At 64.3% G+C, this 52,385-nt stretch carries 53 protein-coding genes; 27 read left to right on the top strand and 26 right to left on the bottom strand.

Annotation, left to right across the window (positions count from 1 at the left end; translation table 11 throughout):
• Both AAG799_RS06190 and AAG799_RS06185 read right to left on the bottom strand, forming a co-directional pair.
• Positions 1 to 595 (bottom strand): MFS transporter (locus tag AAG799_RS06190; RefSeq protein WP_341894930.1); only part of this gene is annotated, 595 nt, incomplete at its 3' end.
• A 214-nt stretch (positions 596 to 809) separates the two neighbouring features.
• Positions 810 to 1,859 carry a Rieske 2Fe-2S domain-containing protein gene (locus tag AAG799_RS06185; protein ID WP_341894929.1) on the bottom strand — a complete coding sequence of 350 codons (1,050 nt, stop codon included), beginning with the start codon at positions 1,857 to 1,859 and terminating at the stop codon, positions 810 to 812.
• A 234-nt stretch (positions 1,860 to 2,093) separates the two neighbouring features.
• Here AAG799_RS06185 and AAG799_RS06180 point away from each other — a divergent pair, with 234 nt between their 5' ends.
• Positions 2,094 to 2,585 (top strand): hypothetical protein, encoded by a 492-nt coding sequence (locus tag AAG799_RS06180; protein WP_341894928.1) that lies wholly within the window; start codon positions 2,094 to 2,096, stop codon positions 2,583 to 2,585.
• Between the two features lie 134 nt (positions 2,586 to 2,719).
• The gene (locus AAG799_RS06175; protein WP_341894927.1) at positions 2,720 to 3,622 is read left to right on the top strand and encodes an EamA family transporter; all 903 of its coding nucleotides are present in this window, start codon (positions 2,720 to 2,722) and stop codon (positions 3,620 to 3,622) included.
• On the opposite strand, the gene AAG799_RS06170 is transcribed toward AAG799_RS06175, so the two are convergent.
• On the bottom strand, positions 3,581 to 4,819 hold the full coding sequence (locus AAG799_RS06170; RefSeq protein ID WP_341894926.1) for an MFS transporter: 1,239 nt from the start codon (positions 4,817 to 4,819) through the stop codon (positions 3,581 to 3,583). The two genes, AAG799_RS06175 and AAG799_RS06170, sit on opposite strands and share 42 nt — an antisense overlap.
• 81 nt (positions 4,820 to 4,900) lie before the next feature.
• Here AAG799_RS06170 and AAG799_RS06165 point away from each other — a divergent pair, with 81 nt between their 5' ends.
• Positions 4,901 to 5,686, top strand: a complete 786-nt coding sequence (locus AAG799_RS06165; RefSeq protein ID WP_341894925.1) for a helix-turn-helix transcriptional regulator — start codon at positions 4,901 to 4,903, stop codon at positions 5,684 to 5,686.
• 107 nt (positions 5,687 to 5,793) lie between these two features.
• Here AAG799_RS06165 and AAG799_RS06160 read toward each other — a convergent pair whose 3' ends face one another.
• The 3 genes from AAG799_RS06160 to rmuC are packed head-to-tail and all read right to left on the bottom strand — an operon-like array spanning position 5,794 to position 8,179.
• Positions 5,794 to 6,216 carry a cupin domain-containing protein gene (locus AAG799_RS06160; protein WP_341894924.1) on the bottom strand — a complete coding sequence of 141 codons (423 nt, stop codon included), beginning with the start codon at positions 6,214 to 6,216 and terminating at the stop codon, positions 5,794 to 5,796.
• Positions 6,213 to 6,848: an exopolysaccharide biosynthesis protein gene (locus tag AAG799_RS06155; RefSeq protein WP_341894923.1), complete on the bottom strand. Its 636-nt coding sequence runs from the start codon at positions 6,846 to 6,848 to the stop codon at positions 6,213 to 6,215. Before AAG799_RS06155 ends, AAG799_RS06160 begins: the two co-directional genes overlap by 4 nt.
• Complete coding sequence (gene rmuC, locus AAG799_RS06150; protein ID WP_341894922.1) at positions 6,845 to 8,179, bottom strand: DNA recombination protein RmuC; 1,335 nt, start codon at positions 8,177 to 8,179, stop codon at positions 6,845 to 6,847. Before rmuC ends, AAG799_RS06155 begins: the two co-directional genes overlap by 4 nt.
• A 94-nt stretch (positions 8,180 to 8,273) precedes the next feature.
• Here rmuC and def point away from each other — a divergent pair, with 94 nt between their 5' ends.
• The 3 genes from def to truA all read left to right on the top strand — a co-directional run bounded on the left by def (position 8,274) and on the right by truA (position 10,682).
• Positions 8,274 to 8,792, top strand: a complete 519-nt coding sequence (def, locus tag AAG799_RS06145; protein WP_341894921.1) for a peptide deformylase — start codon at positions 8,274 to 8,276, stop codon at positions 8,790 to 8,792.
• 38 nt (positions 8,793 to 8,830) lie between these two features.
• Positions 8,831 to 9,760: a methionyl-tRNA formyltransferase gene (fmt, locus tag AAG799_RS06140; RefSeq protein ID WP_341894932.1), complete on the top strand. Its 930-nt coding sequence runs from the start codon at positions 8,831 to 8,833 to the stop codon at positions 9,758 to 9,760.
• 178 nt (positions 9,761 to 9,938) lie between these two features.
• Entirely contained in the window at positions 9,939 to 10,682 is a 744-nt protein-coding gene (truA, locus tag AAG799_RS06135) for a tRNA pseudouridine(38-40) synthase TruA (protein ID WP_341894920.1), read from the top strand.
• Between the two features lie 40 nt (positions 10,683 to 10,722).
• On the opposite strand, the gene AAG799_RS06130 is transcribed toward truA, so the two are convergent.
• The 3 genes from AAG799_RS06130 to dapE form a co-directional block, all read right to left on the bottom strand.
• Positions 10,723 to 11,325: a DUF6624 domain-containing protein gene (locus tag AAG799_RS06130; protein ID WP_341894919.1), complete on the bottom strand. Its 603-nt coding sequence runs from the start codon at positions 11,323 to 11,325 to the stop codon at positions 10,723 to 10,725.
• A gap of 165 nt (positions 11,326 to 11,490) precedes the next feature.
• Positions 11,491 to 12,066, bottom strand: a complete 576-nt coding sequence (locus tag AAG799_RS06125) for a hypothetical protein (RefSeq protein ID WP_341894918.1) — start codon at positions 12,064 to 12,066, stop codon at positions 11,491 to 11,493.
• Complete coding sequence (gene dapE, locus AAG799_RS06120; protein WP_341894917.1) at positions 12,050 to 13,267, bottom strand: succinyl-diaminopimelate desuccinylase; 1,218 nt, start codon at positions 13,265 to 13,267, stop codon at positions 12,050 to 12,052. Before dapE ends, AAG799_RS06125 begins: the two co-directional genes overlap by 17 nt.
• 230 nt (positions 13,268 to 13,497) lie before the next feature.
• On the opposite strand from dapE, the gene secA reads away from it, so the two are divergent.
• Together secA and AAG799_RS06110 are read left to right on the top strand one after the other, a co-directional pair.
• Positions 13,498 to 16,218 (top strand): preprotein translocase subunit SecA, encoded by a 2,721-nt coding sequence (gene secA, locus AAG799_RS06115; RefSeq protein ID WP_341894916.1) that lies wholly within the window; start codon positions 13,498 to 13,500, stop codon positions 16,216 to 16,218.
• 155 nt (positions 16,219 to 16,373) lie between these two features.
• The gene (locus tag AAG799_RS06110; protein WP_341894915.1) at positions 16,374 to 17,372 is read left to right on the top strand and encodes a DUF2891 domain-containing protein; all 999 of its coding nucleotides are present in this window, start codon (positions 16,374 to 16,376) and stop codon (positions 17,370 to 17,372) included.
• Here the strand turns inward: AAG799_RS06110 and AAG799_RS06105 are convergent.
• Complete coding sequence (locus AAG799_RS06105) at positions 17,369 to 18,337, bottom strand: hypothetical protein (RefSeq protein WP_341894914.1); 969 nt, start codon at positions 18,335 to 18,337, stop codon at positions 17,369 to 17,371. The genes AAG799_RS06110 and AAG799_RS06105 overlap by 4 nt on opposite strands.
• A gap of 105 nt (positions 18,338 to 18,442) precedes the next feature.
• Between AAG799_RS06105 and AAG799_RS06100 the strand changes: the two genes are divergently transcribed.
• The 5 genes from AAG799_RS06100 to AAG799_RS06080 all read left to right on the top strand — a co-directional run bounded on the left by AAG799_RS06100 (position 18,443) and on the right by AAG799_RS06080 (position 22,942).
• A complete protein-coding gene (locus tag AAG799_RS06100) occupies positions 18,443 to 19,069 on the top strand; it encodes a LysE family translocator (protein ID WP_341894913.1) in 627 nt (208 codons plus the stop codon).
• Between the two features lie 2 nt (positions 19,070 to 19,071).
• Positions 19,072 to 20,259 carry an epoxide hydrolase family protein gene (locus AAG799_RS06095; RefSeq protein WP_341894912.1) on the top strand — a complete coding sequence of 396 codons (1,188 nt, stop codon included), beginning with the start codon at positions 19,072 to 19,074 and terminating at the stop codon, positions 20,257 to 20,259.
• Between the two features lie 20 nt (positions 20,260 to 20,279).
• Complete coding sequence (locus tag AAG799_RS06090; protein WP_341894911.1) at positions 20,280 to 20,735, top strand: MaoC family dehydratase; 456 nt, start codon at positions 20,280 to 20,282, stop codon at positions 20,733 to 20,735.
• A 195-nt stretch (positions 20,736 to 20,930) separates the two neighbouring features.
• Positions 20,931 to 21,569 carry a glutathione S-transferase family protein gene (locus tag AAG799_RS06085; protein WP_341894910.1) on the top strand — a complete coding sequence of 213 codons (639 nt, stop codon included), beginning with the start codon at positions 20,931 to 20,933 and terminating at the stop codon, positions 21,567 to 21,569.
• 311 nt (positions 21,570 to 21,880) lie between these two features.
• Positions 21,881 to 22,942, top strand: coding sequence for an ABC transporter substrate-binding protein (locus tag AAG799_RS06080; RefSeq protein WP_341894909.1), 1,062 nt, complete (start codon positions 21,881 to 21,883; stop codon positions 22,940 to 22,942).
• On the opposite strand, the gene AAG799_RS06075 is transcribed toward AAG799_RS06080, so the two are convergent.
• A complete protein-coding gene (locus AAG799_RS06075) occupies positions 22,939 to 23,805 on the bottom strand; it encodes a DMT family transporter (protein WP_341894908.1) in 867 nt (288 codons plus the stop codon). The genes AAG799_RS06080 and AAG799_RS06075 overlap by 4 nt on opposite strands.
• Before the next feature lie 78 nt (positions 23,806 to 23,883).
• Here AAG799_RS06075 and AAG799_RS06070 point away from each other — a divergent pair, with 78 nt between their 5' ends.
• Entirely contained in the window at positions 23,884 to 24,486 is a 603-nt protein-coding gene (locus AAG799_RS06070; RefSeq protein ID WP_341894907.1) for an alpha/beta hydrolase, read from the top strand.
• Positions 24,487 to 24,808: 322 nt separating this feature from the next.
• Here the strand turns inward: AAG799_RS06070 and AAG799_RS06065 are convergent, their stop codons facing one another.
• Positions 24,809 to 25,762 carry an acetyl-CoA carboxylase carboxyltransferase subunit alpha gene (locus AAG799_RS06065; RefSeq protein ID WP_341894906.1) on the bottom strand — a complete coding sequence of 318 codons (954 nt, stop codon included), beginning with the start codon at positions 25,760 to 25,762 and terminating at the stop codon, positions 24,809 to 24,811.
• A gap of 145 nt (positions 25,763 to 25,907) precedes the next feature.
• Here AAG799_RS06065 and purH point away from each other — a divergent pair, with 145 nt between their 5' ends.
• The 3 genes from purH to AAG799_RS06050 all read left to right on the top strand — a co-directional run bounded on the left by purH (position 25,908) and on the right by AAG799_RS06050 (position 29,538).
• A complete protein-coding gene (gene purH / locus AAG799_RS06060) occupies positions 25,908 to 27,497 on the top strand; it encodes a bifunctional phosphoribosylaminoimidazolecarboxamide formyltransferase/IMP cyclohydrolase (RefSeq protein WP_341894905.1) in 1,590 nt (529 codons plus the stop codon).
• Positions 27,498 to 27,499: 2 nt separating this feature from the next.
• A complete protein-coding gene (locus tag AAG799_RS06055; RefSeq protein WP_341894904.1) occupies positions 27,500 to 28,150 on the top strand; it encodes a glutathione S-transferase family protein in 651 nt (216 codons plus the stop codon).
• 140 nt (positions 28,151 to 28,290) lie between these two features.
• On the top strand, positions 28,291 to 29,538 hold the full coding sequence (locus AAG799_RS06050; protein ID WP_341894903.1) for a cyclopropane-fatty-acyl-phospholipid synthase family protein: 1,248 nt from the start codon (positions 28,291 to 28,293) through the stop codon (positions 29,536 to 29,538).
• Between the two features lie 15 nt (positions 29,539 to 29,553).
• On the opposite strand, the gene AAG799_RS06045 is transcribed toward AAG799_RS06050, so the two are convergent.
• The gene (locus AAG799_RS06045) at positions 29,554 to 30,963 is read right to left on the bottom strand and encodes an MFS transporter (RefSeq protein WP_341894931.1); all 1,410 of its coding nucleotides are present in this window, start codon (positions 30,961 to 30,963) and stop codon (positions 29,554 to 29,556) included.
• Positions 30,964 to 31,079: 116 nt separating this feature from the next.
• Positions 31,080 to 31,256, bottom strand: a complete 177-nt coding sequence (locus AAG799_RS06040; protein ID WP_341894902.1) for a hypothetical protein — start codon at positions 31,254 to 31,256, stop codon at positions 31,080 to 31,082.
• 44 nt (positions 31,257 to 31,300) lie between these two features.
• Here AAG799_RS06040 and AAG799_RS06035 point away from each other — a divergent pair, with 44 nt between their 5' ends.
• The 5 genes from AAG799_RS06035 (at position 31,301) to AAG799_RS06015 (ending at position 34,902) form a co-directional block, all read left to right on the top strand.
• Positions 31,301 to 32,278 (top strand): TRAP transporter substrate-binding protein, encoded by a 978-nt coding sequence (locus AAG799_RS06035; RefSeq protein ID WP_341894901.1) that lies wholly within the window; start codon positions 31,301 to 31,303, stop codon positions 32,276 to 32,278.
• A 63-nt stretch (positions 32,279 to 32,341) separates the two neighbouring features.
• Positions 32,342 to 32,851, top strand: coding sequence for a TRAP transporter small permease (locus AAG799_RS06030; protein WP_341894900.1), 510 nt, complete (start codon positions 32,342 to 32,344; stop codon positions 32,849 to 32,851).
• Between the two features lie 12 nt (positions 32,852 to 32,863).
• Positions 32,864 to 34,177: a TRAP transporter large permease subunit gene (locus tag AAG799_RS06025; RefSeq protein ID WP_341894899.1), complete on the top strand. Its 1,314-nt coding sequence runs from the start codon at positions 32,864 to 32,866 to the stop codon at positions 34,175 to 34,177.
• Between the two features lie 13 nt (positions 34,178 to 34,190).
• The gene (locus tag AAG799_RS06020) at positions 34,191 to 34,544 is read left to right on the top strand and encodes a RidA family protein (RefSeq protein ID WP_341894898.1); all 354 of its coding nucleotides are present in this window, start codon (positions 34,191 to 34,193) and stop codon (positions 34,542 to 34,544) included.
• A 4-nt stretch (positions 34,545 to 34,548) separates the two neighbouring features.
• Complete coding sequence (locus AAG799_RS06015; protein ID WP_341894897.1) at positions 34,549 to 34,902, top strand: RidA family protein; 354 nt, start codon at positions 34,549 to 34,551, stop codon at positions 34,900 to 34,902.
• Positions 34,903 to 34,908: 6 nt separating this feature from the next.
• On the opposite strand, the gene AAG799_RS06010 is transcribed toward AAG799_RS06015, so the two are convergent.
• Entirely contained in the window at positions 34,909 to 35,508 is a 600-nt protein-coding gene (locus AAG799_RS06010; protein WP_341894896.1) for a cupin domain-containing protein, read from the bottom strand.
• A gap of 120 nt (positions 35,509 to 35,628) precedes the next feature.
• On the opposite strand from AAG799_RS06010, the gene AAG799_RS06005 reads away from it, so the two are divergent.
• Complete coding sequence (locus AAG799_RS06005; protein WP_341894895.1) at positions 35,629 to 36,978, top strand: aspartate aminotransferase family protein; 1,350 nt, start codon at positions 35,629 to 35,631, stop codon at positions 36,976 to 36,978.
• Positions 36,979 to 37,036: 58 nt separating this feature from the next.
• Here the strand turns inward: AAG799_RS06005 and AAG799_RS06000 are convergent, their stop codons facing one another.
• The 11 genes from AAG799_RS06000 to AAG799_RS05950 all read right to left on the bottom strand — a co-directional run bounded on the left by AAG799_RS06000 (position 37,037) and on the right by AAG799_RS05950 (position 47,118).
• Positions 37,037 to 37,930, bottom strand: coding sequence for a LysR substrate-binding domain-containing protein (locus tag AAG799_RS06000; RefSeq protein ID WP_341894894.1), 894 nt, complete (start codon positions 37,928 to 37,930; stop codon positions 37,037 to 37,039).
• Between the two features lie 21 nt (positions 37,931 to 37,951).
• Complete coding sequence (locus AAG799_RS05995; RefSeq protein WP_341894893.1) at positions 37,952 to 39,253, bottom strand: gallate dioxygenase; 1,302 nt, start codon at positions 39,251 to 39,253, stop codon at positions 37,952 to 37,954.
• Between the two features lie 38 nt (positions 39,254 to 39,291).
• A complete protein-coding gene (locus AAG799_RS05990) occupies positions 39,292 to 40,203 on the bottom strand; it encodes a DUF1932 domain-containing protein (protein WP_341894892.1) in 912 nt (303 codons plus the stop codon).
• A gap of 3 nt (positions 40,204 to 40,206) precedes the next feature.
• Positions 40,207 to 40,920 (bottom strand): 4-carboxy-4-hydroxy-2-oxoadipate aldolase/oxaloacetate decarboxylase, encoded by a 714-nt coding sequence (locus AAG799_RS05985; RefSeq protein ID WP_341894891.1) that lies wholly within the window; start codon positions 40,918 to 40,920, stop codon positions 40,207 to 40,209.
• Entirely contained in the window at positions 40,917 to 41,636 is a 720-nt protein-coding gene (locus tag AAG799_RS05980; RefSeq protein WP_341894890.1) for a PIG-L deacetylase family protein, read from the bottom strand. The genes AAG799_RS05985 and AAG799_RS05980 overlap by 4 nt, the downstream gene beginning before the upstream one ends.
• A gap of 23 nt (positions 41,637 to 41,659) precedes the next feature.
• The gene (locus AAG799_RS05975) at positions 41,660 to 42,739 is read right to left on the bottom strand and encodes a 4-oxalomesaconate tautomerase (RefSeq protein ID WP_341894889.1); all 1,080 of its coding nucleotides are present in this window, start codon (positions 42,737 to 42,739) and stop codon (positions 41,660 to 41,662) included.
• A gap of 27 nt (positions 42,740 to 42,766) precedes the next feature.
• Positions 42,767 to 43,726 carry a tripartite tricarboxylate transporter substrate-binding protein gene (locus tag AAG799_RS05970; RefSeq protein ID WP_341894888.1) on the bottom strand — a complete coding sequence of 320 codons (960 nt, stop codon included), beginning with the start codon at positions 43,724 to 43,726 and terminating at the stop codon, positions 42,767 to 42,769.
• Positions 43,727 to 43,748: 22 nt separating this feature from the next.
• Positions 43,749 to 44,627, bottom strand: coding sequence for an amidohydrolase family protein (locus AAG799_RS05965; protein ID WP_341894887.1), 879 nt, complete (start codon positions 44,625 to 44,627; stop codon positions 43,749 to 43,751).
• A 118-nt stretch (positions 44,628 to 44,745) separates the two neighbouring features.
• Positions 44,746 to 45,150 (bottom strand): carboxymuconolactone decarboxylase family protein, encoded by a 405-nt coding sequence (locus tag AAG799_RS05960; protein WP_341894886.1) that lies wholly within the window; start codon positions 45,148 to 45,150, stop codon positions 44,746 to 44,748.
• A gap of 17 nt (positions 45,151 to 45,167) precedes the next feature.
• Positions 45,168 to 45,773, bottom strand: a complete 606-nt coding sequence (locus AAG799_RS05955) for a 2-hydroxychromene-2-carboxylate isomerase (RefSeq protein WP_341894885.1) — start codon at positions 45,771 to 45,773, stop codon at positions 45,168 to 45,170.
• Positions 45,774 to 45,795: 22 nt separating this feature from the next.
• Positions 45,796 to 47,118, bottom strand: a complete 1,323-nt coding sequence (locus AAG799_RS05950) for a deoxyguanosinetriphosphate triphosphohydrolase (protein ID WP_341894884.1) — start codon at positions 47,116 to 47,118, stop codon at positions 45,796 to 45,798.
• A 124-nt stretch (positions 47,119 to 47,242) separates the two neighbouring features.
• Here AAG799_RS05950 and AAG799_RS05945 point away from each other — a divergent pair, with 124 nt between their 5' ends.
• From AAG799_RS05945 to AAG799_RS05930, 4 genes are all read left to right on the top strand, one after another.
• Positions 47,243 to 48,961 carry a PAS domain-containing sensor histidine kinase gene (locus tag AAG799_RS05945; RefSeq protein ID WP_341894883.1) on the top strand — a complete coding sequence of 573 codons (1,719 nt, stop codon included), beginning with the start codon at positions 47,243 to 47,245 and terminating at the stop codon, positions 48,959 to 48,961.
• 97 nt (positions 48,962 to 49,058) lie between these two features.
• Positions 49,059 to 50,039, top strand: a complete 981-nt coding sequence (locus tag AAG799_RS05940) for a tripartite tricarboxylate transporter substrate-binding protein (protein WP_341894882.1) — start codon at positions 49,059 to 49,061, stop codon at positions 50,037 to 50,039.
• An 8-nt stretch (positions 50,040 to 50,047) separates the two neighbouring features.
• Positions 50,048 to 50,521: a tripartite tricarboxylate transporter TctB family protein gene (locus tag AAG799_RS05935; protein WP_341894881.1), complete on the top strand. Its 474-nt coding sequence runs from the start codon at positions 50,048 to 50,050 to the stop codon at positions 50,519 to 50,521.
• Positions 50,521 to 52,002, top strand: a complete 1,482-nt coding sequence (locus AAG799_RS05930; RefSeq protein WP_341894880.1) for a tripartite tricarboxylate transporter permease — start codon at positions 50,521 to 50,523, stop codon at positions 52,000 to 52,002. The genes AAG799_RS05935 and AAG799_RS05930 overlap by 1 nt, the downstream gene beginning before the upstream one ends.
• Positions 52,003 to 52,385: the final 383 nt, after the last annotated feature.

Below are 52,385 nucleotides of genomic sequence, written 5' to 3'. Positions count from 1 at the left end.
CCGCGCGGTCGCGCAGCAGCAGCACATGTACCGGCAGGCAGAAGACAAAATTGCAGGCGGCCATCAGCAGCAGCGCGTCGCGCCAGCCGAGCGCCTCGATGGCCCAGGCGATCAGCGGCGTGAACACCGTGCTGGCAAAGCCGCCGGTCAGTGTCAGCATGGTGATGCGGGTCTTGAAGCTGTCGGGGAACATCCGCGTCAGCACGGCAAAGACCGGCGTGTAGAGCGTGCCGGCCTGGGCGAGGCCGAGGCCGAACCAGATGGCGTAGAAGATTACGGGATGACCGACCCAGGCCCAGGCGACGAACAGCAGCACCGCCAGCACGGAACCGATGCTCATCACCAGGCGGCCGCCATGGCGGTCGATGATGCGGCCGACCGGATAGGCGGCGAAACCGGCGGTGAGCAGGCCAAGGGAAAGCGCGCCGTTCAGGGTGCCGCGGCTCCAGCCCAGCTCGCTCTCCATCGACACGACGAAAAGCGGGAAGCCGTAGAAGATGGTGCCCCAGGATACCAGCTGGGCGAAGGACAGGGCGGCGACCAGCGGCCAGCCATCCTGGCGCCAGTGTTTTATTTTCTCTGCGACGCGACTCATTGCCAGCGTTATAGCCTGCCGGCTGCGCAGACCGCATGGGTTTTCTGATGTCTGGCGAAAGGACGGGCGACCTCTCGCAGCATTGGTCGATCCCCAACTGCTACCCTCGGATTTATTGCGAGGATCCATTTGCGCGTCCCGGAGCGCCGATGGTGCAGATGAACCCTAGGGACAAGCCCTAGGGTGACGATCTACGATGAACGGAAAATGCCGCTTACTCCGCCGCGTTCTGCAGAGGCGTCGGCATACCCCGGTAAACCTCGCCCTCGCCATGCTGCTTGAACAGCTCGAGCAGGCGCTTGCGCATAATCAGGCCGCCCTTGTCAGATGGCATATGCGCCTCGATGCGGCGGCTGATGTCGATGCAGGCATCGGCATCGGTGGCCTCAAGGATCTCTTTGTCTTCCAGCGTGATCACCGCATCCCAGTCGATCAGCTCCTGCGTGCTGCACTGGTCCTCGGTGTCGTTGCGATACAGCCACTGGACCAGCTGGATCTTGCCATCTTCCATCGGCGTCGCGCAGTTGAAAATGATGTGGCGCAGGCCGCCGGGATATTCCATGTCGAGGCGGCGGCAGAACGGCATGTACCAGTGATTGCGCATATGCCGCGTGGTGGTCGGCGCCGTGGTGCCGGTGACGCGATGGGCAATCGGCGGATTGGCAATCGGCACGATTGATTCGGCATAGAAACCATAATCGGTTTCCTGCATCTCGTATTTCTCCGGCTTCGGCTGGTCGAGCTGGCCGAAGGTGGATTTATGCACGAAGGAGAAATGCGCGTTGTCGAAGGAATTCTCCAGCATGCGGATCGGCGCGCAGTTCCAAACCTCGTAGAACTGGTCGATGCGGCGGAAGCCCGCATCGGTGTCTTCCGGAATATCGAAGATTTCGGCCAGCGGTTCTTCCAGTGCCACCCAGGCATAGCCATAGCGCGGCTGGCAGCGATAGCTCGGCGTCTTCAGCGTGCCCGACACCGCGGCGTTATCGGGGTATTGCGGAATCTTCACGCACTGGCCGGTCTTGTCATAGGTCCAGCCGTGATAGCCGCAGACGATGTTGCCATTCTCGCACCAGCCCTTGGACAGTTTGGCGGTGCGGTGGCAGCAGCGGTCGGCCAGCGCGGCCGGCTTGCCCTCGGCATCGAGGAACAGCACGATATCCTCGCCCATCAGGCGGAAGGGCTTCGGGCCGCCCTGTAAATCGGCAAGTTTGACGGTGGCGTACCAGAATTTACGCAGGGTCTTTTGCTGGGTCGTGAGCATGGGACACGGTGTCCTGTCGCTTGGGCCCCGGACTCCGGCCGATTCTCTTGATGAATCAAGGCCAGGATGGGGATGGGGCCACCAGCCGGCCTACCGCAAATGGTCGCCTCCGCTGGCAGGGTCGAAACCCTCCCCGCCACTATGCAAAACCCGAGCCGATTCGCTAGGGTGTTTTCTTGAAAACCGCCCCATGATGGTACAATATAACACCAACATCCGTTTATGAGGCCTGCCATGCGCCGTCGCCAGTTCCTAGCCGCTTCCGCAGCCGGATTTGCCTGCACGACCGCAGCAAGCCCCGCCCTCGCGCTGTCGCTGGAACCCGCACCGGCCAGTGTGGCGGATCACCTGCGCGTGCCGGCCCCGCATGTGGACGGCGCGCTCGACTGGGACCAGCTGGCCCAGGCCGGCGACAGCCTGTTCCGTGACGGCACCGTCAGCCGCTTTCCCGCCGCCCTGCGCCAGCTCGACGGCCGGCAGGTGGTGCTGTCCGGCTTCATGATGCCGTTCCGCGACGGCGCGGTGCACAGCGAGTTCGTGCTGGGCGCCATGCAGTTCCATTGCACCTCCTGCATGCTGGGCGACCTGCGCCGCATCGTGGCGGTGAAAGCGGCGCAGCCCGTCGCCCGGGCCGACCAGCCGGTGACCATCCGCGGCACCCTGCGCCTGCTGGAAGCAGATGCCTCGCCGCTATATTACCGGCTTGAGGCGGCCCAGACGGCCTGACGCACTGTCTGATCGGGCTTGAACCAGGCCCGGCTTTTCCCTAAACATCGGCTTCCGGCCGGCGGCATCCGTTCCTTTGCACCGCGCGATGCGTAACGCATCGCCGCGCCTTTTTCTTCCGTTCGGATTTACCCATGACCGTCTCCACCGCCGCGCGCGCCAAACTGCGCGCCACCCTGATCGGCACCATCGCCATCTGGCTCTGGGCAGCCCTCGCCCTCTTCACCACGCTCACGCCCAGCGTGCCGGCGCTGCAGCTCACCGCCATGACCTTCTCGCTGTCGGCCATGGCCGCCGTGGCGATGTGGCTGCTGCGCGGCGACGGCGTGCTGAAGCATTTCAGACTGGCACCGGCGGCCTGGGCGCTCGGCATCTTCGGCCTGTTCGGCTATCACGCGCTGTATTTCCTGGCGCTGAAGCTGGCACCGCCGCTGGAGGCCAGCCTGATCAACTATCTCTGGCCGTTGCTGATCGTGCTGTTCTCGGCGCTGCTGCCGGGCGAAAAACTGCGCTGGTTCCATCTTGCTGGCGCAGGCCTGGGTCTTGCGGGAACGGTGATCCTGATCGCCGGCAAGGGCGAACTCGGTTTCGACTGGCGCTATACGGCGGGTTACGCCGCCGCCTTTGCCTGCGCCTTCACCTGGTCGAGCTATTCGGTGCTGAGCCGGCGTTTCGCAACTGTCCCCACCGATGCGGTCGGTGCCTTCTGCGCCGCCACTGCGCTGCTGTCCTGGCTCGGGCATTTTGCCTTCGAGACCACGGCCTGGCCGGCCGACAACCAAGAATGGGCCGCCGTCATCGCGCTCGGGCTCGGCCCGGTTGGCCTCGCCTTCTTCTGCTGGGATCACGGCATGAAGCGCGGCGATGTGCGCGCGCTTGGCACCATGGCCTATGCGGCGCCGCTGCTCTCCACGCTGCTGCTGATCGTATTCGGCCAGGGCGCGCTGACCCTGCCGGTGATCGCGGCCTGCGCGCTGATCATCGGCGGCGCCGTGCTAGGCACGGCCGACCTCAGATCTCATGGCGGACGTCGCTGACGGCTGCAGGTCGCGCGCGGCCTCGGTGGGCGACCCGCCCGGGAAGACCAGCGCCGAGAGGAAAATGCTGAGGCCCAGCACCGCCAGCACGCCGAACAGCATGTCAAAGCCGCCGCCACGGTCATAGACCAGCGCGATCAGCGGCACGGCTGTTGCACTGGCGCCGAATGACAGCAGGTAGCGCAGCGAAAACGCCCGCGCGCGCCATTCATCCGAGGTGTAGCGCGCCACCATGGTGTCGTTGATCGTCACCTGGCCGAAGACGGCGAACATGACGCCGAGGCAGGGCAGGATCAGCCACCAGCTTTCCGTAAAGCCGGCGAGCAGCAGACAGGGCGCCTGCAGGAAGGACACGGCCACGAAGATCTGCTTCAGCGTATAGCGATCCACCAGCCGGCCGATGATCAGCTGCGCCATCGCGCCGGCGAGATAGACCACGAAGACCAGCAGGCTGATGCCGACCGGCGTGCCGATCAGGTCATGCATGCGTTCTGAAAACAGCTTGGGCAGCGCAATCGTCGCCGCATTGAACACCACGCCGCCGCTGACGCCCACCACGGCCAGCACGGCGAAAGCGCGGATGGCAATGGCGCGCGGCACCTTGATCTGCGGCTTGCCCTTGCGCGGCGGGCTGGCATGGTCGGGCACCATGAGCAGATAGGCGATACCGAAGCCAATCGAGACCAGGCCTGGAATGAAGAAGGCGAAACGCCAGCCAAGGAACTGCGCAATCGCGCCGGTCACCAGCGCGGCGCAGGCGACGCCGACATTGCCCCAGACGCCGTTGGTACCGAGTTCGCGGCCGAGCTTTTCCGAACTGAGCGATTCCGCGTGGGCGGTGAGCATCGCCGTGCCGACCGGATGGTAGATCGAGGCAAACAGGCCGATCAGCGTCAGTGCCACCGCCAGCATCCACAGCGATGTGGTGCTGCCGGCGAAAATCGCCGCCGCGCCGATGCCGATGAAAAACACGCCGAGCATGTTGCGCCGGCTCCACTTGTCGCCGAGCCAGCCGGAGGGAACCGAGCCGGCACCGAAGGCGATGAAACCGCCGACGGACAGCGCCAGCAACTCGCCGTAACTGCGGCCGAAATCCGCCTCCATCGCCAGCACCGCGGTGGGGAAGATCAGCATGAACATATGGTCGAACAGATGGGCGATGTTGACGTAGTTGATCACCCGGCGGGCCAGCGGCATGGACGGAAACTCCCCTTGATCGGGGAAAGATAACCCTGTCTGATAGAAATCGTCCTGCCTGTTTCTGTCGAGAATCGGACAATGAAGTCGGCCCGCAGCACCAATGCCGAGGATTACCAGCGCGTTGCCCGCCCGGTGGCGGCGATGCCGAAGGATTTTCCGTCCGGCCACCATATCGCGCCGCACAGCCATGAACGCGGCCAGCTGATCTATGCCACCACCGGCGTGATGCGGGTGACGACAGAGCATGGCACCTGGGTGGTGCCGCCGCAGCGCGCGCTGTGGATTCCGCCCGGCATCGCGCATGAGATCCGCATGAGCGGCGCGGTGGCGATGCGCACGCTGTATATCGCTGCCGATACCGCAGCCGCCCTGCCGGCCGGCTGCCAGGTGATCGAGGTTTCCGACCTGCTGCGCGCGCTGATCCTCGCCGCCATGGAGGAGCCGGTGGATTACGCCGCCGGCAGCCGCGGCGAGGCGGTGGCGCAACTGCTGCTGCATGAACTGCGCGGCGTGGCGGTGGTGCCGCTGCATCTGCCGCTGCCGCAGGATGCGCGGCTGCAGGCAGTATGCCGGCTGGTACTGGAACGCCTGAGCGACAATACCGATATCGAGACACTGGCCCGCACTGCCGGGATGTCGAGCCGCAGCCTGGCGCGGCTGTTCCAGCGCGAGACCGGCCTGGGTTTCCAGGCCTGGCGCCAGCAGGCGCGGCTGGCCGAGGCGCTGGCGCAGCTCAGCAGTGGAAAGGCGGTTGCGCTGGTGGCACGCGATCTGGGCTATGCCAGCCCGGCGGCGTTTACGGCGATGTTCCGCCGCAGCCTCGGCACCACGCCGGGGCAGTATTTTTCAAAAGCACGCCCGTAAACAAAAAACGTCACCCTCGGATTTATTCCGAGGGTCCATCTGTGCGTTCCGATGCGCGGATGGTTGGGATGGACCCTTGGGACAAGCCCAAGGGTGACGGTGTTTGCTTACGGCGCCCAGCCCTTGGGCGCCAGGGTGAAGCCGGCGAAGTCGAAGCCCGGCGCCACGGTACAGCCAACCAGTGTCCAGGCGCCCAGAGACTCCGCCGCCTGCCACCAGCCGGTCGGCACCACGCCCTGCGGGCGCTGGCCGGCGGCGAGATCATTGCCGAGCGTGATCGCCTGCACGGTCGCGCCGTCCCTCTCGGCCAGGCGGAGCTGCAGCGGCGCGCCGGCATGCCAGTGCCAAGTCTCCACCGCATCCACTGTATGCCAATGCGATGCCTCGCCCTGCTGCAGCAGGAAATAGATCGCGGTGGAAAAGCTGCGGCCGTTGGCATCCGTGGCGGTATCGCGGAAGGTCTCGATGTAATGCCCGCCTTCGGGATGCGGCTGCAGGCCGAGCAGGCGGATGACCTCCGCGGCGGTCATGCGAAGAGCCGCTCCAGCAGCGCCAGTCCGACATCGAGCAGGAACCAGACCCAGGCCGCACCGATCACGCTGACCGCCATGCCGGCGATCACAATTGCGCCGTCGCGTTCGATCTGGCCGATGGCGATCAGGATGATGGCCCAGGCCGGGATCAGGTTGCCGAACGGGATCGGGAGCGACAGCAGCACCGCATTCCACAACACCAGCGCGCCGATCAGGCGGCTGCTGTCGCCGCCGGCCAGATGCGACAGGCGTGGCCGGATATAGCGCTCGATCCGGATGATATATGGCAGGGCGGGCCGCAGCAGGCGCGCCACATCGGCGCGGCGGAAGCTGCGCCGGCGCCAGCTGGCGGGAAACCACGGCGTACTGAAGCCCAGCAGCATCTGCACCGAGAGCAGCAGCAGCGGCGCGCCCAGGATGGCAGAGAGTCCCGGCGCGATCGGCGCCGGAATGCCGTTGGGCAGCGCGAACACCAGCACCAGCAGGCCGAAGCTGCGTGCGCCAAAGGCCTGCAGCAGCTCGTCCAGGCTGATGCGGTCATCCTCCCAGCCGTCACACAGGGCGGCAACGATATCGCTGATCTTTTCCGGCGCGGAATCGGCCGGCGTGGATGGCGCCTGGTCGTTCATTTGCCGTCCAGCCCCGGCAGGCGCGGCGCGGTGACTTCCTCGACGTCGGCCTCGATCACATCATCGGTGCGATGCACATTGACCTCAAAACTGGGCAGCGCCGCCGGCGCGCTTTTCGATGGCCGGATGCCAAGCTGCGCCAGTTTGCGCACGCGCGGCAGCAGGCGGGTGTTGACCGAGCGGCTGAAGCTTTCGAACTGCTCGGTCGCCTGCTGCAGGCCGCGCCCCATCTTCTCGGCCAGCGTCAGCGCCGTGGCGGTCGATTCGACCAGCAGGGTGACGGCATCGATGATCTTCTGGTGATTCTCGGCCTGGCGGCCGCTGTCGATCTGCATGCGCGAAAAGGCGATCAGCGAGAACAGCGAGGACGGCCCGGCCAGGATCACATCGGCCTGGATGGCGCGCTGCTCAAAATCCGGCGCCGCCAGCCGCAGCTTTTCCACCGCCGCATCATTGGGCAGGGTCATCGCCACGATGCTGCGCTTGAGCGCGCCGCCGCGGTTCGAATCCTTGTAGGCCGCCAGTACGGCATTGCCGTAATCCTTCGCCGTCAGCGCGCGCAGATGCGTGGTCATGCGTTGCGCCAGCTGGGCCAGCGCGGCGGCCTCGGCGCCTTCGCCTTCGGCCTCGGCATGATCGAGCAGCAGCTTGGAGGCTTTGGAGTCGACCACCAGCACGGCATCGCCGGGCAGGAAGATCACCGCATCGGGGCGCAGCGCGCCGCGGTCGCTGTCGCCGGCGATGTGATGCTGCAGGATGAAGTCGATGCCCGGCTGCAGGCCGAAGGCCTTCAGCGTGTTTTCCAGGCCGATCTCGGCCAGCCGGCCGGCGCCGCCGGGATGCGACAGCATGCGGTGCATGGCCTCGACGCGGCGGTTGTCCTGGCCCTGCTGCGCCACGGTGGTGGCCACCACCTGGGCCACCTCGGCCATCTGCTTCACCACCGCCTCGGTGACGCCCCTGACCTTCTTTTCCGATTCTTCCTTCTGCGCCTCGCCCTCGCGCTTGAAGTCGGCCAGCAGCTTGCTCGACATCTGGCCGGCCGATTCCAGCGCCGCCGCGCGGGCCGCCATGGTGGCGGTTTCGGCCAGTTTCTCGAAGGCCTGGCTTTTCACCGCCAGTTCGCTGCGCAGGCCGGCGGCGGCGCGTTCGGCCTCCAGCCGGGCGGCCTGGGCGGTGGCGGCCTCGTCCCGGGCCTGGTCCAGCTGGTCGCGCAGCTCGGCCAGCAGGGCGGCCTCGCCAGCCCCCCCGCCGGCCTTCCTGAGCAGCAAAACCAGCAGAATCAGCACCATCGCCAGGCCGGCAATGCTGGCGATCGCGAGAATCGGCATTATATCCATGGGCATGAACGTTAAATAACAGCGGGCTTGACGGACTGCCAGCCCGCAGCCTATTTCACGCCCGGATTATCACGGATTTTAAGCTATGGCCCAGTTGCCGATCATTGTTGCCCCGGACCCGATCCTGGAAACCGTCTCGACCCCGGTCGAAGCGGTGACGGACGCGGTGCGCCAGCAGCTGGATGACATGCTGGAGACCATGTATGCCGCGCCCGGCATCGGCCTGGCCGCCATCCAGGTCGGCATCGCCAAGCGCATGCTGGTGATCGATGTCTCGCGCGAGGGCGACGCGCGGCAGCCGCTCTTTATCATCAACCCGGAAATCACCTGGGTGTCGGATGACGACCAGCTCTATGAAGAGGGCTGCCTGTCGCTGCCGGAACAGTATGCCGAGGTGGAGCGCCCGGCCGAGGTGAAGGTCAGCTATCTCGACCGCGACGGCAACAGCCAGGAGCTGCATGCCGAGGGACTCCTCGCGGTCTGTCTTCAGCATGAGATGGACCATCTCGACGGCGTGCTGTTCGTCGATCACCTGTCGGCGCTTAAGCGCAACATGATCCTGCGCAAGCTGCTGAAGCAGAAGCGCCTCGCCGAAGCCGGCTGAGCCGGATAAAATTCCATGACCTCGTTCCCATGAGTAAGCTGCGCCTCGTCTTCATGGGCACGCCGGATTTCGCCGTGCCGGTGCTGGAGGCTTTCCTCAAGGCCGGTGACGAGATCGCAGCCGTCTACAGCCAGCCGCCGCGTCCCGCCGGCCGCGGCCAGAAGCTGACCCCCTCGCCGGTGCAGGCCTGCGCGGAACAGCATGGCCTGACGGTGCGCCACCCGGTCAGCCTGAAGACACCGGAGGCGCAGGCCGACTTCGCCGCGCTGAAGGCCGATGCCGCCGTGGTGGTGGCCTATGGTCTTTTGCTGCCCAAACCGATTCTGGATGCGCCCCGGCTCGGCTGCTTCAACCTGCATGCCTCGCTGCTGCCGCGCTGGCGCGGTGCGGCACCGATCCAGCGCGCGATCCTGGCCGGCGATACCGAGACCGGCGTCTGCGCCATGCAGATGGATGTCGGCCTCGATACCGGTCCGGTGCTGCTGCGCGAGACCGTGGCGATCACCCCGCGCATGACCATCACCCAGCTGCATGACGACCTGGCGCGCGTCGGCGCGCCGCTGATGGTGCGCGCGGTGCATGACTTTGCCGCCGGCACAATCCGGCCGCAGCCGCAGGCGACCGACGGCGTCACCTATGCCGCCAAGCTCAGCAAAGACGAAGGCCGCATCGACTGGACCAAACCTGCCGCCGAGATCGACCGCATGGTGCGCGCGCTCAATCCCGGCCCCGGCACGACCTTTGAGCTGAACGGCGAGCGCATCAAGCTGCTGGCCTGCGAGCCTGTAAGTGCCACCGGCACGCCCGGCACGATGATCGACGATGCCGGCACGGTTGCTTGTGGCGACGGTGCGCTGAAGCTGCTGAAACTGCAGCGCCCGAGCAAATCCGCCGTGGCGATTGCCGATTTCCTGCACGGCCTGCCGCTGCCCCAAGGTACATCTCTCCTGGGAGCGCGGCTTGGTTAAGGCCACCAGCACAAACCGTCACCCCCGGATTTATTCCGGGGGTCCATCTGCGCGTTCCGATGCGCCGATGGTTGGGATGGACCCTCGGCCAAGAGAGTTTCTTGGGCCCGAGGGTGACGCCTTTATAAGACTTGTCATGCCCGGACTTGATCCGGGCATCCGCGCGTTTTTTTAAGCCATGCCGCGCTATCGCCTGACGCTCGAATATGACGGCAGCCGCTTCGCCGGCTGGCAGCGCCAGCGCGACATGCCATCCGTGCAGCAGACCTTCGAGACCGCCGTGCAGGCGATTTGCGGCGGCGAGCTGAGCGTGGAAACCGTGGTGGCCGGCCGCACCGATGCCGGCGTGCATGCGCGCGGCCAGGTGGTGCATTTTGATCTCGCCCGCGATTTCACACCCGACAAGCTGCGCGATGGCCTGAACTTTTACTTGCGCGAAGACCGCATCGCCGTGCTGGATGCCGCCATTGTCGACAGCGACTTCAGCGCGCGGCTCTCGGCCACGGCGCGGCATTATCTCTACCGCATCCTCAACCGCCGCCCGCCGCCGGCGATGGAAGCCGGCCAGGTCTGGCATGTGCCGGTGCCGCTGGATTCAGACGCCATGCATGTGGCGGCGCAGCGCCTGCTCGGCCATCACGACTTCAACAGCTTCCGCTCCACCGAATGCCAGGCGAAGTCGTCGCTCCGCACGCTGGATGCCCTGCGCGTCGCGCGCGTGGCCGACGAGATTCATGTCACCACCAGTTCGCGCAGCTTCCTGCACAACCAGGTGCGCATCATGGTCGGCACGCTGAAGCTGGTCGGCGAGGGCCGCTGGAGCGCCGATGATGTGAGTGCGGCGCTGGCAAAGGCCGACCGCCGCGCGGCCGGGCCGACCGCGCCGCCCGAAGGCCTGTGCCTGATGCAGGTGGATTACTGAGGCAGCGTCAGCTGCGCCAACCAATCGCCCCGGCGCAGCTTTAGCTGCGCCAGCCGATAGCCTTGGCCCAGTCGTCGAAATCCCTGCGCCGCGTGGCGGCCTCGTTGGCCGGCGGCGCGCTTTCGCCATTCTGCTTGGCCTCGGTGCGGCGCTGGCGGATGCCGTCGACCAGCGGGATCAGGTCGGCCAGCGCGCGGCGCGCATCCACGGTTGCTTCATCGGCGATCGGCACCGGGCTCAACTCGCCATTGGCATCCCAGTCGAACTGCGTGCCGTAAACCTGCGGACGGCCTTCGAGCCAGCAGATGCGGTCGGTGAGCAGCGCCACCTGCCAGCGCGGCACATCGCCCTTGGCGGCGGCGGCCTCGATCACTTCAAGACAGGCGCGCATGAAACGCGGCAGGCCGATGGCCTGCTGCACGATCATCCAGGCGGCGGCAGCGCCATCCTCGCCCACCAGCATCCGGCCCGGCCAGCCCTTGGCATCGACGATATCGGCGAGTGTCTTGGCATGGGTGTTGTGCAGATTGCGCAGTTGTTCGTTATAGCCCTGGAACAGGCTGCCATCGGCGGCAAGCACCGCGCGCAGGCGGCGCGCATCCTCGACCATGCCGATCAGCTTCTGGCGCAAACTCTGGTCCATACTGTCTTCCTATCTGCAGCCGTGTGGGGCGGCCTGCCGCAGGCGATCTGATTCGCTGCCGCCTACCCTGCCGTGATGCATCCCACAAGTCCAGCCGGGCGATGGATTCGCCCTGAAATCCGCCGATTCGCCGGTATGGTAAACGCCGTAGGGGAAAGCGCCGGTTCAGGACAGCAGATCAACCAAACGATGCAGCAGCAGGCTGACCATCAGGTCGAGTGCCGCGGCGGCCAGCGCCAGCGGCAGCGGCGCCCCCAGCCCGAGCCGGGCGATGCGCACGACGATGTAAAGCCAGGCCAGCAGCAAAGCGGTGCTCCAGCCACCCAGCGTGCCGGCCGGCAGCAGACCCCAGGTGCTGGCCGCCAGGATCGGCAGCGTCGCCGCCGTGGTGATGCCCTGGGCCCAGTTGTAGAGCACGACAAACACGGCAAAACGCTGGCCCAGGCCATAGAGCCGGCTGAGCCCGGCGATCAGCGCGAAATAGGCCGCCCAGGCGACAGCGAATTTCACCACCTGCACCAGCGCGAAGGCCGTAGTGTCGTCGCCCCAATAGGCCTGCTCAACGGCATCGGGCCGCATCAGCAGCGCATAGGCCACCAGCATGAGCAGTGGCAGCCAGAAGCTGCGCCAGAAGCCATCCAGCGACAGGTCGTAATACAGCAGCGCGCGGCCATCGCCGCGCAGCAGCAGGCCGAGGCCCTTCAGGGCAGAGAGGATCTCGGCCTTATGCGGCAAGGCCATCGAAGAACCGCTGCAGCATGCCTTCATAGACTTTGGAGAGCGCGCGGATATCTTCGACGCCGGCCCGTTCGTCGACCTTGTGCATGGTCTGGCCAACCAGGCCGAATTCCACCACCGGGCAATAGGCCTGGATGAAACGCGCATCCGAGGTGCCACCCGTCGTGCTCAAGTCCGGCATCCGCCCGGTGCCCGCTTTCACCGCTTCCGCCATCGCCGCGACGAACGGCCCCGGTGCGGTGAGGAAAGGCTTGGCGCCGTCTTCCAGCACCAGGTCGAAGCGCGTGCCGAGCAGCGCACGGTTTTCGCCCTGGCCGCCGCAGACCGCCTCGCAGGTGCGCGTGATCCAGCTTTTCAGGCCGCCCGATGTCTGCTCGGTGTTGTAGCGGATGTTCAGCACGGCTTTGGCATTGGCCGGGATCACGTTGTTGGCGGGATTGCCGACATCGATGGTGGTGATTTCCAGATTGGACGGCTCGAAATGCGCGTTGCCGGCATCGAGGCGACGCGCCTTCAGCGCGGCGAGGATATCGAGCAGTTTCGGAATCGGGTTGTCGGCCAGATGCGGATAGCCGACATGGCCCTGCACGCCATGCACGGTCAGCCGCGCGGTCAGCGAGCCACGGCGGCCGATTTTCATCATCTCGCCCAGCCGCAGCGGGTTGGTTGGTTCGCCCACCACGCAGACACTGAGCTTTTCGCCCTTCTGCGCCAGCCATTGCAGCACCTTGTCGGTGCCGTTGATGGCGGGGCCTTCCTCGTCGCCGGTGATGAGAAGGCTGATGCCGCCGGGAATCTTGCCCTGCCGGGCGGCGATGAAGCGGCCGGCGGCGGCGGCGAAGGCGGCAATCGCCGATTTCATGTCGGTGGCGCCGCGGCCATAGAGCTGGCCGTCGCGGATTTCGGCGCCGAAGGGATCGGCCGTCCAGGCGCCGGCATCGCCCACCGGCACCACATCGGTATGGCCGGCGAAGCAGAAATTGGTTTCGCCCTCGCCCCAGCGGGCATAGAGGTTTTCCACATCCGGGGTGCCGTTTGCCGAGAATTTCAGCCGCTCGCAGCGGAAGCCCAGCGGGGTCAGCGCCGCCTCCAGCACGCCCAGCGCCCCCTGGTCGGCCGGGGTCACGCTCGGGCAGCGGATCAGGGCCTGGGCCAGGGTCACGGCATCGGGAACAGTCTGGGGGGGCAGCGGGGCAGCGGACACGGATAGGCCTTTCGATGGATGGGCGATGTAACCCCTTGAATTGCCGCGGGTCAATGCGGCCGGGCTGCCCGTCTGGGCCAGTCGTTTTTTGGCCGATTCGGCGGAGTTATGCCGCAGGGCCGCTTCGTTGACATGGAGGGGGGCAATGCATATCTAATGCCCCGGTTTCCGTTGCGCCGGTTCTCGTTGCGCGACGCGGATTTAGCGCATTTCCCAGGGGTACGGCATAGATGTTCGGCGCGATCGCCAAGAAGCTGTTCGGTTCGGCCAACGACCGTGCCGTCAAAAGCTACCTGAAGTCCGTCCAGGCGGTGAACGACCTGGAAGCCCAGATGGCCCCCCTGAGCGATGCCGAGCTGCAGGCAAAGACCGCTGAATTCCGCCAGCGCCTGGCCGGCGTCGATGGCAAGCCGGGCGCCGATCTGGACGACCTGCTGCCCGAAGCCTTTGCCGTGGTGCGCGAGGCCGCCAAGCGCGTGCTGGGCCAGCGCCATTACGATGTGCAGCTGATCGGCGGCATGGTGCTGCATGATGGCCGCATCGCCGAGATGAAGACCGGCGAAGGCAAGACGCTGGTCGCCACGCTGGCCGTCTATCTCAACGCGCTGCCCGGCAACGGCGTGCATGTCGTCACCGTGAACGATTACCTCGCCCGCCGCGACGCCGAATGGATGGGCCGGGTCTATCGCTTCCTCGGCCTGAGCGTCGGCGTCATCGTGCACGGCCTGGACGATAGCGAACGCCGCGCGGCCTATGCCTGCGACGTCACCTACGGCACCAACAACGAATACGGCTTCGACTATCTGCGCGACAACATGAAGTTCCGTCGCGAGGACATGGTGCAGCGCCCGTTCAGCTTCGCCATCGTCGATGAAGTGGACTCGATCCTGATCGACGAAGCGCGCACGCCGCTGATCATCTCCGGCCCTTCGGAAGACACCACCGACCTGTATGTGAAGGTCAATGCGCTGATCCCGCAGCTGGTGCCCGAGGATTACGAGAAGGACGAGAAGCAGCGCTCGGTCAACTTCACCGAGAACGGCACCGGGCATATCGAGGAAATCCTGCGCGACGCCGGCCTGCTGAAATCCGACTCGCTCTACGACATCGAGAATATCGCCGTCGTCCACCATGCCAACCAGGCGCTGCGCGCCCATGTGCTGTTCACCCGCGATGTCGATTACATCGTGAAGGATGACAAGGTCATCATCATCGACGAATTCACCGGCCGCATGATGGAAGGCCGCCGCTATTCCGATGGCCTGCACCAGGCGCTGGAAGCCAAGGAAGGCGCGGCCGTCCAGACCGAGAACCAGACGCTGGCCTCGATCACCTTCCAGAATTACTTCCGCATGTATCCCAAGCTGGCCGGCATGACCGGCACGGCCTCAACGGAAGCCGCCGAATTCGCCGACATCTATCGCCTGGAAGTGGTCGAGATCCCGACCAATGTGCCGGTCGCCCGCCTGGATGGCGATGACGAGGTCTATCGTTCGGCGCGCGAGAAATACGACGCCATCGTTACCCTGATCGGCGAATGCCGCGAAAAGGGCCAGCCCCTGCTGGTCGGCACCGTATCGATCGAGAAATCGGAACTGCTGTCCGACTTCCTCAAGCAGAAAAACATTCCGCATCACGTGCTGAATGCGCGCCACCACGACCAGGAAGCCTTCATCGTCGCCCAGGCCGGCCGGCTTGGCGCGGTGACGATTGCCACCAACATGGCCGGCCGCGGCACCGACATCCAGCTCGGCGGCAATGCCGACATGCGCATCCTGCAGGAAACCCAGGGCATGGAGGGCGAGCTGAAGGCCAAGATGGAGGCGCAGATCCGCGCCGAAGTGGCGGTGGAGAAGGACAAGGTGCGCGCTGCCGGCGGCCTCTATGTGATCGGCACCGAGCGCCATGAAAGCCGCCGCATCGACAACCAGCTGCGCGGCCGTTCCGGCCGCCAGGGTGATCCGGGCGCGTCGAAATTCTTCCTCTCGCTGGAAGACGACCTGCTGCGCATCTTCGGCTCCGAGCGCATGGACAGCATGCTGCAGCGGCTCGGCCTGAAAGAGGGCGAGGCGATCATCCATCCCTGGATCAACAAGGCGCTGGAAAAGGCGCAGCAGAAGGTCGAGGCGCGCAACTACGAGATCCGCAAGAACCTGCTGAAATTCGACGATGTGATGAACGACCAGCGCAAGGTCATCTACGAGCAGCGCATCGACATCATGAGCGCCGACAATGTCGCCGACACGGTGGGCGACATGCGCGACGAGATCGTCAACGACCTGGTCACCCGCCATATCCCCGAGCGCGCCTATGCCGAACAGTGGGATGCCGAAGGCCTGCAGGCGGAAGTGGCGCGCATCTTCTCGATGGAACTGCCGATCGTCGACTGGGCCAGGGAAGAGGGCATCGCCGAGCAGCAGATCCGCGAGCGGCTGCTCGATGCGGTGGAGCGCCGCATGGCCGAGAAGGCCGCCAATTTCGGCCCCGATGTGATGCGCATGGTCGAGCGCAGCCTGCTGCTGCAGGTGCTTGACCAGACCTGGAAGGAACACCTGCATCACCTGGACTACCTGCGCCAGGCCATCGGGCTGCGCGCCTATGCGCAGAAGGATCCGCTGAACGAATACAAGCGCGAGGCCTTCTCGCTGTTCGAGCAGATGCTGACCCGCGTGCGCGAGCAGGTGACATCCATCCTCGCCCGTGTCGAGGTGCGCGCCGAGGAACCGCCGGCCGACCTGTTTGCGCGGCCCTCGGTGCCGATGCATGAAAGCCGCGGCGAGGCGCTGGAAGGCGGCAGCGACGACGACGCCCTGCCGGCGCGCCCGGTGTCGCAGTCGCGCGCAGCCGTCACCGTCGACCCCAACGATGAATCGACCTGGAAGGCGACGCCGCGCAATTCGCCCTGCCCCTGCGGTTCGGGCAAGAAATACAAATACTGCCACGGCAAGTGACGGCCCTTTAACAAGCCGTCATCCCCGGGCTTGTCCCGGGGATCCATCTGCCGGTCCTGTCCGGTTATGACCAAGCCGCAATGGGAATGGACCCTCGGGACAAGCCCGAGGGTGACGGTCTTTGTTGTGACGGATGACTGTGCCATCATCCCCGCATGACCACGCTCACCCTCGCCCAGGCCGAACGTTTCGCAGCCCTGCCGCTGCGCAATCTCGCCACCGAATACCCCAACAGCCTGGCACATTTCGCTCATGGGCCGGACGACATGCAGCCGCCGCACAAGCTGCATCCGATCTTCTGGGGCAGTTACGACTGGCATAGCTGCGTGCATGGCTGGTGGCTGCTGACGCGCTGCCTGCGCCGCCATCCCGATCTCGCCGCCGCGCCGCAGGCGCTCGCGCTCTATGCGCGCTTCTTCACCCCCGAGGCTGGCGCAGGCGAAGCGGCCTATCTCGATGCGCCGGGCCGCGGCACCTGGCAGCGGCCCTATGGCTGGGGCTGGCTGCTGGCCTTGAGCGCCGAACTCGCATTGTGGGATCACCCGCAGGCAGCCAGCTGGCGCGCGGCGCTCAGGCCGCTGGAGCAGCGCATCGTCGCGCGCTTTCCCGCCTATATGGACAAGCTGACCTACCCGATCCGCGTCGGCACCCATTTCAACACGGCCTTCGGCCTGCTGCTGGCGCTGCACTATGCGCGCATCACCGACGAGCCGACGCTGACACCGGCGATTGCCGCCTATGCCGAGCGCGTCTTCCGCGCCGATGTCGACTATCCGGCGCATTACGAACCCAATGGCGACGATTTCCTCTCCGGCGGCCTGGTCGAGGCGCTGCTGATCGCCGAGCTGATGCCGCAAACCGACTTTGCCGCCTGGTGGAACCGCTTCCTGCCCAATGCCACAACCGTGTTCAGACCCGCCATCGTGGCGGATCGCGCGGACGCCAAGGGCGTGCATCTCGATGGCCTGAATCTCAGCCGCGCCTGGTGCCTGCGCGGCATCGCCGACGGCCTGCCGGGCGACCAGTCGGGCCTGCTGCAATCGGCCGCCGCGCATGAAGCCGCCAGCCTGCCGTTTCTCGAAAGCGGCGACTACGGCGGCGAACACTGGCTGGCGACCTATGCCGCGCTGGCGGTGGAAGGGCTGGACGGCTAGGGCCAGCGCCTGCCTTCTATGGCGAAGGAAATACGCGCCCCCTTGTTGTCGATGCCTTCACCGATATAGCCACCGTTTATGGTATTCGGACGGAAACTGCCCTTGCCGGTGGTGCCATCCGGGCACTCGACGTTCCATCTGCCACGGCCATTACTTCCCAGCAATGAAATGCCAGGGCAAGCTTTCTCCTGATCGGGCAAATGCACCTCCAGCCGCGCCCCCGTCTTATCCGGTTCAACCGTCAGTGTCCCCGACAGCGGACTTGGCCGTCCCTGCCATGACACAATCACTGAGAGGACATTTTCTGTTGATGTCGCAGATACAGGCGCGACCGGCACATGAGTGACTATAAATTGCGGTGGCGATGCCCCCTGAGCCTTGCCTAGTCCCTCAATAGACAGGCGCGACAGCACCAGTTGGACATCGGCTTCGGAAAGCGTATAGCCCCTGATGGCGCAGTAATAGCCCATAAGCGTTTCGCCGCCGGTTCTAAATTCAGGGTTGGGAGAGCCGCGGCCGAAAAGCCCGCCAAATGCCACGCATGAATTCCCCATGACGTTAAAACGGCGATACTCAATCAGTCCCAATGGGGAGGATGCATTGAGGTGCTGCAGGTCGACCCAATCGATATGCCATAGATTCAATTCACCATAATAGAATGGCAAGTTGCCGCTAAAATCCACAGGCCCTCGCATGACATATCCGGATGCGGCCACTGTCAGGCGAATATGGGCATAGGCATCATTGCCGCCACTGCTGTTAAAGAAATACCTGACACTGCGGCTGTTTCGACTGGGGCTGCCCGGGCTGACCCATTCTTCGCTTCGCGTCGGAAAGGCCGAAATACCTGGCGGATCAAAACCAACCCAGCTCTGAGCGGGCGAAAATTCGATCCATCGGCCCTGTGCCATAGCGGAAACGGTCGAGATCATCACAGCAATTACCACAAGAAGAGCCGACTTCATCAGATTGCCTTTTCTGAACTCTCGATAAATCCCAATACCTGCAACGGCGCATATTGCCAAGGCGAGTATTCTGTGGCTCGCTCATCGCATACAAGAGGGAACCGCATGCCCGTCAGCCCCGAACTCTGGCTCGCCTTCGCCGCCGCCGCCACCGTGATGATCCTGATCCCCGGCCCCACCACGCTGATGGTGCTGGGCCATACCATGGCCGGCGGGCCGCGCCGCGGCGCGCTCAGCCTGATCGGCGTCACGCTGGGCGACATCTGCGCCATCACGCTGTCCATGCTCGGCTTCAGTGCCCTGCTCGCCACCTCGGCTGAAGCCTTCACGGCGATGAAATGGATCGGCGCCGCCTATCTGCTCTGGCTCGGCATCAAGCTGTGGCGCGCGCCACCGATGGACCTGACGCCGGTCAGTGCCGGCGCGTCCACCGCGCGCGATGCCATCCTGCAGACCTTCATCGTCACGCTGCTGAATCCGAAGGGCATCCTGTTCTTCGCCGCCTTCCTGCCGCAGTTCATCGACCCGGCCCGGCCGCTCTGGCCGCAGGTGGCGGTGCTGACCCTGACGATGAATGTGCTGGCCGCCAGCATCCAGGGCTGCTGGATCGCCATGATGGGACAGGCGCGCAACCGCATCGTCAGCCCGCGCGTGCTGAAGACCATGAACCGCGCCGGCGGCGCCATGCTGATCGGCGCCGGCATGCTGACCGCCACCCTGAAGCGCAGCTGACCATGCTGCGCCTCGCGCCAGCGGCGGAAAAATTCTCCATTGCAATCCCCGAGGCGGCACTGGCCGACCTCAAGCAGCGGCTGGCGCGCACGCGGTTTCCCGCCGAGCCCGCCGATGCCGCCTGGCAATATGGCAGCAACGGCGCCTATATGCGCCGCTTCATCGGGCACTGGCAGACGCAGTTCGACTGGCGCCAGTGGGAAGCGCGGCTGAATGCCTTCCTGCAGTATCGCGTGCAGCTCAAGCGGCCCGATACCGGCACGCTGCAGACGATTCATTTCCTGATCGAGCCGGGGTCAGGAGACTCACCGCGCCCGCTGCTGCTCACCCATGGCTGGCCCGGCTCGGTGCTGGAATTCATCGACGTGATCGAGAAGCTGGCACACCCCGAACGCTCCGGCGGCAAGGTGGAAGACGCCTTCACCGTGATCTGCCCCACCCTGCCGGGCTATGGCTTCTCGATGCCGCTGGAGAAGCCGATCGCGCCACGCGCCATCGCCAGACTGTGGCGCGACCTGATGGTGGAGGTGCTGGGCTTCAGCCGCTTCCTGGTGCAGGCCGGCGACTGGGGTTCGATCGTCTCCAGCTGGCTTGGCGCCGATTATGCCGATCATGCCGCCGCGCTGCATCTCAACATGGTGCCGCTGCGCCCGCCGCTGACCAAGGACTCCGCGCCGCTCAGCGCCGGCGAGAAGGAATGGGTCGCCCATACCAAAAAGCTCTATGCCAGCGAGGCCGGCTATTTCGCCATCCAGAGCACCAAGCCTTCCACGCTCGGCTATGGCCTGAGCGATAGCCCGGCTGGCCTGGCCGGCTGGTTCATCGAGAAATTCCACGGCTTCCCGCGCGCCCCGGCGGAGCAGGGCCCGCCCTTCGATCTCGACCACCTGATCGCCAATGTGGCGCTCTACTGGCTGACCGATACGGCCACCACCTCAACCTGGATGTATTACGCCGCCGTTCGCTCCGGCGACATGGCGCTCAAGCCCGGCGAATTCGTGCGCAGCCCCACCGGCTTCCTGCTGCCGCCCTGGGATCTGGTGCCACCGCCGCCGAAAGGCTGGCTGGAACGCGGCTATAACGTGACGCATCGCCACGATCTCGAGCGCGGCGGCCATTTCGTGGCGATGGAACAGCCCGAGGCTTTCGTCGCCGATGTGCAGGATTTTTTCCGCAACATGGTTGTCTAAGCCAAGAAGAGTCAGGCCCGATGAGCAAGAGCGAACGCTGGTTTGAGGATTACACGGTGGGCGAGATCATCCGCGCCGATGGCCGCACGATTTCGGAACCCGAAATCCTCGCCTTTGCCTTCACCTACGATCCGCAGCCCTTCCATATCGACAAGCTGGCCGCCGAGCGCTCGCCGTATCAAGGCCTGATCGCATCCGGCTGGCAGACCGCGCTGCTCGGCTTCCGCATGCTGCTGGATGCCGGCCTGCTCGGCAAGGGCAGCATGGGATCGCCGGGGCTGGACGAGATCCGCTGGTTCATGCCGGTGCGGCCGGGCGACACGCTCTATGGCCGCGCCAGCATCGAGGACAAGCGCGAAAGCGCATCCAAGCCCGACCGCGGCATCGTGAAAATGAAATACTGGATCGAGAACCAGGCGGGCGACACCGTGATGCATTTCTTCGGCACCCAGATGGTGCTGAAACGGCCAGTATAGAAAACAGCAAAGGCCGTCACCCTTGGGCTCGTCCCAAGGGTCCATCCCGACCATCCACGCATCGGAACGCGCAGATGGACCCTCGGAATAAATCCGAGGGTGACGACTTTCACTTTATGGGCATGGTGGCTTGACTCATCCCCACCACCGCCCTTTCTCAAGTCGACGCAAACTCAGTCCGAGGGAAACACCATCATGTCCGTCACGCTCTATTACGGTTCCGGCTCGGCCTATGCCTGGCGCGTCTGGCTCGCGCTGGAACACAAGCAGGTGCCGTATGAGCTGAAGGTGCTGTCCTTCAGCGAGGGCGACCTCAGGACGCCGGACTATACAAAGCTCAACCCGCGCCAGCGCGTGCCCACTCTGGTGGACGATGATTTCGTCATCCGCGAATCGGCCGCCATCATGGAATATGTCGAGGAGCGCTGGCCGCAGGCGCCGCTGTTTTCGAAAGACCTGCGCGAGCGCGCCGGGCAGCGCCGCATGATCCGCGAGGCCGACGACGATGTGGGCACCAAGGTGGGCGAGCTGTTCGGCGCCGTGTTCGCACCGCCGGACAAGGCCGATGCGGCGAAACTGGCCGCGGCCGTGGCCGATGTGAAGGCCGAAATCGCCAACTGGGAACCGCAGATCGCCGGCGACTATGTGAATGGCAGCGCGGTCTCGGTGGTCGACTACACGCTGTATCCGCATCTTGCCATCATCGGCCGCTTCCAGCTGCGCAAGCCCGAGGCGATTCCCGCCGATATCTTCAGCCCCAAAGTGGGCGCCTGGATGGATCGCATGAAGGCGCTGCCGATCATGCAGAAGACCTGGCCGCCGCACTGGAAGTGAGAGAGTGCCCGGCGCGAGTACCCCACACCACAAACCGTCACCCTTGGGCCCAAGAAGATCTTCTTGGCCAAGGGTCCATCCCAACCATCCGCGCATCGGAACGCACAGATGGACCCTCGGAATAAATCCGAGGGTGACGCTTCTTTCAGGCGGCAAGGCCGCCGGGCGCGGGGATGACGGCTGTAGCCGTTAACGCGCCCTGCCGCGGACTCGGGCATCTGCCCAAAATTCACGCAATAAAATTGCGTGACGCAAAACAAGGCTCATTCTAGGCTCGTGCATACAATCACAAGCCAAAAGGGCGCCTTCCCATGACCGCAACCCGCTTCCACCTGACCCGTCGCGCAATGCTGGCAGGCACCGGCGCCACCGCGCTGGGCACTGCCGCCGCCTTCACGCCCAAGCGCATCTTCGCCCAGACCACGGCGAAGACCGCGGTGAAATTCTCGCTCAACCTGCCGCGTAACGGCACCAACTCGCCCTTCATCTACGCGCTGGAGAAGGGCTACTTCGCCGCCGAGGGTATCGAGATCACCGCGATGGACCCCGCCGCCGGCGCCGATGCGCTGCAGCGCGTGTCGTCCAACACCTATGATGTCAGCTTCGCCGACCTCACCTCGCTGGGCGAGTTCTATGCCAGCTTCCCCGAGCAGGTGCCGCTCGCGGTGTTCAACATCTACAAGATCACGCCAGCCGCGATCATCAGCTGGAAGACCGCGAAGATTTCCAAGCCGTCCGACCTGGTGGGCAAGACCGTCGGCGGGCCGCTGACCGACAACGCCTACAAGCTGTTTCCGGTGTTCTTCAAGGCCAACGGCCTCGATCCCGCCAGCGTGAAGTTCAACAACGTGGATCTGCGCCTGCGCGAAAGCCAGCTGATGCGCCGCGAGGTGGATGCCGTCACCGGCTTCGATTCCACCGTGTGGATCAACCTGAAGAGCCTCGGCATGAAGCGCGAGGATGTCTCGATCATGCTCTATGCCGATCACGGCCTGGATTTCTATGGCAACTCGGTGGTCGTCTCGCGCAAATTCCTGAAAGACAACGAGGCCGCGATTCCCGGCCTGTGCCGCGCGGTGTGCCGCGGCTGGCAGGATGCGATGAAAGACCCCAAGGCGGTGACGGATTCACTGCTGAAGGCCGATGCGCTGCTCAAGCACGACATCGAACAGGAACGCCTGCAATGGGTGATCGACAACCAGGTGAAGACGGCGGAAGGCAAGCAGCTCGGTCTCGGCGCCATCGACCCGGCCCGGCTGCAGCGCGCCATCGCCACGATTGCCGGCGCTTATAACCTGGCGAAGGTGGCACCGGTGGAGGCGATCTGGTCGAGCAAATACCTGCCCTCGGCCGAGCTGCGCAAGATCGCCTAGGCCACCGTCGTCACCAGGCAGATCACGCCGATCACCGTGAGGCCTGCCCCGATCAGCATGCGGGGCAGGTTCTCGCGCTGGCGCAGCGCGATCCAGCCGATCACCAGCGTGAACAGCGGAAAGGTGGCGACCAGCGGCGCCACCACGGCGACCTCGCCGCTGCCCAGTGCTGCGAACATGCAGAGCACGGCGGCGCCGTTGCACAGGCCCAGCCCGACAAACCAGGCCGCGCCCGGCCGGCGCAACTGCAGCACCGGCCGGCGCAGCAGCAGGCAGGCCGAGAAAATCATGGTGACCGAGACGACATAGCCGATGGCAGCGGCCGCCAGCGGATCGGGCCACAGCGCGAGGCCGAGCTTGGCAATCGGCTGCACGAAGCCGCGGATCGCCGCGCCCAGCACCGCACAGCCCATCGCCAGCCAGAGCGGGCCGTGCACGGTGCCGGCCGTGCGCGGCGCGCGCAGCAGCACCAGCAGCCCCGCCGCGATCACCAGCAGGCCGATCCATTGCAGCGGCCGCGGCAGTTCACCCAGCAGGATTGCCGCCAGCGCCACGGCGAAGACCGGCGAGAGATTGCCGATGCTGGCGGTCAGCACCGGTCCGACACGCCGGTTGGCTTCGAAGCCGAGCAGGGTGACGGCGGCGGGAAACAGCATGCCGCTGAGCGCGAAATACAGCGCGGCCTCGCTGTGCCATGCGGCAGGGTCAAAGCGCAGCGCAAACAGAATGCACAGGATGGCGGTGGCGCTCGGCAGGCTGATGGCCGCGCCGGTCAGCGGTTCGATGCGGCGCAGGCCCTGCTGCCCCAGCACCAGGGCCAGGCCGAGCAGAAAGGCGGCGGCAAGGGCAAGACCGACCACCATCTCTGCGCATCCTCCAGGGTATCAATCGGGACAATCTAAACATCGGCGCCCCGGAAGATCGATGATAATTCTAGGGGCATGACGCATCTTCTCTTCCTGCCCGGGGCCGGCGGCTCTGCTGAATTCTGGCAGCCGCTGGCAGACCTGCTGCCCGACACCTATGCCAAGACGCGGCTGAACTGGCCCGGGCTGGGCCATGAAAAGCACCGGCCCGGCTTCGACAGCCTGGAAGCGCTCACCGCCCATGCCGCCGCGCATCTGCACGACGGCAGCAACGTGGTGGTGGCGCAGTCGATGGGGGGCATCTTCGCGCTGCGGCTGGCCCTGCTCTATCCGCAGAAGGTCCACAGGCTGGTGCTGACGGCGGCCAGCGGCGGCATCGACGTGATGCGCTTTGGCGCCAGCGACTGGCGCCCGGCCTATCGCGCCGAATACCCGCAGGCCGCCGCCTGGATCACCGAGGCGCGCGCCGACCATACAGCCGAGATCGCCAGCATCGCGCAGCCATCGCTGCTGCTATGGGGCGATGCCGATACGGTGAGCCCGCTGGCGGTCGGCCGGCATCTCGCCCGCCTGCTGCGCAACAGCCGGCTGCAGGTGATCGCCGGCGGTACGCACAGCTTCGCGCAGGACCACGCCGCCGAGATCGCGCCGCTGGTGCGGGATTTCATCGCATCATAAAAAAAACCGTCGTCCCCGCAAAAGCGGGGACCCAGTCCAGCCGACGCCTGGATGCCCGCTTGCGCGGGCATGATGTGGTATATCTTGAATGTGCCGTACGCAGCGCCATCTGTTCTGCGCTGCTGTTGGACATCGTCTATCTGAGTACCGAACCAGACTGGATCGAACCGGATCGCATCGGATCGAATGGGATCGTATCGGATCCAATTGGCTTCACTTGGCCTGCAATGGGATCGACTTGGCGCGCGATTGGATCGCATCGGCGGCCAACCGGCCCAAGCAGGGCCTGCACAATCAGCGACTTAGCCGTGATCAGAGCTGATTAAAGCCCGTTTGAACCCATATCGAGGAATTTGCGCCGGCGCGCTTCGCGTAAGGAACCCGGTTCCTGGCCGGCGAGGCTGCGCAGATTGGCATCCAGCGCGTCGCCAAGCGCCGCAATCGCCTGGGCCGGATTGCGATGGGCGCCGCCGAGCGGCTCCTTCACGATCTCGTCCACCACTTTCAGCTTCAGCAGGTCTTCGGCGGTGATGCGCAGCGCCTCGGCGGCATCCTGCGCCTTGGAATTGTCGTTCCACAGGATGGCGGCGCAGCCTTCGGGCGAGATCACCGAATAGATCGCGTGTTCGAACATCAGCACGCGGTTGGCCGCCGCCAGCGCCACCGCGCCGCCCGAACCGCCCTCGCCGACAATCGCGGCGACCAGCGGCACGCGGATGTCGAGGCAGCAGTCGATGGCGCGCGCAATCGCCTCGGCCTGGCCGCGCTCCTCGGCCTGCACGCCCGGATAGGCGCCGGCGGTATCGACCAGTGTGACGACCGGCAGGCGGAAACGGTCGGCCATGCGCATCAGGCGGATCGCCTTGCGATAGCCTTCCGGCTTGGCCATGCCGAAATTGTGCTTGAGGCGGCTTTCGGTGGTGCGGCCTTTTTCGTGGCCCATGATCATCACCGCGCGGCCGCGCAGGCGGCCGATGCCGCCGGTGATGGCGCCGTCTTCGGCGAAGGCACGGTCGCCGCAGAGCGGCACGTAATCCTGCACCAGGCCGGCGACATAGTCGGCGAAATGCGGGCGGTCCTGGTGGCGCGCCACCTGGGTTTTCTGCCACGCGCCAAGTTTGGCATAGGTGGCCTGCAGCTGCTGGGCCGCCTTGGCCTCCAGCCGCTCCAGGTCATCGGCAATGTCGCTGTTGCCCTGATCGCTGAGCTGCTTCAGCTCGGCGATTTTCGCCTCAAGTTCGGCGATTGGCTTTTCGAATTCGAGATAGGATCGCATGGGGGCCTCGTTTAGCATGGATCGGGGCCCCGCACAAACCCCGCAAGTCCTTGTTTAAGACCGATTTTACACCGCTTTTGCGCGTAGCATTGGCATGCTATAGCCCTGCCGCCCATCCCTCTCTGCCTGCCCGAGGCCCCCGCCCATGTCATCCGTCGATCTCATTCCCGTCCGCCGTGCGCTGCTGTCCGTTTCCGACAAGACCGGCCTGATCGAGTTCGGCAAGGCGCTCAGCGGCTTCGGCATCGAGATCCTGTCCACCGGCGGCACCTACAAGGCGCTGAAGGATGCCGGCGTGGCCGTAAAAGAAGTCGCCGAGCATACCGGCTTCCCCGAGATGATGGATGGCCGCGTGAAGACGCTGCACCCCACCATCCATGGCGGCATCCTGGCGCTGCGCGACGAGCCCGAGCACAAGGCGGCGATGGACAAGCACAACATCCCGCCGATCGACCTGGTGGTGGTGAATCTCTATCCGTTTGCCGCCACGGTCGCCAAGGGCGCCGATTTCCCCACCTGCATCGAGAATATCGATATCGGCGGTCCGGCGATGATCCGCTCGGCAGCCAAGAATCACGGTTTCGTCAATGTGGTGGTCGATGTCGCCGACTACAGCAAAATCCTCGACGCGCTGAAGGCCAATAACGGCGCCACGCCGCTCGGCCTGCGCCGCGAACTGGCCGCCAAGGCCTATGCCCATACCGGCGCCTATGACTCGATGATCGCCACCTGGTTCGCGCGCCAGAATGGCGAGGCTTTCCCGCCGACCCTGCTGGTCTCGGCCGAGCGCAAGCAGACGCTGCGATATGGCGAGAACCCGCACCAGCAGGCGGCGTTCTATGTGACCGGCGACAAGCGCCCGGGCGTGGCGACCGCGCAGCAGCTGCAGGGCAAGGAACTCAGCTATAATAATTTAAATGATACTGACGCGGCCTTCGAGCTGGTGTCGGAATTCGCCGACAGGCCGACGATCGCCATCATCAAGCATGCCAATCCCTGCGGCGTGGCGATGGCTGACAGTCTCAGCAGTGCCTGGGATGCGGCGCTGCGTTGCGATTCCACCTCGGCCTTTGGCGGCATCGTCGCCATGAACCGCAAACTGGACAAGGCGACGGCTGAGAAAATCGGCGCCATCTTCACCGAGGTGATCGTGGCGCCGGAAGCCGACGAGGATGCCAAGGCGTTTCTCGCGGCGAAGAAGAACCTGCGCCTGCTCATCACCGGCGGCATGGCCGATCCGGTGGCGGCCGGCTGGTTCGTCAAATCGGTCGCCGGCGGCTATCTGGTGCAAACGCGGGACGCCGGCCGCATCACCGAGACCGACCTGAAAGTCGTGACCAAGCGTGCGCCCACGGCGCAGGAACTGGCCGACATGCTGTTTGCCTTCCGCGTCGGCAAGCATGTGAAGTCGAACACCATTGTTTACGCCAAAAACGGTGCCACCGTGGGCATCGGCGCCGGCCAGATGAGCCGTGTCGATAGCGCCCGCATCGCCTATCGCAAGGCCCAGGATGCCGCCAAGGCCGCCGGCCTGAGCGACGCGCTGACCAAGGGATCGGTGGCGGCCTCGGATGCCTTCTTCCCGTTCGCCGATGGCCTGGAAGTGCTGGTCGAGGCCGGCGCCACCGCCGTGATCCAGCCGGGCGGTTCGATCCGCGACCAGGAGGTGATCGATGCCGCCGACAAGGCCGGGCTGGCCATGGTCTTCACCGGCATGCGCCATTTCCGGCATTGATCATGTACACGCTCTACTGGGCCCCGGGCACGGCGGCGATGGCACCCCAGGCGGTGCTGGAAGAAATCGGTGCGCCCTACGAGATGGTGAAGCTGGATATCGCCAGCAAGCAGCATGAACAGGCCGCCTACAAGGCGCTGAACCCGAACGGTCGCATCCCGACGCTGGTGCATGACGGCTTCGCGATCTTTGAGACCGTCGCGATCTGCCAGTATCTCAGCGACCTGCATCCCGAGGCGCAGCTGTCGCCGCCGGTGGGGATGCAACTGCGCGGCCGCTATTACCAGTGGCTGACCTATATGACCAACACCCTGCAGGTGGGATTCATCGACTGGTTCCACCCGGACTGGACCTTTGCCGATGCTGCGGGCCAGGCCGCGCTCAAGGCCCAGGCCGAAGCCAGGCTCTACCGCAATTTCCAGGTGCTGGATGACGGTATCGGACCAACAGCATCCTATATGCTGGGATCAAGTTTCAGCCTGTGCGACATTTATCTCGCCATGCTGACGCGCTGGAGCCGCTTCCTGAGCAAGCCGATGTGGCAGTGGGCGAATATCGAACGCGTGGTCGGCGCCACCTACACCCGCCCGGCCTTCCAGCGCATGATGCAGAAGCAGGGCATCGCCTGGGCCGAGAACTGGCCCGGGAATTAGACCGAAGCCTACCCAACCATCCGGATATACAGCACAGACGGATGTGGAATGCGCCTCAAATGCCCTCTTGCCGGGCATGGGGCTGCGCGCCAATATGAATACCGGGATGGGGCGTTATCTCTTTGAGTTGGAGATTCCGCATGCTTCTTGGTTATGTCTTTAGCAAGGTGATCAAGGCCGGTTCGCTGACGATGATCAACCATCGCGGTGAGACGCGGCATTTCGGTGAGCCTGCGGGCCCCGATACGGTGGTGATCCGGCTGACCAAGCCGAGCACCGCATGGCGCATCGCGCTGAATCCGAAACTGGCGGTCGGCGAAGCCTATATGGATGGCGAGCTGGTGCTGGAAAAAGGCACGATCTACGACTTCCTCGCCCTGGTGGTGCGCAATCTCGGTGTCCATGGCACGCTGCCGCTCTCGGGCCTGCAGCGGATTTTCGAACGCACCATGCGGCTGTGGTACCAGTTCAACCCCGAAGACACTGCCCGCCGCCGCGTGCAGCATCACTACGATCTCGACGGCCGGCTCTACGATCTCTTCCTCGATACCGACAAGCAGTATTCCTGTGCCTATTTCCCAACGCCTGACACCACGCTGGAGCAGGCGCAGCTGGCCAAGAAACGGCATATCGCGGCCAAGCTGAACCTGCAGCCCGGCATGCGCGTGCTGGAAATCGGCTGCGGCTGGGGCGGGCTGGCGCTATATCTGGCCGAGACCTGCGGCGTGCATGTCACCGGCATTACGCTGAGTGAGGAACAGCTGGCGATTGCCCAGCGTCGCGCCCAGGAGCGTGGCCTGAGCGACCGGGTGAGCTTCGAGCTGGTCGACTACCGCAAGATGGACGGGCAGTTCGACCGCATCGTCAGCGTGGGCATGTTCGAGCATGTCGGTGTGCCGCATTACCGGGAATATTTCGACGGCATCCGCCGCCTGCTGAAAGACGGCGGCGTCGCCCTGGTGCATTCGATCGGCCGTTCGGATGGCCCTGGCGTGACACCAGCCTTCATCCGCAAATACATCTTCCCCGGCGGCTATATCCCGGCGCTGTCGGAAGTGATGCCGGTGATCGAGCAGAGCCAGCTCTGGGTCACCGACATGGAAATCCTGCGGCTGCATTATGCCGAGACGCTGTGGCACTGGCGGGCCCGTTTCATGGCGCAGTGGGACAAGGCGCGCGCACTGTATGACGAGCGCTTCTGCCGCATGTGGGAGTTCTATCTGGCGGCGTCGGAAATCACCTTCCGGCTTTGGGGCCAGATGGTGTTCCAGGTGCAACTGACCAAGCAGCTCGACACCCTGCCGATCACCCGCGATTACATGCACGAGGCCGAACTGGCACTGGCCGGCCGCGAGAAACCGCAGCGGCCTTTCGCCAAAACGGCGTGACGGATCGCCGGCGCGTTACTCACGCGCCGGCTCCTCCACTTTCCACAGCAGCGCGAAGCCGACGGCGAGAAACACCAGGATCACGATGACGGCGATGCGTTGCGTGGCGAACACCGCCGTGGCGATGCCGATCAGCAGCGGCGCCAGGAAGGTGGTGGCGCGGCCCGACAGCGCGTAGATGCCGAAGAATTCGCCCACCATGTCGGGCGGCGACAGCCGGGCCACCAGGGTGCGGCTGGCCGCCTGCATGGTGCCCATGCCCAGGCCCAGCAGCGCAGCGCAGAGGAAAAACACCTGCTCGCCCGCCGATGAGAACAGCCCGGCGCCGGCCACGCGCGGCGCCACCTCGATCACGAACAGCACGCCGGTCGCGCTGATCGACAGAATGCCGAAGGTGCCAAGGCCGACGATGATGATGGCGAGCTGCACGGCGCGTTTGGAGCCCCAACGGTCTTCCAGCCAGCCGCCGAGGATGACGGACGGAATCGCGATCACGTTGAGCACGATGCCAAACAGGCCAAGTTCCGTGGTGCCCCAGCCGAAGATGCCGGCGGCATAGATGCCACCGAAGCCGATCACCGCCACCAGGCCATCGTAGTAGATCATATAGCTGATCAGGAAGCGCAGCAGGTTGCGATACTGCCGCATGTGCCGCACGGTGTTGACCACGCGGCCGATGCCGTCGCGCACCACCGCACGGAAAGGCCGGCCCGATCCCGGGCGGTCCGGCGTGAACAAAAACATCGGCATCACGAAGATGCCGAGCCAGATCGCCGCCACCGGGCCGATGATGCGCTCGGCCTCGAAGGCGTCGCGCTTGAGGCCGAGCAAGGCCTCGCCCGGCGGTGGCGTGATGCCGATCAGTTCAGGCTGCGACACGATGAGCACGCCGAACAGCGCGATCAGGCCGCCGATATAGCCCATGCCCCAACCCAGGCCGCTGAGCCGCCCGACATGGCGCGGCGTTTCCAGCGCCGGCAGCAGGGCATTGTTGAACATGATCGAATATTCGGCCGCGATATTGGCCAGCACCAGGCCGAGGATCACCAGCGGCAGCAGCTGCGGCTGGCCCGGCTGGGCGAGCCACAGCAGCGCGCAGCCGAAGGCGAGCTGGATCTGGAACACGAACAGCCAGGGTTTGCGCCGGCCGCCGGCATCGGCGATGGCGCCGAGAAACGGCGCACCCAGCGCCACCAGCGCCGCCGAGAAGGCCTGGGTGAAGCCCCACAGCGACTGACCATCGACGGAATTGCCGATCACCTTGGCGGTGAAATAGGGCGCGAAAATGAAGGTGGTGATGACGGTGAAATAGGGCTGGTTGGCCCAGTCGAACATCGCCCAGGACAAGCGCGCCCGCCATGAGGCCGGGCGGATAGCGCCATCAGGCGTCTGCGGCGCGGTACTCTGATCCAGTGCGGCTGTCATCACGGCCCGTTTCGCTGTCCGGCCGGCACCATAGCCGGTCCGGGACGGCAGTGCCAATTGCTGCTGCGACGCGCAATGCGAGCACTGTCACAGCACTGGAGAATAACAGACGGCCATCAACGGCCGCCGGCATGGGGTTCCACACGGATGATGCGGATACGAATGGTGCAAAATTGGTGCGGTGCAGGTCTATCCGCAATCACCCTGCCCGTTTCGGCGCCAGCCTGTTTTCCGGGCGCCTTGGCCTTGCCAAAACCGGTCATACGATGACAAACTAATTTGATGCGCGCCACGCTTCATGCCCTGGGCGCATCGGTTCAACGGGGAGAATATTCAAATGACTCGCAAGATGTGGCTTTCCGCCGCCGTGTTCGGCGTTGCGCTGGTCAGCGCTGGCGCCTCGGCGCAGACGAAATGGGATCTGCCGGGCGCATATCCCGCCGGCAACTTCCATACCAAGAACATGGTGCAGTTTGCCGAGGATGTGAAAAAGATGTCTGGCGGCAAGCTGGAGATCACCGTGCATCCGGGTGCCTCGTTGTTCAAGGCGCCGGAAATCAAGCGCGCCGTGCAGACCGGTCAGGTGCAGATCGGCGAAGTACTGATGGTCAACATCGAGAATGAAATCCCGACCTTCGGCGCCGATGGCGTGCCCTTCCTCGCCACCAGCGTCCCCGACGCCGCCAAGCTGTGGAAGGCGCAGAAGCCGGTGATCGACAAGAAGCTGGCCGATCAGGGCATGATGGCGCTGTATGTCGTGCCGTGGCCGCCGCAGGGCATCTACTCCAAGAAAGACATCAACACAGTGCAGGATCTGAAGGGCGTCAAGTGGCGCGCCTACAGCCCGGCAACCTCGCGCATCGCCGAACTGGTGCAGGCCCAGCCGGTGACCATCCAGGTGGCCGAACTGGCCCAGGCGCTGGCGACCGGCGTGGTCGATACCATGATGACATCGGGTGCGACTGGCCGTGATTCCAAGGTCTGGGAAAGCCTGACGCATTACTACGACACGCAGGCCTGGCTGCCGAAGAACATGGTGTTCGCCAGCGTGGACGCCTTCAAGAAGCTGGACGCCGCCACGCAGAAAGCCGTGTTGGATGCCGCTGCCGTCGCCGAGAAGCGCGGCTGGGACGTTTCGGTTGTCGAGTCCGAATCCGCCAAGGCCGACCTTGCCAAGAACGGTATGAAGGTGCAGCCGCCGAGCCCGGCCCTGAAGGAAGGCCTGCAGAAGATCGGCGCCACGATGATTGAAGAATGGGTCAAGAAGACCGGTGCCGATGGCGCCGCCATCGTCGACGCCTACAAGAAGATGTAAATCCCAGCCGGGCGGGCCTCAAAAACCCGCCCGGCGCTTTTCTACCTCCCTGCGAGTCTTTCCATGCGCTCTCCCCTTGCCCCGCTCTACCACGTCGCCCTTTGGCTGGCGGGTCTGTTCATGATCGCGCTGCTGGCGACGATCATGCTCAGCATCCTCGGCCGCCAGTTCAATTTCTATATCCGCGGCATCGACTCCTATGCCGGATATTTCATGGCTGCCGCCTCGTTCCTGGCGCTTGCCGGCACGCTGACCAAGGGCGACCATATTCGCGTCACCCTGATCATCAGCCGCTTCACCGGCAAAGCACGGCGCGGCCTGGAACTGTTCTGCGTCCTGATGGCCATCGTGGTCAGCGGTACCTTTGCTTTCTATAGCGTGAAGATGGTCTGGTGGTCCTACAAGTTTAACGACATCAGCACCGCCAACGATGCGACGCCGCTGTGGATTCCGCAGCTCGCCATGGCGCTCGGCACGGTGATCTTCTGCATTTCATTCATCGAGGAATTCGTTCTCGTTCTGCGCGGCAAGCCGCTCGACGGCCAGAACGCCGAACTCGCGCGCACTGAATAGGACGACTGAATTATGGATCAGATTCTCATTGCCGTTTTTCTCATTGCGGCGCTTTTCGTCCTGTTTGCCGCCGGCCTGTGGATCGGCCTCGGCCTGCTGAGCTGCGGCTGGCTTGCCATGGCGGTGTTCACCTCGCGCCCGGTGGGCGATGCCATGGTCACCACCATCTGGGGTGCATCATCCAGCTGGACGCTGACCGCCCTGCCGATGTTCATCTGGATGGGCGAAATCCTGTTCCGCACCAAGCTGTCGGAAGACATGTTCCGCGGTCTGGCGCCATGGATGACGCGGATTCCCGGCCGCCTGCTGCACACCAACGTCATCGGCTGCACCATCTTCGCCGCCGTATCCGGTTCGTCGGCTGCCACCTGCGCCACCATCGGCAAGATGACAGTGCCCGAGCTGCGCGCCCGCAACTATCCGGAAGACATGGTGATCGGCACGCTGGCCGGCGCCGGCACGCTGGGCCTGCTGATTCCGCCGTCGCTGATCATGATCGTTTATGGCGTCGCCACCGATGTCTCGATCTCCAAGCTGTTCATCGGCGGTGTGATCCCCGGCATCCTGCTGGGCGGCCTGTTCATGGGCTATATCATCGTCTGGTCGCTGCTCAATCCGGGCAGGATTCCGGAACCGACCGAGCGCTACACCTTCAAGGAAAAAATCTTCGCCTCCCGGCATCTGCTGCCGACCGTAGGCCTGATCGTTGCCGTGCTCGGCTCGATCTACACCGGCATCGCCACCGCCACTGAGGCCGCCGGCCTCGGCGTGGTCGGCGCGCTGATCGTGGCCCGTCTGCAGGGCAGCCTGAACTGGCAGACCTTTGTCGACAGCCTGCTGGGCGCCACGCGGCTGAGCTGCATGATTGCCCTCATCCTCGCCGGCGCCGCCTTCCTGACGCTGGCGATGGGCTTCACCGGCCTGCCGCGCCATCTGGCCGACTGGATCGACAAGATGCAGCTCAGCGCCGGCGCGCTGATCATGGTGCTGATGGTGTTCTACATCATCCTCGGCTGCTTCCTCGATGGCATCTCGATGGTGGTGCTGACCATGGCCATCGTGCTGCCGATGATCGAGCGGCTGGGTATCGACCTGGTCTGGTTCGGCATCTTCATCGTGCTGGTGGTGGAAATGGCGCAGATCACGCCGCCGGTGGGTTTCAACCTGTTCGTGCTGCAGGGCATGACCGGACACCAGATCACCTATATCGCCAAGACAGCGTTCCCGCTGTTCCTGCTGATGTGCGTTGCCGTGGGGCTGATCTATTACTTCCCCGGCCTGGTCACCTGGCTGCCGAGCAAGATGATCGGCACCGCCGGCGGCTGAGGAGAGTCCGAAGATGCGTCCGATCACCCGCTTTCCCGGCAGCGTCGCCGGGCGCAGCAGCCTTGTTGTCTTCAACGGCATGGTCTTCACGGTTGCGACCGCCGACACCTACGAGCTGGACATGCGCAAGCAGACGGCCGAGGCGCTGGCCAAGATCGACGAGTCTCTGGCGCAGGCCGGCACCGACAAGTCGCGGCTGCTGTCCTGCACCGTCTACATCACCGACATGGCGCTGAAGCCGCAGATGAACGAGATCTGGGACCAGTGGGTGGATATGAGCAATCCGCCGCAGCGCGCCTGTATCGGCGCCACGCTGGAAGAGGGCGACCTGATCGAGATCGTCGCCGTTGCCGTCACGAAGGAATAAACCGATGCTGCCGATTACCCGCTTCACCGGCATGACGCCGACCCGCAGCCGCGCGGTCGTGCATGGCAACCTTATATTCACCGTTGCCGTGGCCGATACGGCAGAGCTGGACATGCGCAAGCAGGCGGCGGAAACACTGGCCAAGATCGAACGGCATCTGAAGGACGCCGGCACTGACAAGTCGCGGCTGCTGTCCTGCACCGTCTATATCGCCGACATGGCCCTGAAGCCGCAGATGAACGAGATGTGGGATCAGTGGGTCGACATGGACAATCCGCCGCAGCGCGCCTGCATCGGCGCCACGCTGGAGCATCCGCATATGATCGAGATCGTTGCCGTTGCGGCGACGAAGGACTGAACAGGCCTAGAATGTCGGCGGCGTACAGGCGCTGATCAGCTCGCAGGCCTCGCGGCCGATATTGCGGAAACGGTGCGGCTGGTCGCTCTCGAAATAATAGGCATCGCCCGGCCCCAGCACGCGCACCTGATCGGCCACCGTCACTTCCATGCGGCCGCGGATCACCACGCCGCCCTCCTCGCCCGCGTGCCGCAGCATGACGCGGCCGGTATCGGCACCGGGCGCATAGCGTTCGACCAGAATCTGCAGCGCGCGGCTGCGCAGGTCGGCGCCGACCTGGCGGTAACTGATCTTGCCCTTGCCCACTTCGGCCAGCTCGTCGGCGCTGTAAAACGCCTTGCGTGGGGCCGGGGCGTCTTCCATGGCGAAGAATTCCGCCAGACTCATCGCCAGTCCGTCCAGCACGCGTTTCAGCGCGCCGACCGAGGGATTCATCTGGTTGGCCTCGATCAGCGAAATGGTGGCATTGGTGACCCCGGCGCGGCGGGCCAGTTCGCGCTGGGACAGCTTGGCGGCCAGACGCACCGCCTTGAGCCGGCTGCCGATATCGATATCCGAGGCTTTTTCCATGATATGGGCCGTTTCGCTGTTCAGGATCGTGAACATTCTGCCGATCAACTCATAAATATCAAGGGGTTATAAAAACGCAGAAAAGCACTGTTTCACTATGCCGAAACCCCCGATGATGCTGCCCAAGCCCCTCCCATCAGCGCGCCGGAGCCTGCCATGTCAGCCAAACCCGCCCTTGTTTCCAACGAAAACACCGCCGTGCCGAACGACCTCGAATCCTGGTGGATGCCCTTCACGGCGAACCGTCAGTTCAAGGCCAATCCGCGGCTGCTCGTCGGCGCCAAGGACATGCATTACACCACCCATGACGGCCGCCAGGTGATTGATGGCTCGGCCGGCCTGTGGTGCGTCAATGCCGGCCATTGCCGCGAGCCGATCGTGAAGGCGATCCAGAAGCAGGCCGCCGAAATGGATTTCGCGCCCACCTTCCAGATGGGCCATCCCAAGGCGTTTGAATTCGCCGCCCGCCTCGCGCATCTGGCGCCGGCCGACATCAATCATGTGTTCTTCGCCAATTCCGGCTCCGAAGCCGTCGATACCGCGCTCAAAATTGCCATCGCCTATCACCGCGCCCGCGGCGAAGGCGCCCGCACCCGCCTGATCGGCCGCGAGCGCGGCTATCACGGTGTCGGCTTCGGCGGCATCTCGGTTGGCGGCATCGTGTCGAACCGCAAGGTGTTCGGCCCGCTGCTGGCCGGTGTCGATCACCTGCCGCATACTCACAGCCTGAAGGACATGGCCTTCTCCAAGGGCCAGCCCGACTGGGGCACCCATCTGGCCGATGACCTGGAGCGCATTGTCGCGCTGCATGACGCCAGCACGATTGCCGCCGTGATCGTCGAGCCGGTGGCTGGCTCGACCGGCGTGCTGATCCCACCGAAGGGCTACCTGCAGAAGCTGCGCCAGATTTGCGACAAGCATGGCATCCTGCTGATCTTCGACGAAGTGATCTGCGGTTTCGGCCGCACCGGTGCCGCCTTCGGTGCCGATACCTTCGATGTGGTGCCCGACATGATGACGGTGGCCAAGGGCCTGACCAATGCCGCCGTGCCGGCTGCGGCCGTGTTCACCCGCAAGCATGTGCATGATGCCTTCATGAGCGGCCCGGAGAACATGATCGAGCTGTTCCACGGCTATACCTATTCGGCCCATGCGCTGGCCTGCGCCGCCGGCATCGCCACACTCGACCTCTATCGCGACGAAGGCATTTTCGAGAATGCCAAGGCGCTGGCGCCCTATTGGGAAGAGGCCGCCCACAGCCTGAAGGGCGTGAAGAACGTGATCGACATTCGCAATATCGGCATCATGGCCGGTATCGAAATGGCGCCGCGGGAAGACGGCGCCGGCAAGCGCGGCTACGACATCTTCGTGAAAGCGTATGAAAAGGGCCTGATGTGCCGGTTGACCGGCGACACCATCGCTCTGTCGCCGCCGCTGATCCTCAACAAGGGCCATATCGACGACATCTTCGGCATCCTGAAGGATTCGATCCAGAGCGTGAACTGACCCGCAGCCGGTTCTCGCGCCATGGAAAAGCCCGGTCTCACGACCGGGCTTTTTTCATTCAGGCGGTTTTCACATGCTTGCGCAGCAGACCAAGCAGGGCATCGGCGGCCGGCGACAGCGGCACGCCGCGGCGCGAGACCACGCCAAGCGTGCGCGATACGGTGGGATGGCGCAGCGGGATCGTCACCACGCCGGCGGAATCCGCCGGGCTGATCGCCAATTGCGGGACGACGGCAAGGCCAAGGCCGGCGCGCACCAGGCCAACGGCACTGACCACATGCTGCACCTCGTAGCGCCAGGTCATGTCTTCCCGCCGGGCGCCAAGGGCTGCATCGATCAGCTGGCGATTGCCGGTCTGCGCGCTGACCCGCACCAGCGGCTGGTCTTCCAGGGCCGACCAGCTGACCGTGGCCTTGCCGGCCAGCGGATGACCTTTCGGACAGATGACGACGAAGGCTTCCTTCATCAGCGGCGTTATTTCCAGATCCCAGCGGTCGGCCGCCACGATGGTGATGCCGAATTCCGCCTCGCCGCGATGCACCAGTTCGGCGATCTCGGTCTTGGAATTGTCGAAAATTCGGATATTGAGATCGGGAAAGTTCTTGCGCAATTCGCGCAGGATCGGCGGCAAATAATGCACGGCAATGGTGGGCAGGCAGCCGATGCTGAGGCGATCCTGCCGTGCCTTGCCCTGCTGGCGCAGCTCGTCGAAGGAATCCGAGATATCCGACATCAGCCGGCGCGCCTTGGGCAGCAGCTCGACGCCAGCCGGGGTGAGCGCCACATGCCGCGTGGTGCGGGTCAGCAGCTTGATGCCGAGATCATCCTCCAGCTTTTTCATGCGATGGCTGAGCGCGGTCTGCGACAGATTCAGGTTCGCCGCCGCGCGATGGAAGCTGCCGTGATCGGCAATGCTCAGGAAGGCTTCCAGGCCAAGGAAATCGATCCGCATGATATTCGGTCTCCAGCCGCGTCAGCTTTTGGCCGGCTGGTCCCAGCTCTGCTGGCCGGCAGCCTTGCCGGCCACCGAGTATAGCGCACCCGGGGCATTGCGCGTCTTCTGGAAATCTTCCAGCGACTGGCCGCGCATGGCGGCATAGATATGCAGGTTGGAGACCCCGGTGACGGCGCCCAGCTTTTCCAGCACGAAGAAAATGGCGCCATAGTGGATCAGGCCGCGCCAGTCGCGGCGGCGGATCAGGTCGCGTTCTTCCGGGCTTAAGCCCGCCTTTTCATATTCGGCGTCCTCGTCGGCCAGAAAAGCCTCGCGATGGGCCGGATAGACCAGATCATGCAGGAATCGGTTGATGCGATGCGCCTTCACACTGCGCTGCAGCGTGTAGGGATAGGTGCCTTCCAGCTTTTCCGCGCCGGCGAGCTGGTAGCCGATCTGCTGGCGCTGGGCCGCAATGGCCTCGGGCGACGGCGTCACGTCTTCCGCATTCTCATAGACGGCTGTGGCGATGCTGGTCATGGAGGGCAGGTAATGGGTCTGGTGCAGCTTCTTCACCCTGGCATTCATGGCGCCGCGCATGATCAGCCACATAATCACCTCGGAGCCTTCCATGCCGCCCCGCGTGGCATAGTCGGCATGGGTCAGCTTGGTCAGCTTTTCCGGATCCTTCTCGAACAGGTCGAGAAATTCCATGTCCCATGCGGTGTTGTTGAAGCCGGCGCGTTCGCCGTGAACCTGATGGGACAGCCCGCCGGTGGCGATGATCACCACCTTCAGGTCTTCCGGATAGCTTTCGATGGCGCGGCGCAACGCCTGGCCCAGCTTCCAGCAGCGCAGCGCACTGGGGACCGGGAATTGCAGCACGCCGACCTGCAGCGGGATCACCGGCACGGTCCAGGCGCCATTGTCGCGTGGGGCGAACATCGAGAGCGGCGAAAAGCAGCCGTGATCCAGCGCGCGGTTCTGGAAGAAAGACATGTCGAATTCTTCGGCCATCAGTGACGCGCCGATATGCTGCGCCAGCGCGGCCTGGCCTTTCAGCGGCGGCAGGTCGCGGGCGCCACCGCCCTCATCGGCCACGGCATAGTCGTTACCGATACCAAGGGCAAAGGCGGAGTAATGGTCGAAAAAGAACGACGTGATGTGATCATTGTAGATGACGAAGAAAACATCCGGTTTCTTCTCATTGATCCAGGCCTTGATCGGTTCATAGGCGGCAAAGATCGGACCCCAGACCGGATCGTCCTTGCTCTTGAAATCATGGGCGAAGCCGATGGTTGGCGTATGGGATGTGGCAATCGAACCGATAATGCGGGCCATCTGAGCCCTCCTTGGACAATCTGCTCAGTCTATTGGTATTACGAAGCCTGCCGGGATGACAGGCGCAGCAGCAAGGCCGCGGCAATGGCGCGGCCGTCCTTGGGTACCGGCCCGCCGAAGCGGGATTTCAGGTTAAGATCGGTCACCCACTGCTGATGCGCCGCCGTGGCGGCCGGCATGTAGGAACTCAAACCCGCCGCTTCCATTGTGGCGACCACCTCGCGCATTTCGGCCGCCCGGCGCCCGCCATGCACCACCACGCGTTCCATCACATGGTTGGCCAGCGTCGCGAAGGTCTTGTTGGCCAGATAGTCGCTGATGGTGGGCACCACGCGGTCGGCCACGCCGAATTTCACGGCAGCGGTCATGCATTCCATCACCACGCTCTCGATGCCCTTGATGGCAATGCTGCGCACCATCTTCACGATGGAGGCATCGCCCAGTGCATCGGAGACCACTTCCGCTTCCATGCCGAGTGCGGCCAGGACAGGTGCGACAGATGCGGCACCCGGGCCGCTGATCAGCAGTGGGGTCTTGTGCAGTTTGGGGTAGACCGGCTGCATCACCGCGACATCCACCACGGCAACGCCCTTTTCGGCCAGCGGTGCAGCGGCAGCGGTCTTCCGGAACGGCGCCGCCGAATTGATGTCAAGAAAGGTGAGCCCCGCCCGCGCCGCCGGCAGGATGCTTTCGGCAGCGGCGATCACTTGATCGGCGGTGACGGCGCAGATCACCAGATCGGCCTCTTTGGCGGCCTCCACCGCGCTGGCCGCCACCTGTACACCGAGCGCTACGCATTCCGCCCGTTTGGTCGGCGCCGCGGCACGGTCATCCAGCAGGATGTCATAGGCAAGGATCCGCAGCGTGACGCCTTCGGATTTCCAGCCCTTGACGAAAGCCTGTGCCGCCTCGCCGAAACCAATGAAGGCAATGACCGGATGATTGCTCATGATTCAGTCACCTTTGTAAGGGTAATCGACATATGTAAGCCCGGCGGCGGCAAGGCCTTCGCGCATCTTGTACATGTCGAGCCCCAGCACGCCCGAGGCCAGCCTGGTGCGCTTCTCGGTCTCGTTGGCTTCACGGGCCTGGCCGGATTTGGCAACCGTCGCCGCCTGCGCGGCCGGAATGACAACCACGCCATCGTCATCGGCCACCACCACATCACCCGGATTGACCAGCGCGCCGGCACATACCACCGGCACATTGACCGAGCCCAGCGTGGCCTTCACCGTGCCGCGTGCATTCACTGCCTTTGACCAGACCGGGAAACCCATCTCGGTCAGTGTCTTCACGTCACGCACGCCGGCATCGATCACCAGGCCGACCACGCCGCGCGCCTTCAGCGAGGTTGCCAGCAGGTCGCCGAACATGCCGTCGGTATTGTCGGTGGTGCAGGCAACGACGAGGATATCGCCGGCTTTGCACTGCTCGACCGCGACATGCAGCATCCAGTTGTCGCCCGGCTGTGCCAGCACGGTGACGGCATTGCCCGCCACCTGCGCGCCGGGCCAGATCGGCCGCATGTAAGGCTTCATCAGATTGGGCGCACGGCCCGAGGCCTCATGGGTGGTCGAAACGCCAAGACCCATGAGAATATCGACCGTGGACTGCTCGACGCGCGGGATATTCCGGACGACAACGCCCAGCTTGCCAAAGGCCGTCATGACAGCGTGCTCACGACTGAGGGGAAGAGGCGCTGATAGGCTTCGCCATAGGTCATGGCAATGCCGGCATTGCGACCGCCCTGCATGCCGCGATTGAGGGCGACCCGTGTGTAGTATTCCCAAAGATGCTTCTGCGCGGCGAGAATCTGGAAGGCCTTGTATTTGGTCTCCCACACTTCATCGATATTCAGGATCACCTGCGGCTTGAAATTACACTGCTCGGGCTGGTGCGGTTCGAACAGGAAAACCGGCGGCGCGGTATAGGCGCGGTCCGGATCGGGCTTGTGGCCGGCGGCCTGGGCGATGATGCGGGCCTCCTGCGCGATATGGGAGGCCAGCGGATGATCGAAATTGTAGGGATCTTCCAGCGCATGGGTCAGCACGAACTTGGGCTTCACTGCGCGGTAGATATCGACCAGGCGATCCAGCATCTCTTCCGTGGCACGCAACGGATAGTCACCGGCATCGAAGAATTCGATTTCAGCACCCAGAATCTCGGCGGCTTTTTGCGATTCCTCCCGGCGCTGCGCCTTCACATCCTCCAGCTTCACGCCGGCCTTCTTCCAGGCCCACTGGCTTTCGCCGCGTTCGCCATAGGCCAGGCAGACGATCTTGACCCGATAACCCTGCTTCACATGCAGCGCGATGGCGCCACCGGCCCGCCAGACGAAGTCGCCGGGATGGGCACTGACAACCAGACCTGTTTTCTCAGCCATTGTATCTCTCCTCAACAATCCTTTCAGGCCGCCGCGTCGCGCAGGAAGACGCGACCATCGAACAGCGCACGCGCCGTGCGCAGCAGGCCGGCGCGGGTCACCACCGGCTGGCCGCCGCTGTCATCCACTTCCAGCCGCACTGTGAATTCGCCGGTCGGATGCTCGACCGACATCACCTTCACCGGTCCCGCTGGCACGCGCGCCACGGCCGCCGCCGGCGAGCCGGGCAGCACGCAGGCGGTCGCCACCGTCACTGCGGCAAACACGCCGATCGAGGCATGACATTCATGCGGGATGAAACTGCGGGTGCAGATATGGCCGCTGGCAGTTTGCGGCGGCGCCACCAGCGCGATCTTGGGCACGACCTTTTTGGTCACGTCGCCGAGAGTCATCAAAGGCCCGGCAGCAAGGCGAATCTCCTCCAGCCGGGCTTTCAGTTCCTTGTCCTTGTCGAGCTGGTCGCGCGGTTCATAGCCCGTGCGCCCCACCGAGGCCGCGCTCAGCACAATTACCGGCATGCCATTGTCGATCAGCGTGACATCGATGCCGGCAACACGATCCACCGTGTTGCCGGTCGGCAGCAGGCTGCCGCAGACCGAACCGGCCGCGTCGAGAAAATCGATGGCAACCGGCGCCGCCGTGCCGGGCACGCCGTCGATGCGCGCCGCACCGCCATAGGCCACCCGGCCCTGCGGCGTCTGCACCAGGATATCGGCAATGGTGCCGGTGTTGATGGTTTTGACCTTGACCCGCGTTTCCGGGTGTTTCGCCACGATCAGGCCGCGTTCGATGGCAAAGGGTGCCACGCCGGCCAGGATATTGCCGCAGTTGGGCGTGGTATCGACCAGCGGCTCTGTGATGCCGACCTGGCAGAACAGAAAATCGATATCGCAGGCCGGATCTTTGGAGCGCGAAACGATCGCCACCTTGCTGGTCAACGGATGGGCGCCGCCGATGCCATCGACCTGCCGCGCATCGGGCGAACCCATCACCTGCAGCAAGATATGATCGCGCGCCGCGCTATCGGCGGGCAGGTCGTCAGCGAGGAAATAGGCGCCCTTCGAGGTGCCACCCCGCATCATCATGCAGCGGATACTGTCCATCGCCGCCTCCTATTGTTTCGGCCCAGTTTACTGCTTAGGAACGTCGGCGGCCTGGATCACGGCCGTCCAGCGCGCGATATCGTCTTTCAGCTTCTTGCCCAGTTCCTCGGGTGTGCTGGCCCTGGCCTCGATGCCGAGTTCCAGCAGGCGCTTCTTGAGGCCATCCTCGGCCAGGACGTCCCGCATGGTGCGGTTGAGCAGGGCAATCACCTCCGGCGGCGTGCCGGTACGGGCGAACAGCGCATTCCAGGAGGTGACATCGAAGCTGCGCACGCCCTGGTCGGCCACCGTCGGCGTCTGCGGCAGCAGCACCGAGCGTGTCGCGCCCGTGGTGGCCAGCGCAGTCAGGCGCTTGTCATCCAGGCCAGATTTCAGCGAAGCATAGGAATCGATCACCAGATCGACATCGTTGCGGAGCAGCCCGACCATGGCATCGGGCGTGGTGCGGAAGGGCACCGCCACCACCTTGATCCTGGCCTCGCTGGCAAACAGCAGGCCCGAGAGATGCTGGGTGCTGCCGACATTGATGGTGCCGACATTCAGCGCGCCGGGCCTGGCCTGCGCCGCCTTGATGAAATCGCTCAAGCTGCGATAGGCCGAGGCGCCATTGGCGGCCAGCACGAAATCGAACTGGCCCATGGTGGAGACCGGCACGAAATCCTTCACCGGATCGAACGGCAGGGCCTTGAACAGCGGCACGCTGACGGCCGTGCCGTTGCTGAACAGCGCCAGCGTATAGCCATCGGCCGGAGCGGCCAGCGCACGCTGGGCGGCCAGGCCGCCGCCGGCACCCGGCAGATTCTCGATCACGAAGCGCTGGCCCAACCTGTCGCCCATCTTTTCGGTAACCAGCCGCACGGTGATATCGGCCACGCCACCGGCGCCGAAGGGCACGGTGACGCGAATGGGCTTGCTGGGATAGGTGTCAGCCTGCGCCACAAAACTGGCGAGCAGGAGTCCGATAACAGCCGTCGCTTTCCAGATCATGTGTTTCACTCCCGATATTTTTTCAGACCTTAAAGCCAAAAAGACGCGTCGGATTATCGACCAGCAGCTTGCGCTGCAGCTCAGCCGTCGGTGCGAAAAGCGGAATCAGATCGACCAGATCGCCATCGTCGGGCATCAGCTTCACATTCGGATGCGGCCAGTCGGTGCCCCAGAGCACGCGGTCGGCATCGATCTCGATCAGCCGGCGGGCAAACGGTGCTGCGTCATGGAAGGGCGCACCCGCCGCGGTGATGCGTTCGGGGCAGGTCAACTTGACCCAGCATTTGCGATCGCGCTCGAACAGCCGCAGCAGGATCTGGAAACCCGTCTGATCGATACCGGCCGCCGCATCGGGCACGCCCATATGATCGATCACATAAGGCACCGGCAGGCTTTCCAGCATCGGCAGGAACGGCTCCAGACCAACCGCCGGCAGGTAGAGATCGACATGCCACTCCAGCGGCGCGATGCGGCGCATGATGCGGCCGAACACGTCCATATCGGGCAAGGCGCCGAGCCGGGGCAGGAAGGTGAAGCGGCACCCCTTGATGCCGGCAGCATTCAGTGCCGCGAGATCGGCATCGCTGAAGCTTTCATCGACATTGGCGATGCCCTTGTAACGGCCATTGCTCTGGGCAATGGCATCGGTCACCACGCGGTTGTCGCGGCCATGCGGCGTGGCATTGACGATGACGGCGCGCTCGACGCCGAGCCGGGCATGCAGCGCCCGGAACATCGCCAGCGGCGCATCGGGCGGCGTATAGGGCCGCTCGGGCACGTAGGGGTACAGGCTGTTGGGCCCGAAGATATGGCAATGGGTGTCGCAGCTGCCCGGCGGCAGACGAAATGCCGGCGGCCGCGGATCGGGATGCGGTGGGGCGATTGTTGGACTGAGAGACATCGGGCGTTCCTACCTGGCGGCAGGATGCGAAAGTCCGATAGCTGAATCAAATGATATGAATATCAGTATTCATTCATATGATTCATGAATTTGGAATGGCGGTTTCAGCCCACCCCGTTCAGCCCTTCGGGACGGCGCCGGCCTCCACCAGAACCTCGTTCGCCGCCTTGAAGGCATCAAGGCCGGCGGGAATGCCGCAATAGATGGTGGCATGCAGCAGCACTTCCTTGATCTCGTCCACCGTGACGCCGTTGTTGAGCGCGCCCTTCACATGCAGCTTGATTTCCGGCGCGCGGTTGAGTGCCGTCAGCATGGCGAGATTGAGCATGCTGCGGGTCTTGCGGTCGAGCCCCGGGCGGTCCCAGCCATAGCCCCAGCACCATTCGGTGGTGATGTGCTGAAACGCCATCATGAAGTCGTTGGCCTTGGCAAGCGACGTGTCGACATACTCTTTGCCCAGCACCTCGCGGCGCACTTTCAGGCCGGCCTCGAACAGAGCCTTGGTTTCGGTTTCTTTCGACATCGTCTTTCTCCCTGCTGTCAGCCGCGCGCCAGTTTGCGCTCGACGAATTCCAGGCGATCCTGGCCCCAGAAGGGCTCGCCATCCACGATGTAGAACGGCGCACCGAAAGCGCCGGCCTCGATCGCCTGCCGGGTGCCACGCTCGTATTCCGCCTGCACCAGATCACCATCGGCGGCGGCAAACAGTTTCGCCGGATCGAGCCCGACCTCGGTGATGATCTCTTCCAGATTCTCCGGATCGGCGATGTTGCGCTCCTCGGCCCACAGTCCCTGCATCATGGCATGGGCCAGCGCGATGGCCGCATCGTTCCCAACACTGTCGCGGGCGGCAACCACCAGCTTGCCGGCCAGTGTCTCGTTCACCGGAAAACCGGCCGGCCGCAGGTTCAGCTTGACGCCAAGATGGCTGCGCCAGCGCTCCAGCTCGGCAAAGCGGTAGTCCTGACGCTGCTGCGACCGCTTGGCCAGCGGCAGACCGCCGGTCGCCTCAAAGATCATCAGCGGCGCCATCGGGATGATCTTCACCCGTGCACCGTATTTCGCCGCCATCGCCGCAAAACGCTTCGATCCGAAATAGGCCCAGGGCGAACTGATGAAGGTGTAGTAGTCGATCTCTGCCGCCATGGTTTCCTCGTCGCTGTTCGTTTTATTGCAGGCCGCGCAGCCGCTGGAATTGCGACAGCGCATAGGTATCGGTCATGCCACTGATGAAATCGGTGACGCTGAGCAGCCAGTCATAGCGCCTGGCATCGCCCCTCGGTACCGCCGGCATCAGGCGCAGCAGGGCACGCTGGCGCGGCGCCAGTGCAGCCTGGTCGCCACCGGCCCGCTCGAGGCCATGATGGGCATCGCAGAAGGCCGCCAGCAGGCTGGTGAGAATCTCGCCGCCCATCACCTCGGTCTGGAAACGCTCGCGGGTCTCGAAGATGCGATGGCGGGTGAAGTCCGCGATCTCGGCCAGGTGGGCCGCCATCGCCGTTCTGGACAACAGATCACCGCTGAATTTGCCCTGCAGGATTTCGCCTTCATGATCGAGGAATACCTCGACGGCCAGATCGATCAGGTCGCCGATCACCTTGGCGCGCAGATAGGCGATCTTCCAGGTCTCGTCCTCGATCTCGCGATAGCGCGGCGGCACCTGGCGCAGCAGGCTCTTCAGGTGGCCTTCGGCCTCGGCGAAGGTGATGCGGCCGAGCTTGAAGCCATCCTCGATATCGACGACCGAGTAGCAGATGTCGTCTGCCGCCTCGACCAGATAGGTGAGCGGATGGCGGGCAAAGCGATCCTGGCCCAGCGCCAGCAGTCCGGCATTGCGCGTCACTTCCTCGAACAGCGCGGTCTCGGCGGCAAAATGGCCGAACTTCTTTTTCTGCGGATCGGCCGCCCGGCTGCCGAAAGGATATTTCATGAAAGTAGCGAGCGTAGCGCAGGTGAGCCGCAGACCGCCGGCATCGCGCCAGTTCTGCAGCCGGGTCATCACCCGGAAGCCCTGGGCATTGCCTTCGAAACAGAGGAAATCGCGCTGTTCGGCTTCGCCAAGGCCCCCGATCAGGTCGGCACCCGGGCCGGAGCGGAACCAGTGCTGGATGGTGGCCTCGCCGAAATGGCCGAAGGGCGGATTGCCGATATCATGGCCCAGGCAGGCCGCCGCCACGATATGGCCGAACTCGGCCGCCCCGATGCCATCGGCCGCAGCCGTGCCGTGCCGTTGCAAGACGGTCTGGCCAACCTGAGCGCCCAGCGAACGGCCGACCGAGGAGACTTCCAGGGAGTGGGTCAGCCGGTTCCGCACATAGTCACTCTCGGGAAGCGAGTGAACCTGCGTTTTGTCCTGCAACCGGCGGAAGGCCGAACAGAACACCACACGGTCCCAGTCCTTCTGGAACGGATTGCGCGCCGGCGTCACCGGCTCGGCACCCTGGTGGCCAAGGCGCTGGGCGGAAAGCAGCCGCGACCATTGCATCGTCATGACCGGCACTGTGGCCGCTATGATTCGGGCTTTCAAGACCCGGCCCACAGGTGACGGGACCAGAAGTTTTTGATTGAAACGAAAGCGCCCTAAATTGGAGGATGGGGTAATCTACAGGCGAGTCATGGCACATCCGATCATTGCGATTTCGGCCACATTGGCCCCCCTGCTGGTAGCCCTGGCCTGCCTGATCGCCTGGCGCAAGCTTGACGGTGGCCGACACCTGCTGTTCTGGGCCGTTGGCCATATTGGCCTGGCCGGCTCCTTTGCCATTGCCGGGTTGACCGACTGGGCCACATCCCAACCCCTGATTATCGGCGGCGGCATCATCAGCGTTCTGGCTGCCGCCAGCCTGGCGGCGGGCATGCGCGTTCTGGTCGGCCGCAATGATCGCATCCGCACCGTGGTGCTGGCTGCCACGGGCATGGCGATAGCCACCGTGCTGCTACAGCAGATCAACACAACATCCTATTTCGCAATCACCCCCTTGGTCACCGCAGCCTGCATGCTTTATGGCGGCATACTCCTGCTGCTGAACCGCCGGTCGCTTTTCTATACGGCGGCGGGGATATTGCTGCTTGGCCGTGGCAGCCTGTCACTGACTTATGCCGTCCAGCTGGCCGACCGCACCGGCGACCTGAATGGACCACTGGCCCTGTCGATACTGCTCAACATGACAACCGGCCTGTGCCTCATCCTGATCGAATTCGACAACGCCCGGCATGACGAACGGCGCGCCCGCGAAGCCGAGCATGAATCCACACAATTTCTCGAAGCCCTGCTGGACGCCATGCCGGCAACCGTGAGCTACAAAGATACCAGCCTGCGCTATCGCCTGATGAACCGGCGCATGCGCGACCTGCGCCAGGCCTACCCGGCCGACTATATCGGCCGCACCTGGGCGGATATCGCCGGTTCCGATACGGCGGCCGTGGTCGAGGATATTGACCGCCGCATTCTCGCCACCGGCGAGCCCGCCCATATGGAGCAGGCCTGGACCGGGCCCGATGGCCGTCCCATCGTGCTCTGGGCACTGAAAGTACCCTTGCGCGACAATGATGGGAAAATGCTGGGCATCATCACCTGCGGCCTCGACATCACGCGGCTGAAGGAAACCGAAGTCCAGCTGATCGAACAGCGCGAGGCTGCAGAAAGCGCCAGCCGCGCCAAGACCAGCTTCCTGTCGAACATGAGCCATGAACTGCGCACGCCACTGAATGCCATCATCGGCTTCGCCGAAATGATGGTGGCCGGTTATGCAGGGCCGGTGAGCGAACGACAAAAGGACTATGCCGCCAATATCAAGGAATCCGGCGAGCACCTGCTGCGGCTGGTGAATGACATCCTTGACTTGTCGCGGCTGGAGAGCGGCCGGCTTGAAATGCAGATCGAGCCCTGCAGTTTCGACCAGATCGCAGCCAGCGCACTGGCCATGGTGCAGCCCCAGGCGCGCCAGGCCGATGTGACGCTGCAATTCGCCCCGCAGGGCCTGATGCTGAATGCCGATAGCCGCGCGGTCACCCAGATCCTGATCAACCTGCTGGGCAATGCCGTGAAGTTCAGCCGACCGCAGGGCACCGTGACCCTCGATGCCAGCCAGCAGAATGGCGTGATGCGGATTCTGGTACAGGATACCGGCATCGGCATGAGTGAAGCAGACAGCCGCGCAGCCGTGCTGCCACTGCACCTGCATCGCGCCGATGTCTATCGCACCCGCGCCAACAGCGGCGCCGGCCTTGGCCTCTCGATCTGTCGCAGCCTGGTCGACCTGCATGGCGGCCGGCTGGAAATCCGCAGCCAGCCGGGGTTGGGCACCACCGTGGAAGTGGCGCTGCCGGTATGAGCCGGCGCGGCTTTTATGCGATATTTTCTTGTTTTCGCATAGTCGCGGGTCTCTACTGATCATCATATAAAAAGCACGGTTCCGGGAGAGAAACGCCATGATCAATCGCCGCAGTTTCCTGCAGTCCACTGTCAGTGCCAGCGCAGCGGCCGTCCTGCTGCCGGCTGCTTTCAGCCGCGATGCGCAGGCCGCAATCGACAGCCTGCAGCTTTTCGTGCCGGCCAACCCCGGCGGCGGCTGGGACCAGACCGCGCGCAGCATGGAGCAGGCGCTGAAGCAGGCCAATCTGATCAAGGGCGCGCAGGTGACCAATGTGGGCGGCGCTGGCGGTGCGGTCGGCCTGCCCCAATTCGTCAACCAGTGGAAAGGCCGCGGCAATGCGCTGATGGTGGCCGGCATGGTGATGGTGGGCGCCCTGATCACCAACAAATCACCGGTGAAAGTGACCCAGACCGTGCCGATTGCGCGCCTGACCGGTGAATTCGAAGTCATCGTGGTGCCGCCGAATTCGCCGTTCAAAACCCTGCAGGATCTGGTTGCCGCCTTCAAAGCCGACCCGACCAAGGTGTCCTGGGCCGGCGGCTCGGCCGGCGGCACCGACCATATCCTGGCCGGCATGGTCGCCAAGGCCGCCGGTGGCGATGCGAAGAAGGTGGCCTATGTCGCCTATTCCGGTGGTGGCCCGGCCCAGGCCGCCCTGCTCGGCAGCCAGGTGACGTGTGGTGTTTCCGGCTGGGGCGAATTCAGCGAGCAGATCAAGGCCGGCAAACTGCGGGCGCTGGCGATCTCGGCCGACAAGCGCCAGCCCGGTATCGATGTGCCGACGATCAAGGAACAGGGCATCGACGTCGAACTGTATAACTGGCGCGGCGTCTTCGCACCGCCGGGCATCAAGGATACCGAGAAGGCCGCCCTGATCGACCTGATGACCAAGATGAAGGACAGCGCGCCCTGGAAAGACCAGCTGAAAACGCGCGAATGGACAGATATCTTCCTGGCCGGCGATGCCTATGGCAAATACCTCGCCGATGAAATCGCCCGCATCGAGGCGATCCTGAAAGACCTCGGCCTCGCCTGAGCTGCCTCATGGATCGCATTCGCAAGCCCGAGGCCCTGCTGGCACTTGGTGTCATCGCGCTGGGCTTGCTGGCGCTGTATGAGACCACCCGGATTCCGGTCTCGCCGATGTATGCCCAGGTCGGGCCGACGCTGGTGGCCTATGTCGCCAGTGCGCTGCTGATCGGCTTGGGCATCGCTCTGCTGGTGCAAAGCTGGCGCGGCGAATGGACCAGCGCGCCGGAGGAAACTGAAGTCAGGCTGGATAGCCGCGCGCTCGGCTGGCTGCTGCTTGGTCTGGTGCTCAATATCGGCCTGATCGGTCCGCTTGGCTTCATCCCTGCTTCCGTGCTGCTGTTTGCCTGCACGGCGCGCGCCTTCGGCAGCACGCGGCCGGCCCGTGACGCCCTGATCGGCTTCGTGTTTTCCGCCACCGCCTATTTTGGTTTTGCGCAGCTGCTCGGCATCAATATCGGCGCCGGCCTTCTGGAAGGCTGGATCTGATGGAAACCCTTTCGCTGCTCGCCGATGGCTTTGCGGTTGCCCTGCAGCCGATGAACCTGATGTGGGCGCTGGTCGGCGTCACGCTGGGCACCGCCATCGGCGTGCTGCCTGGCCTTGGCCCCGCGCTGACCATCGCGCTGCTGCTGCCGATCACCTTCAGCGTGCCGGCCACCGCCGCCTTCATCCTGTTTGCCGGCATCTATTACGGCGCCATGTATGGCGGCAGCACCACCTCGATCCTGCTCAACACGCCCGGCGAAAGTGCCACCATCATCACGGCGCTGGAAGGCCACAAGATGGCGAAGAAGGGCCGCGCCGCCGCCGCGCTGGCCACGGCAGCCATCGGCAGTTTCGTCGCCGGCACCATCGGCACCCTGGGCCTCACCTTCGTGGCACCGCCGCTGGTGGAGTTCGCCCTGCGATTCGGCCCTGCCGATTATTTCTCGCTGATGGTGGTGGCCTTCGTCGCGGTCTCGGCGGTGCTGGGCAGCTCGGTCCTGCGCGGCCTGACGGCACTCAGCTTCGGCATCCTGCTGGGCCTGGTCGGCATCGACCTGCAGACCGGCCAAGCGCGTTTCACCTTCGGCCTGCCGGAACTGCTGGATGGGATCAATGTCATCGTCGTCGCCGTCGGGCTGTTTGCCGTGGGCGAGACGCTCTATCTGGCCAGCCGACCCAAGACGGAAGCCACGGTGATCCGGCTGCAGGGCCGCGCTGGCATGACCAAGGAAGACTGGCGGCGCTCGTGGAAACCATGGCTGCGCGGCTCCTTCCTCGGCTTCCCTTTTGGGGCCTTGCCGGCGGGCGGTGCAGAAGTACCCACCTTCGTCAGTTATTTCCTGGAAAAGAAGCTGTCGAAGACACCGGAAGAATTCGGCCACGGCGCCATCGAAGGGGTGGCCGGACCGGAAGCCGCCAACAACGCCTCTGCCGCCGGCGTGCTGGTGCCGATGCTGGCGCTCGGCCTGCCAACCTCGGCGACGGCCGCGATCATGCTGTCGGCTTTCCAGTCCTATGGCATCAATCCCGGACCCCTTTTGCTGCAGAGCCAGCCCGAGCTGGTCTGGGGCCTGATCGCCTCACTCTATGTCGGCAATGTGATGCTGCTGTTGCTCAACCTGCCGCTGGCGGGCCTGTGGGCAAAGATCCTCACCATCCCGTCGCCCTGGCTCTATGGCGGCATCCTGGTTTTTGCCACCATCGGCACCTATGGCATCAGCCAGTCATGGGTCGATCTGGTGCTGCTGTATCTGATCGGCGCTATTGGCTACCTGATGCGGCGTTTCGATTTCCCTGCCGCACCCGCTGTGATCGGGATGATCCTGGGGCCATTCGCGGAGCAGGAATTCCGGCGCGCCATGACCATCTCGGCCGGCGATCTGACCACCTTCGTCACCCGACCCTTAAGCCTGACGCTGCTGATCATCGCCATGCTGCTGCTGGTGACACCGCTGATCCTGCGGGCGCGTAAATCCGCCTGAAACATACTGAAACAAAAGTGCCTTTCCGTCCCGGTGCAGAATCGTGACCACCATCACTGCGCGCTGGTGAAGGACGTCCTATATAGGAAACATTGAACGGAGAGATTTTGCAGAGTCGCTTCGTTTCTTTATTTCCTCCCCTATGAATCCCCCCCCTTGAGGGGCGGCCTCCACCCGGTCGCCCCTCAATTTTTTTGTGCAGCCCTGCATCGGCTGCATGACTTGCCTTCCGCCGCTGCATAGGCCATCAAGCCTTTTATGAAACAGCGCCGACAGCCGGCGCCGGTGCCGCCCGGCTTCGCCGTGCTGCCGCCGGTGTCGCCATTCTTCCGAAGCCTGGGCAAAGTCTATATCCGCGATGACGCCATGGGCGCGCCGCCGGT

The organism is Ferrovibrio terrae, assembly GCF_943371255.1.
Taxonomy (GTDB): domain Bacteria; phylum Pseudomonadota; class Alphaproteobacteria; order Ferrovibrionales; family Ferrovibrionaceae; genus Ferrovibrio; species Ferrovibrio terrae_B.
This window is presented reverse-complemented; position numbering and strand designations above follow the sequence as displayed.

Excerpts from the sequence above, each read along its gene's own strand:
- AAG799_RS06025 (WP_341894899.1), top strand. The coding sequence starts at position 32,864 with ATGGATCAGATTCTCATTGCCGTTTTTCTCATTGCGGCGCTTTTCGTC.
- AAG799_RS06075 (WP_341894908.1), bottom strand. The coding sequence starts at position 23,805 with ATGGTGGTCGGTCTTGCCCTTGCCGCCGCCTTTCTGCTCGGCCTGGCC.
- AAG799_RS06080 (WP_341894909.1), top strand. The coding sequence starts at position 21,881 with ATGACCGCAACCCGCTTCCACCTGACCCGTCGCGCAATGCTGGCAGGC.
- AAG799_RS06160 (WP_341894924.1), bottom strand. The coding sequence starts at position 6,216 with ATGACCGCCGCGGAGGTCATCCGCCTGCTCGGCCTGCAGCCGCATCCC.
- AAG799_RS06030 (WP_341894900.1), top strand. The coding sequence starts at position 32,342 with ATGCGCTCTCCCCTTGCCCCGCTCTACCACGTCGCCCTTTGGCTGGCG.
- AAG799_RS06180 (WP_341894928.1), top strand. The coding sequence starts at position 2,094 with ATGCGCCGTCGCCAGTTCCTAGCCGCTTCCGCAGCCGGATTTGCCTGC.
- AAG799_RS05975 (WP_341894889.1), bottom strand. The coding sequence starts at position 42,739 with ATGGACAGTATCCGCTGCATGATGATGCGGGGTGGCACCTCGAAGGGC.
- AAG799_RS06050 (WP_341894903.1), top strand. The coding sequence starts at position 28,291 with ATGCTTCTTGGTTATGTCTTTAGCAAGGTGATCAAGGCCGGTTCGCTG.
- AAG799_RS06105 (WP_341894914.1), bottom strand. The coding sequence starts at position 18,337 with ATGAAGTCGGCTCTTCTTGTGGTAATTGCTGTGATGATCTCGACCGTT.
- AAG799_RS06000 (WP_341894894.1), bottom strand. The coding sequence starts at position 37,930 with ATGCGGATCGATTTCCTTGGCCTGGAAGCCTTCCTGAGCATTGCCGAT.
- AAG799_RS06045 (WP_341894931.1), bottom strand. The coding sequence starts at position 30,963 with ATGACAGCCGCACTGGATCAGAGTACCGCGCCGCAGACGCCTGATGGC.
- secA (WP_341894916.1), top strand. The coding sequence starts at position 13,498 with ATGTTCGGCGCGATCGCCAAGAAGCTGTTCGGTTCGGCCAACGACCGT.
- def (WP_341894921.1), top strand. The coding sequence starts at position 8,274 with ATGGCCCAGTTGCCGATCATTGTTGCCCCGGACCCGATCCTGGAAACC.
- AAG799_RS05940 (WP_341894882.1), top strand. The coding sequence starts at position 49,059 with ATGATCAATCGCCGCAGTTTCCTGCAGTCCACTGTCAGTGCCAGCGCA.
- AAG799_RS06165 (WP_341894925.1), top strand. The coding sequence starts at position 4,901 with ATGAAGTCGGCCCGCAGCACCAATGCCGAGGATTACCAGCGCGTTGCC.
- AAG799_RS06010 (WP_341894896.1), bottom strand. The coding sequence starts at position 35,508 with ATGTTCACGATCCTGAACAGCGAAACGGCCCATATCATGGAAAAAGCC.
- AAG799_RS05985 (WP_341894891.1), bottom strand. The coding sequence starts at position 40,920 with ATGACGGCCTTTGGCAAGCTGGGCGTTGTCGTCCGGAATATCCCGCGC.
- AAG799_RS06175 (WP_341894927.1), top strand. The coding sequence starts at position 2,720 with ATGACCGTCTCCACCGCCGCGCGCGCCAAACTGCGCGCCACCCTGATC.
- AAG799_RS06110 (WP_341894915.1), top strand. The coding sequence starts at position 16,374 with ATGACCACGCTCACCCTCGCCCAGGCCGAACGTTTCGCAGCCCTGCCG.
- AAG799_RS06085 (WP_341894910.1), top strand. The coding sequence starts at position 20,931 with ATGTCCGTCACGCTCTATTACGGTTCCGGCTCGGCCTATGCCTGGCGC.
- AAG799_RS06090 (WP_341894911.1), top strand. The coding sequence starts at position 20,280 with ATGAGCAAGAGCGAACGCTGGTTTGAGGATTACACGGTGGGCGAGATC.
- AAG799_RS05970 (WP_341894888.1), bottom strand. The coding sequence starts at position 43,726 with ATGATCTGGAAAGCGACGGCTGTTATCGGACTCCTGCTCGCCAGTTTT.
- AAG799_RS06185 (WP_341894929.1), bottom strand. The coding sequence starts at position 1,859 with ATGCTCACGACCCAGCAAAAGACCCTGCGTAAATTCTGGTACGCCACC.
- AAG799_RS06170 (WP_341894926.1), bottom strand. The coding sequence starts at position 4,819 with ATGCCGCTGGCCCGCCGGGTGATCAACTACGTCAACATCGCCCATCTG.
- AAG799_RS06070 (WP_341894907.1), top strand. The coding sequence starts at position 23,884 with ATGACGCATCTTCTCTTCCTGCCCGGGGCCGGCGGCTCTGCTGAATTC.
- AAG799_RS05935 (WP_341894881.1), top strand. The coding sequence starts at position 50,048 with ATGGATCGCATTCGCAAGCCCGAGGCCCTGCTGGCACTTGGTGTCATC.
- AAG799_RS06005 (WP_341894895.1), top strand. The coding sequence starts at position 35,629 with ATGTCAGCCAAACCCGCCCTTGTTTCCAACGAAAACACCGCCGTGCCG.
- AAG799_RS06065 (WP_341894906.1), bottom strand. The coding sequence starts at position 25,762 with ATGCGATCCTATCTCGAATTCGAAAAGCCAATCGCCGAACTTGAGGCG.
- AAG799_RS06055 (WP_341894904.1), top strand. The coding sequence starts at position 27,500 with ATGTACACGCTCTACTGGGCCCCGGGCACGGCGGCGATGGCACCCCAG.
- AAG799_RS06020 (WP_341894898.1), top strand. The coding sequence starts at position 34,191 with ATGCGTCCGATCACCCGCTTTCCCGGCAGCGTCGCCGGGCGCAGCAGC.
- AAG799_RS06100 (WP_341894913.1), top strand. The coding sequence starts at position 18,443 with ATGCCCGTCAGCCCCGAACTCTGGCTCGCCTTCGCCGCCGCCGCCACC.
- AAG799_RS05945 (WP_341894883.1), top strand. The coding sequence starts at position 47,243 with ATGGCACATCCGATCATTGCGATTTCGGCCACATTGGCCCCCCTGCTG.
- AAG799_RS05955 (WP_341894885.1), bottom strand. The coding sequence starts at position 45,773 with ATGGCGGCAGAGATCGACTACTACACCTTCATCAGTTCGCCCTGGGCC.
- AAG799_RS05995 (WP_341894893.1), bottom strand. The coding sequence starts at position 39,253 with ATGGCCCGCATTATCGGTTCGATTGCCACATCCCATACGCCAACCATC.
- AAG799_RS05930 (WP_341894880.1), top strand. The coding sequence starts at position 50,521 with ATGGAAACCCTTTCGCTGCTCGCCGATGGCTTTGCGGTTGCCCTGCAG.
- AAG799_RS06155 (WP_341894923.1), bottom strand. The coding sequence starts at position 6,848 with ATGAACGACCAGGCGCCATCCACGCCGGCCGATTCCGCGCCGGAAAAG.
- AAG799_RS06035 (WP_341894901.1), top strand. The coding sequence starts at position 31,301 with ATGACTCGCAAGATGTGGCTTTCCGCCGCCGTGTTCGGCGTTGCGCTG.
- AAG799_RS06125 (WP_341894918.1), bottom strand. The coding sequence starts at position 12,066 with ATGGCCTTGCCGCATAAGGCCGAGATCCTCTCTGCCCTGAAGGGCCTC.
- rmuC (WP_341894922.1), bottom strand. The coding sequence starts at position 8,179 with ATGCCGATTCTCGCGATCGCCAGCATTGCCGGCCTGGCGATGGTGCTG.
- AAG799_RS05960 (WP_341894886.1), bottom strand. The coding sequence starts at position 45,150 with ATGTCGAAAGAAACCGAAACCAAGGCTCTGTTCGAGGCCGGCCTGAAA.
- AAG799_RS05950 (WP_341894884.1), bottom strand. The coding sequence starts at position 47,118 with ATGACGATGCAATGGTCGCGGCTGCTTTCCGCCCAGCGCCTTGGCCAC.
- AAG799_RS06130 (WP_341894919.1), bottom strand. The coding sequence starts at position 11,325 with ATGGACCAGAGTTTGCGCCAGAAGCTGATCGGCATGGTCGAGGATGCG.
- purH (WP_341894905.1), top strand. The coding sequence starts at position 25,908 with ATGTCATCCGTCGATCTCATTCCCGTCCGCCGTGCGCTGCTGTCCGTT.
- AAG799_RS06095 (WP_341894912.1), top strand. The coding sequence starts at position 19,072 with ATGCTGCGCCTCGCGCCAGCGGCGGAAAAATTCTCCATTGCAATCCCC.
- AAG799_RS05980 (WP_341894890.1), bottom strand. The coding sequence starts at position 41,636 with ATGGCTGAGAAAACAGGTCTGGTTGTCAGTGCCCATCCCGGCGACTTC.
- AAG799_RS05990 (WP_341894892.1), bottom strand. The coding sequence starts at position 40,203 with ATGAGCAATCATCCGGTCATTGCCTTCATTGGTTTCGGCGAGGCGGCA.
- AAG799_RS06015 (WP_341894897.1), top strand. The coding sequence starts at position 34,549 with ATGCTGCCGATTACCCGCTTCACCGGCATGACGCCGACCCGCAGCCGC.
- AAG799_RS05965 (WP_341894887.1), bottom strand. The coding sequence starts at position 44,627 with ATGTCTCTCAGTCCAACAATCGCCCCACCGCATCCCGATCCGCGGCCG.
- truA (WP_341894920.1), top strand. The coding sequence starts at position 9,939 with ATGCCGCGCTATCGCCTGACGCTCGAATATGACGGCAGCCGCTTCGCC.